Source organism: Verrucomicrobiia bacterium (assembly GCA_035577545.1).
Lineage (GTDB): Bacteria > Verrucomicrobiota > Verrucomicrobiia > Palsa-1439 > Palsa-1439 > Palsa-1439.
In genome coordinates this window covers 1-57,671 of record DATLVI010000041.1, presented here as the reverse complement: position 1 = coordinate 57,671, position 57,671 = coordinate 1, and the positions used below count along the sequence as shown (strand labels likewise).

At 58.6% G+C, this 57,671-nt stretch carries 51 protein-coding genes (1 of these 51 running past the window's edge); 37 read left to right on the top strand and 14 right to left on the bottom strand.

The genetic code is table 11. The features are described from left to right. The 3 genes from VNL17_15080 to VNL17_15070 all read left to right on the top strand — a co-directional run. On the top strand, positions 1 to 465 hold the 3' portion of the coding sequence (locus VNL17_15080) for a heavy metal response regulator transcription factor (protein HXI85404.1). 207 nt of this gene lie to the left of the window's left edge; the window shows 465 of its 672 coding nt (coding positions 208–672); the start codon falls outside the window, past its left edge; it ends in the stop codon at positions 463 to 465. Beyond that, the gene (locus VNL17_15075; protein ID HXI85403.1) at positions 446 to 1,897 is read left to right on the top strand and encodes a heavy metal sensor histidine kinase; all 1,452 of its coding nucleotides are present in this window, start codon (positions 446 to 448) and stop codon (positions 1,895 to 1,897) included. The genes VNL17_15080 and VNL17_15075 overlap by 20 nt, the downstream gene beginning before the upstream one ends. Positions 1,898 to 1,979: 82 nt before the next feature. Further along, the gene (locus tag VNL17_15070) at positions 1,980 to 2,438 is read left to right on the top strand and encodes a DoxX family protein (GenBank protein ID HXI85402.1); all 459 of its coding nucleotides are present in this window, start codon (positions 1,980 to 1,982) and stop codon (positions 2,436 to 2,438) included. A 568-nt stretch (positions 2,439 to 3,006) separates the two neighbouring features. Here the strand turns inward: VNL17_15070 and VNL17_15065 are convergent. After that, entirely contained in the window at positions 3,007 to 5,007 is a 2,001-nt protein-coding gene (locus tag VNL17_15065; GenBank protein HXI85401.1) for a pyrrolo-quinoline quinone, read from the bottom strand. A 640-nt stretch (positions 5,008 to 5,647) separates the two neighbouring features. Here VNL17_15065 and VNL17_15060 point away from each other — a divergent pair. The 5 genes from VNL17_15060 to VNL17_15040 all read left to right on the top strand — a co-directional run bounded on the left by VNL17_15060 (position 5,648) and on the right by VNL17_15040 (position 10,505). Beyond that, complete coding sequence (locus VNL17_15060; protein HXI85400.1) at positions 5,648 to 5,932, top strand: hypothetical protein; 285 nt, start codon at positions 5,648 to 5,650, stop codon at positions 5,930 to 5,932. A 65-nt stretch (positions 5,933 to 5,997) separates the two neighbouring features. Then, positions 5,998 to 6,852, top strand: a complete 855-nt coding sequence (locus VNL17_15055; GenBank protein ID HXI85399.1) for a DUF692 domain-containing protein — start codon at positions 5,998 to 6,000, stop codon at positions 6,850 to 6,852. Continuing rightward, positions 6,791 to 7,729, top strand: coding sequence for a DNA-binding domain-containing protein (locus tag VNL17_15050; protein HXI85398.1), 939 nt, complete (start codon positions 6,791 to 6,793; stop codon positions 7,727 to 7,729). Before VNL17_15055 ends, VNL17_15050 begins: the two co-directional genes overlap by 62 nt. Continuing rightward, the gene (locus VNL17_15045; protein HXI85397.1) at positions 7,726 to 9,318 is read left to right on the top strand and encodes a DUF255 domain-containing protein; all 1,593 of its coding nucleotides are present in this window, start codon (positions 7,726 to 7,728) and stop codon (positions 9,316 to 9,318) included. Before VNL17_15050 ends, VNL17_15045 begins: the two co-directional genes overlap by 4 nt. Before the next feature lie 134 nt (positions 9,319 to 9,452). Beyond that, positions 9,453 to 10,505: a fatty acid desaturase gene (locus tag VNL17_15040; GenBank protein HXI85396.1), complete on the top strand. Its 1,053-nt coding sequence runs from the start codon at positions 9,453 to 9,455 to the stop codon at positions 10,503 to 10,505. A gap of 34 nt (positions 10,506 to 10,539) precedes the next feature. Here VNL17_15040 and VNL17_15035 read toward each other — a convergent pair whose 3' ends face one another. Then, a complete protein-coding gene (locus VNL17_15035) occupies positions 10,540 to 11,556 on the bottom strand; it encodes a hypothetical protein (GenBank protein ID HXI85395.1) in 1,017 nt (338 codons plus the stop codon). Positions 11,557 to 11,844: 288 nt separating this feature from the next. Between VNL17_15035 and msrA the strand changes: the two genes are divergently transcribed. Together msrA and VNL17_15025 are read left to right on the top strand one after the other, a co-directional pair. Next, positions 11,845 to 12,408, top strand: coding sequence for a peptide-methionine (S)-S-oxide reductase MsrA (msrA, locus tag VNL17_15030; GenBank protein ID HXI85394.1), 564 nt, complete (start codon positions 11,845 to 11,847; stop codon positions 12,406 to 12,408). Between the two features lie 75 nt (positions 12,409 to 12,483). Then, a complete protein-coding gene (locus tag VNL17_15025; protein HXI85393.1) occupies positions 12,484 to 13,668 on the top strand; it encodes a hypothetical protein in 1,185 nt (394 codons plus the stop codon). 54 nt (positions 13,669 to 13,722) lie between these two features. On the opposite strand, the gene VNL17_15020 is transcribed toward VNL17_15025, so the two are convergent. Further along, complete coding sequence (locus VNL17_15020; GenBank protein HXI85392.1) at positions 13,723 to 13,995, bottom strand: DUF167 domain-containing protein; 273 nt, start codon at positions 13,993 to 13,995, stop codon at positions 13,723 to 13,725. A 7-nt stretch (positions 13,996 to 14,002) separates the two neighbouring features. Continuing rightward, on the bottom strand, positions 14,003 to 16,933 hold the full coding sequence (locus tag VNL17_15015) for an HYR domain-containing protein (protein HXI85391.1): 2,931 nt from the start codon (positions 16,931 to 16,933) through the stop codon (positions 14,003 to 14,005). Positions 16,934 to 16,986: 53 nt separating this feature from the next. Here VNL17_15015 and miaA point away from each other — a divergent pair, with 53 nt between their 5' ends. From miaA to radC, 4 genes are read left to right on the top strand one after another with little or no spacing between them, the layout of a single operon-like run. After that, positions 16,987 to 17,931, top strand: coding sequence for a tRNA (adenosine(37)-N6)-dimethylallyltransferase MiaA (miaA, locus tag VNL17_15010; GenBank protein HXI85390.1), 945 nt, complete (start codon positions 16,987 to 16,989; stop codon positions 17,929 to 17,931). Positions 17,932 to 17,933: 2 nt separating this feature from the next. Next, positions 17,934 to 19,220 carry a GTPase HflX gene (hflX, locus tag VNL17_15005; GenBank protein HXI85389.1) on the top strand — a complete coding sequence of 429 codons (1,287 nt, stop codon included), beginning with the start codon at positions 17,934 to 17,936 and terminating at the stop codon, positions 19,218 to 19,220. Continuing rightward, positions 19,198 to 19,818, top strand: a complete 621-nt coding sequence (locus VNL17_15000; GenBank protein ID HXI85388.1) for a peptidoglycan recognition family protein — start codon at positions 19,198 to 19,200, stop codon at positions 19,816 to 19,818. Before hflX ends, VNL17_15000 begins: the two co-directional genes overlap by 23 nt. A 26-nt stretch (positions 19,819 to 19,844) precedes the next feature. After that, on the top strand, positions 19,845 to 20,522 hold the full coding sequence (radC, locus tag VNL17_14995) for a DNA repair protein RadC (GenBank protein HXI85387.1): 678 nt from the start codon (positions 19,845 to 19,847) through the stop codon (positions 20,520 to 20,522). A gap of 7 nt (positions 20,523 to 20,529) precedes the next feature. Here radC and VNL17_14990 read toward each other — a convergent pair whose 3' ends face one another. After that, positions 20,530 to 21,678 (bottom strand): deoxyguanosinetriphosphate triphosphohydrolase, encoded by a 1,149-nt coding sequence (locus tag VNL17_14990; protein HXI85386.1) that lies wholly within the window; start codon positions 21,676 to 21,678, stop codon positions 20,530 to 20,532. Between the two features lie 132 nt (positions 21,679 to 21,810). Between VNL17_14990 and VNL17_14985 the strand changes: the two genes are divergently transcribed. Beyond that, on the top strand, positions 21,811 to 23,073 hold the full coding sequence (locus tag VNL17_14985; protein ID HXI85385.1) for a pitrilysin family protein: 1,263 nt from the start codon (positions 21,811 to 21,813) through the stop codon (positions 23,071 to 23,073). On the opposite strand, the gene VNL17_14980 is transcribed toward VNL17_14985, so the two are convergent. Next, positions 23,051 to 23,614 carry a hypothetical protein gene (locus tag VNL17_14980; protein HXI85384.1) on the bottom strand — a complete coding sequence of 188 codons (564 nt, stop codon included), beginning with the start codon at positions 23,612 to 23,614 and terminating at the stop codon, positions 23,051 to 23,053. The genes VNL17_14985 and VNL17_14980 overlap by 23 nt on opposite strands. A 54-nt stretch (positions 23,615 to 23,668) precedes the next feature. Here VNL17_14980 and pabB point away from each other — a divergent pair, with 54 nt between their 5' ends. After that, on the top strand, positions 23,669 to 24,994 hold the full coding sequence (pabB, locus tag VNL17_14975) for an aminodeoxychorismate synthase component I (protein ID HXI85383.1): 1,326 nt from the start codon (positions 23,669 to 23,671) through the stop codon (positions 24,992 to 24,994). Then, positions 24,966 to 25,823 carry an aminotransferase class IV gene (locus VNL17_14970; GenBank protein ID HXI85382.1) on the top strand — a complete coding sequence of 286 codons (858 nt, stop codon included), beginning with the start codon at positions 24,966 to 24,968 and terminating at the stop codon, positions 25,821 to 25,823. The genes pabB and VNL17_14970 overlap by 29 nt, the downstream gene beginning before the upstream one ends. Here the strand turns inward: VNL17_14970 and proS are convergent. Continuing rightward, a complete protein-coding gene (proS, locus tag VNL17_14965) occupies positions 25,820 to 27,376 on the bottom strand; it encodes a proline--tRNA ligase (protein ID HXI85381.1) in 1,557 nt (518 codons plus the stop codon). The two genes, VNL17_14970 and proS, sit on opposite strands and share 4 nt — an antisense overlap. 180 nt (positions 27,377 to 27,556) lie before the next feature. Here proS and VNL17_14960 point away from each other — a divergent pair, with 180 nt between their 5' ends. From VNL17_14960 to tatC, 7 genes are all read left to right on the top strand, one after another. Next, positions 27,557 to 28,327, top strand: a complete 771-nt coding sequence (locus tag VNL17_14960) for a MotA/TolQ/ExbB proton channel family protein (protein HXI85380.1) — start codon at positions 27,557 to 27,559, stop codon at positions 28,325 to 28,327. 3 nt (positions 28,328 to 28,330) lie between these two features. Next, on the top strand, positions 28,331 to 28,771 hold the full coding sequence (locus tag VNL17_14955) for a biopolymer transporter ExbD (protein HXI85379.1): 441 nt from the start codon (positions 28,331 to 28,333) through the stop codon (positions 28,769 to 28,771). Then, entirely contained in the window at positions 28,768 to 29,745 is a 978-nt protein-coding gene (locus VNL17_14950; protein HXI85378.1) for a TonB C-terminal domain-containing protein, read from the top strand. The genes VNL17_14955 and VNL17_14950 overlap by 4 nt, the downstream gene beginning before the upstream one ends. A 5-nt stretch (positions 29,746 to 29,750) precedes the next feature. Further along, the gene (locus tag VNL17_14945; GenBank protein HXI85377.1) at positions 29,751 to 30,971 is read left to right on the top strand and encodes a hypothetical protein; all 1,221 of its coding nucleotides are present in this window, start codon (positions 29,751 to 29,753) and stop codon (positions 30,969 to 30,971) included. A gap of 45 nt (positions 30,972 to 31,016) precedes the next feature. After that, positions 31,017 to 31,553, top strand: a complete 537-nt coding sequence (locus VNL17_14940; GenBank protein HXI85376.1) for an OmpA family protein — start codon at positions 31,017 to 31,019, stop codon at positions 31,551 to 31,553. Positions 31,554 to 31,617: 64 nt separating this feature from the next. After that, positions 31,618 to 31,866, top strand: coding sequence for a twin-arginine translocase TatA/TatE family subunit (locus VNL17_14935; protein HXI85375.1), 249 nt, complete (start codon positions 31,618 to 31,620; stop codon positions 31,864 to 31,866). Positions 31,867 to 31,887: 21 nt separating this feature from the next. Then, positions 31,888 to 32,724: a twin-arginine translocase subunit TatC gene (tatC, locus tag VNL17_14930; GenBank protein HXI85374.1), complete on the top strand. Its 837-nt coding sequence runs from the start codon at positions 31,888 to 31,890 to the stop codon at positions 32,722 to 32,724. On the opposite strand, the gene VNL17_14925 is transcribed toward tatC, so the two are convergent. The 6 genes from VNL17_14925 to glgA all read right to left on the bottom strand — a co-directional run bounded on the left by VNL17_14925 (position 32,721) and on the right by glgA (position 41,080). After that, positions 32,721 to 33,095, bottom strand: a complete 375-nt coding sequence (locus tag VNL17_14925) for a DUF1844 domain-containing protein (GenBank protein HXI85373.1) — start codon at positions 33,093 to 33,095, stop codon at positions 32,721 to 32,723. The genes tatC and VNL17_14925 overlap by 4 nt on opposite strands. Position 33,096: 1 nt before the next feature. Continuing rightward, positions 33,097 to 35,700 (bottom strand): pitrilysin family protein, encoded by a 2,604-nt coding sequence (locus VNL17_14920; protein HXI85372.1) that lies wholly within the window; start codon positions 35,698 to 35,700, stop codon positions 33,097 to 33,099. Between the two features lie 14 nt (positions 35,701 to 35,714). Further along, positions 35,715 to 36,206 carry a Minf_1886 family protein gene (locus VNL17_14915; GenBank protein HXI85371.1) on the bottom strand — a complete coding sequence of 164 codons (492 nt, stop codon included), beginning with the start codon at positions 36,204 to 36,206 and terminating at the stop codon, positions 35,715 to 35,717. Further along, positions 36,206 to 36,346 (bottom strand): hypothetical protein, encoded by a 141-nt coding sequence (locus VNL17_14910; protein ID HXI85370.1) that lies wholly within the window; start codon positions 36,344 to 36,346, stop codon positions 36,206 to 36,208. The genes VNL17_14915 and VNL17_14910 overlap by 1 nt, the downstream gene beginning before the upstream one ends. 127 nt (positions 36,347 to 36,473) lie before the next feature. After that, complete coding sequence (gene leuS, locus VNL17_14905; protein HXI85369.1) at positions 36,474 to 39,095, bottom strand: leucine--tRNA ligase; 2,622 nt, start codon at positions 39,093 to 39,095, stop codon at positions 36,474 to 36,476. 449 nt (positions 39,096 to 39,544) lie between these two features. After that, entirely contained in the window at positions 39,545 to 41,080 is a 1,536-nt protein-coding gene (gene glgA, locus VNL17_14900; protein ID HXI85368.1) for a glycogen synthase GlgA, read from the bottom strand. A 102-nt stretch (positions 41,081 to 41,182) separates the two neighbouring features. Here glgA and VNL17_14895 point away from each other — a divergent pair, with 102 nt between their 5' ends. The 3 genes from VNL17_14895 to VNL17_14885 all read left to right on the top strand — a co-directional run bounded on the left by VNL17_14895 (position 41,183) and on the right by VNL17_14885 (position 44,054). Continuing rightward, positions 41,183 to 42,172 carry a DMT family transporter gene (locus VNL17_14895; GenBank protein HXI85367.1) on the top strand — a complete coding sequence of 330 codons (990 nt, stop codon included), beginning with the start codon at positions 41,183 to 41,185 and terminating at the stop codon, positions 42,170 to 42,172. 62 nt (positions 42,173 to 42,234) lie between these two features. Then, a complete protein-coding gene (locus tag VNL17_14890) occupies positions 42,235 to 43,218 on the top strand; it encodes an FHA domain-containing protein (protein ID HXI85366.1) in 984 nt (327 codons plus the stop codon). Then, the gene (locus VNL17_14885) at positions 43,218 to 44,054 is read left to right on the top strand and encodes a protein kinase (GenBank protein ID HXI85365.1); all 837 of its coding nucleotides are present in this window, start codon (positions 43,218 to 43,220) and stop codon (positions 44,052 to 44,054) included. Before VNL17_14890 ends, VNL17_14885 begins: the two co-directional genes overlap by 1 nt. An 8-nt stretch (positions 44,055 to 44,062) precedes the next feature. On the opposite strand, the gene VNL17_14880 is transcribed toward VNL17_14885, so the two are convergent. Beyond that, positions 44,063 to 45,547 (bottom strand): DUF2851 family protein, encoded by a 1,485-nt coding sequence (locus VNL17_14880; protein HXI85364.1) that lies wholly within the window; start codon positions 45,545 to 45,547, stop codon positions 44,063 to 44,065. A 41-nt stretch (positions 45,548 to 45,588) separates the two neighbouring features. Between VNL17_14880 and VNL17_14875 the strand changes: the two genes are divergently transcribed. The 10 genes from VNL17_14875 to VNL17_14830 form a co-directional block, all read left to right on the top strand. After that, entirely contained in the window at positions 45,589 to 46,956 is a 1,368-nt protein-coding gene (locus VNL17_14875) for a trypsin-like peptidase domain-containing protein (protein ID HXI85363.1), read from the top strand. Positions 46,957 to 46,972: 16 nt separating this feature from the next. After that, complete coding sequence (locus tag VNL17_14870) at positions 46,973 to 47,605, top strand: NADPH-dependent FMN reductase (GenBank protein ID HXI85362.1); 633 nt, start codon at positions 46,973 to 46,975, stop codon at positions 47,603 to 47,605. Between the two features lie 157 nt (positions 47,606 to 47,762). Then, positions 47,763 to 48,752: an ATP-binding cassette domain-containing protein gene (locus VNL17_14865; protein HXI85361.1), complete on the top strand. Its 990-nt coding sequence runs from the start codon at positions 47,763 to 47,765 to the stop codon at positions 48,750 to 48,752. Next, on the top strand, positions 48,749 to 49,495 hold the full coding sequence (locus tag VNL17_14860) for an ABC transporter permease subunit (protein ID HXI85360.1): 747 nt from the start codon (positions 48,749 to 48,751) through the stop codon (positions 49,493 to 49,495). Before VNL17_14865 ends, VNL17_14860 begins: the two co-directional genes overlap by 4 nt. A gap of 5 nt (positions 49,496 to 49,500) precedes the next feature. Next, entirely contained in the window at positions 49,501 to 51,015 is a 1,515-nt protein-coding gene (locus tag VNL17_14855; protein HXI85359.1) for a GldG family protein, read from the top strand. A 47-nt stretch (positions 51,016 to 51,062) separates the two neighbouring features. After that, positions 51,063 to 52,961, top strand: coding sequence for a DUF4340 domain-containing protein (locus VNL17_14850; protein HXI85358.1), 1,899 nt, complete (start codon positions 51,063 to 51,065; stop codon positions 52,959 to 52,961). A gap of 55 nt (positions 52,962 to 53,016) precedes the next feature. Continuing rightward, positions 53,017 to 55,353 (top strand): AsmA-like C-terminal region-containing protein, encoded by a 2,337-nt coding sequence (locus VNL17_14845; protein HXI85357.1) that lies wholly within the window; start codon positions 53,017 to 53,019, stop codon positions 55,351 to 55,353. Between the two features lie 51 nt (positions 55,354 to 55,404). Then, the gene (locus tag VNL17_14840) at positions 55,405 to 56,628 is read left to right on the top strand and encodes a competence/damage-inducible protein A (protein ID HXI85356.1); all 1,224 of its coding nucleotides are present in this window, start codon (positions 55,405 to 55,407) and stop codon (positions 56,626 to 56,628) included. Continuing rightward, the gene (gene thpR, locus VNL17_14835) at positions 56,625 to 57,200 is read left to right on the top strand and encodes an RNA 2',3'-cyclic phosphodiesterase (protein HXI85355.1); all 576 of its coding nucleotides are present in this window, start codon (positions 56,625 to 56,627) and stop codon (positions 57,198 to 57,200) included. Before VNL17_14840 ends, thpR begins: the two co-directional genes overlap by 4 nt. Before the next feature lie 13 nt (positions 57,201 to 57,213). Next, on the top strand, positions 57,214 to 57,671 hold a 458-nt coding region (locus VNL17_14830), incomplete at its 3' end, for a DNA recombination/repair protein RecA (GenBank protein ID HXI85354.1).

Sequence of the window (57,671 nt, the reverse complement as noted above, 5' to 3'; positions counted from 1 at the left end):
GGGAAACAGACACCGGTGCTCTTCCTCACGGCGCGGGACCAGGTCCAGGACCGGGTCAAGGGCCTCGAATTGGGTGCCGATGATTATCTGGTCAAACCTTTCGCGTTCTCCGAGTTGCTCGCGCGGATGCATTCCGTCTTGCGGCGCGGTGCGTCCCGGCCGGTGGAGACACTGAAACTCTCCGACCTGGAAATCGACTTTCCCCGGCGCAAGGTGTTGCGCGGCGGGAAACGGGTCGATCTGACCGCCAAGGAATTCGATCTCCTGTCCCTGCTGGCCAGGCGCGCCGGTGAAATCCTCTCGCGGACGATCATTGCTGAACAGGTTTGGGACATGAATTTCGACAGCGATACAAACGTGGTGGATGTCGCCGTGCGCCGTTTGCGGCAGAAGATCGACGAGCCTTTCGTGAAGAAATTGGTCCACACCGTTCGCGGCGTTGGCTATGTCCTCGAAGACCGCTAAGCCGACACCGGGTGGCGCGCGCAAACCCCGGCGGTGGTGGTCGTCGATCACGTTTCGGCTGACGCTGCTCTACATGCTTTCGGCAGTGGGGATCCTGACGGTGTGCTGCATCCTCGTCTATTGGATGCTCGCGCGGAATGTCGACCATTTGGCCGGCCAGTTTCTGCAGGACGAGGTGCACGACGTCCGCGCGGCTCTGCGCGAGCTTCCCAGTAATCCCCGGGTTTTGGATGCCGAAATCAACATGGAAGGCACGTACCCGAATTATTATGCGCGGGTCATGGACCGGCAGGGGAGGGAGTTTGGGGCAACTCCGCACATGGGGGAAGTGGCGGAGGGTTTTCAATTCCCACCTCCTGCCGAAGCGACGGAATCGTCCCGGCAGTTTGTCAAAGCTCGGGCAAGTGATGGGAGATGGTTTCTCCTGGGCTCGGCTTGGGGACAGGTCGGACGCGAGGGCGAAACGCAGATGATGGTCCAGGTCGCGCTGGATATTTCCAAGGAACAGAGATTGGTGCAGAGTTTTACGGGGCGGCTTGTGGGCGTAATCCTGTTGGGGCTGGGCTTGTCCACCGCGGCAGGGATCGTCGTGGCCGGGATGGGGATGCGCCCGCTGACGGAAATCACCTCGGCCGCGCAACGCACCGGCCCGACGCAACTCCACGAGCGCATCGGTTCGACGCATTGGCCGCAGGAGTTGACTGCCCTGGCGGAGGCATTCGACGGAATGCTCGATCGCCTCGAAGATTCCTTCGCCAGGCTCTCGCAGTTTTCGGCGGACATGGCCCACGAACTGAGAACCCCCATCAATAATCTCATGGGCGAGGCGGAAGTCTCGCTCTCGAAGCCGCGAACCGTGGAAGAATACCAGCGCGTGCTGGCCTCCAGCCTGGAAGAATGCGGTCGGCTGGCGCGCCTCATTGACAGCATGCTCTTTCTGGCCAGGGCGGAGAACGCCGAAACCGAGTTGAAACGATCGGCGCTGGATGTTCGCGCGGAGATCGAGGCCGTGCGGGAGTTTTACGATGTCGTGGCGGAGGAACAGGGTGTCGAGGTGGCATGCGGGGGGGACGGTCGATTGAACGCCGATCCGCTGCTTTTCCGGCAGGCGGTCAGTAATTTGCTCTCCAACGCGTTGCACTACACCCCGCGTGGTGGCAAGGTCGTGATCTCGGTGGCCCGCCCGGGCGGCGGATGGGTTGACATCGCCGTCGCCGATACGGGAACGGGGATCGACCCCGAGCATCTGCCCCGCATCTTCGACCGCTTTTATCGCGCCGACCGCTCGCGGTCGCAGCACCCACAAGGCCTCGGGCTCGGGTTGGCGATTGTAAAATCCATCCTGACGCTCCATGGCGGAACAGTGGCGATCACCAGCACGACGGGAGCGGGCACGACCGTCGTGCTTCGGTTCCCCGGCAATGCGGCTTGAAAAGTTGCGCACGCGCCAGTAGGATACGCCCAACTCAGGCGCGTCCCCACAAAGAAGCCTGATCGACCGACAGGGTGAAATCATGAAAAAACTGTACGCGTTGTGGGTCAGCCTCGTTTCGCGACTGCAATCACCATTCCTGCTCGTCATCCGCCTATATTGGGGCTGGCAGTTTTTCGGGACGGGGAAAGGTAAGCTCATGAATCTCGATAAGACCGCCGGGTTTTTCGCCACCTTGAATATCCCCGCTCCCAAGCTGAATGCGATCCTCGCCGGCAGCACGGAATGTTTCGGCGGACTGCTCCTCCTGCTCGGATTGGGTTCGCGCATCGCTACGGTCCCGCTCATCTTCACCATGGTCATCGCCTACCTCACCGCCGAGTCAGAGGCGGCCCACGCCATTTTTAGCAATCCTGACAAGTTCGTCACCGCCGCGCCATTTCTATTCCTATTGACCTGCGTAATCGTCCTCATTTTCGGGCCCGGCTGCTTCTCGCTGGACGCCATCATTGCCAGGTCGTGCGGCGAAAAGAAAAAGTAGCATCGCTCAACCACGCTACGATCCACGAATGGGTTTGTTTGTCCCTTTACCGCATTCAAACCCACCAAAACCCCCCTCAAATTGGGTTCGTTTTCCAAAACGAACCCACCTGCAAACGCCGACTGCAAACGACACAAGGTTCTGTATCTAAAATCGATACATCGAAAACCGCGCAAAAATAAATTGGGTTCGTTTCGCAGAAACATATATAGGCCCCGATCTGCCCCCAACAGCGAGTCAAACCGTAGCATTATCGATGACTGATAGCTCGGCCCTTGTCTCGTCCGCCGTGGCGGTCTCACGGTGGCGGACCTGTCCTCCATAGTACGAAGTGCGACGCCGGAAGCCTCAGCGACGTGGCCTCTCCTACTACTCATACCCCGCATCATACCACTATCGGAATCCGATGTCCAGCGCTTTAAGCCTCATCTGCTGCGGCTGCGCTCGGTGAGCTTGGCTCTGGTCAAGCATGCAAGGACGAAAGCACCATGCAGACCATGTCCTTCTTCGTGGCGGTTCGAGGGTCACTGCCGAGAGCGACCGCAGTGCGTGCCAGCAGAGCCAACAGTCAATGGGTGATCTTGAGCCGAATGAACCGCGCCGGCATGGAATCAGACGGGGCCATGTCCTGAACTGTCCAGGTTTCGGTGCCGTTACCGTTGTCAACGGGCGGGCCAATGGGCGCGGTGAAACCCGGCCCGGAATTCCACGTGACGAGGTCGCTCGAAACTTGCACGGTGTAGCTGATGTCGGTGTTGTAAAGAACCTGCTTGTACGCGATGGTCAGATGGTTTGTACCCGCAAGATTCTGAACGGAGGCGTTGGGCAGGCCGTTGAGATCCGGGACCTTGGGGTTGAGGCTGAGGGCGTATTCCATCAAGTTGGGAATCCCATCACCATCCGGATCGGCCACATCGCCGCTGATCGAAGTGTTGGTCAATTCAGCGCTGGTGAAATTGGCCTGCCGCCAGAGTTGGTATGGCGCGGTCAATAGACCGTAAACGACAAATTGGTTGGCGCCCGTCGGCGCGTAAACCTTTCCATTGCTGATGGTCGGCGAGGCGAATTTAACGTAGCTCCCGAGCGAATCGCGCGAGGCCTTGGACTGACTGGTCCACAATGTGTGCCCGACGTTGCCAGCGTCGTAGGCAACGATCGTGCCGCCTTGGAAATTGCAGATGCCCCAGACAATCCCGGAGCCGGGTACGTTGAGATTGGCCGACAACGACATACCGCCGGGACGCGATTGCGTAAACGTCGCATTCCCTTGGGCCAGTGGGTTGGTGTCAATGGAGGAACCAGTGAAGTTGAACGCCTTCATCACGTCGCCGCCGGTCCACGTAAACAGAAACTGATTGCTCGGACCGTTCCAATAGACCGGGCTTGGTCCGATGCAACACGTCGACGGCACCGCCTGAAATTCCTGGAGGACGTTCGTGTCGGAATTCGCGGTGCTATACCCGCCCATGTCGTCGCGATTCAACAGATACAACACGCCCTGCTTGCCGATCCCGACAACCATATTGGTGGTGGGCAGCAAGAGTGTCCCGCCAGAACCCAGATCCAGGTCGGAGGCATCGAGCGCGGCCTGATTATACGGCGTGAACCAGGTGGCGACGGCCAGGGTATTGTTGGAGACAGTGAGCTTCATGAATGTGTCGCCAAGGTCCGGCCCGCCAGTGTTGGCGTCAAAACTGCCATTGCCGGTCACCACGTAGATATTGCCGGCGGAATCCGCGGCCGGCCCCGTGCCGCTCGACCAAATCGCGCCCTCACCGCCGTTGGGTGTTGTGTTGAACGCGCACACCTGCTGGAGATTTGTTGCGCCGTAACCGAGCAACCACCCGTGATAGGGAGCCCAATCGCAATGCGAACCGAACGCCAGATACACCACATTGCTCAACAGCAATAAACCGGGACGGTTGTGTTCGTGCTGCGCATCGAAGGAAACATTGGTGCCGCCATCGCCCGTGCCTGGAACGGACGCCTGTACCACCACGGGCCCGCCGAATTTCTCCTGCCCGGTCGCAATATCCAACGCGTGCAATCGGTGAAAGTAATTGCCACTTTCCACGGTCTTGGCGTCGACGTAGATCGTGCCCGTAGTCGGGTCGATGACGGGCGTGCTGGTGATCCCGACGATGGGCGACAAGTCACCGCAGTTATTCAAATCCGCAATGGGAACTGGCGGGCCGAGGTTCACATGCCAGAGCGCGTTGGACGCAGCGGCATTGTCGGCATCAAACGCGTACACGCTGTTGCTCTCCGTACAGACGTACACGACGTTATAAAACTGATTGGAGATCGCCACCGCATGGGCGTACAGCGGCTGCGCATACATTTGCCCGTCAACGGAACGGCTGAAGACTTTTCCGAATTGCGCTGTGCTCACATTGTTGGTGGTGAGGACAAATTCCTGGAGATTCGCCCCCGTGCGGAGATTATCATTATGCTGTGTGAGAACATTTGCCGCAATAGCCCCGAACGGCGACAAGAAGACGACAAAGATAACGGCGGCAGAAACGACCCGACGACAACACTTTCGAGTTCTTCCCTGAGTTCGCTCCATCGGCGACCTCGATTCCTGATACTACCTGAATTCCGTGTTACCGTTCGATTGAAGGCACGTGATGTTGGAACCAATCCCCTCAGTCACACTGACCACCATTTTATCCTCCCTGACAGTATTATCAAGCCTTTTTCGCGGCTCTAAGACTTACTCCGCTCTGTTACGCCGCCAATACCCCCTCCTTCGTTTCCCTCCTTAGAAAATATACTTCCCGGATACCGATAGAGGGATCAGGCCCACACAATCGCATATTTCCAGTCAATATCCGCCGCACCGATATTTGGTCAGTAGCGCTGCAACTCCCATCTCGACCCCTCCCGATTCGATTTGCATTCGGCGGTGCGGTAGTTTAGCTTTGTCGCTGGCGTGAAAGTCGTTCGTAGGGCCTATGGCGGGCCCTGATACACGGGTCTAAATCCAAATGTACTATTGCACCGTATCTTAAATTACGGCGGACCTTGGTGAAAACGTACGAATCCAACGAACGGGACGTTCATCAGATATCCACGACGCCCGTGCCCTCTGCCGATACGCTCTTTTCAGCTCGAAATCCCAATCAGTCTGAAACCATCTTCGTTCCTGCCCGGCGTGACAGGAACGGAAGTCCAAAACCAACCAAACACCCAACAGAGGAGAGGTAATGAAGAGATCTACGAAAGCATTGGTCGCAGGCGCAGCGATGGCCGGTTTGATGACGGGCGTGGTCGCGCGTACATATGCCAGCCAGTCCACGACATCCACCAAGGGCGCGACCCTGTCGGCCTGGGGCCAGTTGGACGACACCGGCGATAAGGGCAAGCACGACTGCAAGGGGAAGAACAGCTGTAAGGGTCAGGGCGGTTGCAAGGGCAGCGACAACGGCTGCAAGGGGCAGAACTCCTGCAAAGGCAAGGGTGGCTGCAGCACCAACACGCCGGCGAAATAGTCGTCTCTGTGTTTGTTTGATGGACGTGGGGGCGGCCGCAAGCCGCCCCCACTGATTATTCCTTTATGCCGGCCAATCGCTTCAACGGATTCACCGATTACGGTATCGGCATCGGCTTGCGCGTGCCGCATTATCAGCACATCCTCACGCGCAAACCCGTCGTCGATTGGTTCGAGATCATCTCCGAAAATTTCATGGTCGATGGTGGCCGTCCCTTGCAGGTCCTTGACCAGATCCTCGAACAATACCGGGTCGTGCAGCACGGCGTCTCGATGTACTTCGGTTCCGCCGATAAGTTGAACCGCGAGCACCTCAAACGCCTCAAGACCCTGGTCAAGCGGACCAAGACACCGTGGTTGTCCGATCATCTCTGCTGGGGCAGCGTCGATGGCCGTTACACCCACGACCTGCTGCCGATGCCCTACACGTTTGAAGCCGCGAAGGTCACCGCGCAAAAAGTCCGCGAGGTGCGCGATTTCCTCGAGATACCGATTGCCGTCGAAAACGTCAGCAGCTACGCCGAGTTTCATGTCTCGGAGATGACCGAATGGGAGTTCCTCACAGAGGTCGTCGAGCGGGCCGACTGCGGCATTCTGCTCGACGTGAATAACATCTACGTCTCCTCGAAGAATCACAATTTCAATCCCTACGATTACGTCAACAACGTCCCGCACCGCCGCGTCGCGCAAATCCACATCGCCGGCCATTCCAAATTCAAAAAATATATTCTCGACACCCACGATCATCCGGTGCTGGACCCCGTGTGGGAACTTTATTCCCGCGCCGTCAAACTGGTCGGCACCACCGCCACGTTGTTGGAGTGGGACGATCGCATTCCGTCGTTCGACGAGGTTCACCATGAAGCGCTCAAAGCCAACCAGTTCATTCGTCAGCTCGAGCAAAAAACCGCGTCGGCCTAAAGTTGCGCCGGCCCGGCAACTCGGCGAAGTGCAAGCGGCCATGGCGAACGCGATCATGCGACCACTCGCGGCGCGCGATCGGATGCAAAAGTCTTCCGTGGTCGTCGCTGAGGCCATCATCAAGCCCAACGACCGCCTTACGTCCTTCGAACGCCTGGAAATCTACAACCGCCAGTACTGGTTTCGCATTCTCGATTGCTTTTACGATGATTACCCCGGCTTGCGCGCCGTCCTCGGTGATCGGAAATTCGAGCGGCTGGCTCGCGCCTATCTCGCGCGTTATCCATCGGAATCGTTCTCGCTTCGCAATCTCGGTCGTCGCGTGGAAAGTTTTTTGCGCGCAGAACCGAAATGGATCGCGCCGCATCAGCGGCTGGCGCTCGATATGGTGCGGATCGAATGGGCCAACATCGTCGCCTTCGACGAGGCGGCGAAGCCAACCATTGATATCGACGATTTACTGGGTCGCGATCCCTCCAGGGTGCGTCTCGCATTGCAGCCCTATATCACTCTGCTGGAAGTCCGTTATCCCGTGGACGATTTGCTCATCGCCGCCAAGAAGGGCGACGACCGTCTGCGGGGCGAGGCGAGCAACGCCGTCGCATTGCAGCACAAGCGGGCCCGGCGTATCAGCTTTCGTGGGCTGAAACCGCGGCGGCTGTACATCGCGGTCCATCGAATGGAGTGCTCGGTCTATTACAAGTCGCTCGCCTGCGAACAATTCGCAATTTTGCAGGCGCTCCAGCAAGGCGCGTCGATTGAGAAGGCTTGCGCCTACCTTGAAAATCGCCGCCCGCCGGCCGGGAAAGATTGGGCATCCGAATTGCAGCATTGGTTCAAGGAATGGAGCTCTTTCGGTTGGTTTTGCCGGCGATGAAAAACCTCAGGCGCGGACTTGTCGCACTCAGTTTCTTCATTTTCACGGCACACGCCTTCGCCACCGACGTTCCCGACAGCGTTAACATCGCCAAGGCCCGCGAGAAGGGGCGCCAACAGCTTTTCCAATGGGTCCCGTGGACGGACGACAACTTCGCCCGCGCCAAACAGGAACGCCGCTTCATCCTTCTCGATTGCGCCGCCGAATGGTGCCACTGGTGCCATGTCATGGACGCGACGACCTACCTGGATCCCGACATCGGGCGCACCCTCAGCAACCGCTTCGTGGCGATCCGCGTCGATATCGACGCGCGACCCGACCTCGCCGAACGCTACGGCGCATGGGGTTGGCCCGCCACTGTTATTTTCTCGCCCGATGCCGAGGAACTGGGAAAATTCCGCGGCTATCTCGCGCCGGAAGAATTGAAAACCGCGTTGGCCGGCATCGAGCGCGCAAATCCGATCGCCCAGGGATACATCGGCGCGAATCCATCCGCCGCCGTCGATGCCCTCGATTGGATTGGCGCGCGCGTCACACACGACCTTGACGATTGGTATGACCCGAACGAAGGAGGGTGGGGACGCCAACAAAAAGCTCCGCTGGGCGCGAACATCGAATTTGAACTTCGCCGCGCGGCGCATGGCGACGGCCGTGCGATGCAACGGGCCGTCTTCAGCCTCGAAAAACAGCGCGCGCTGATCGACCCGGTTTGGGGCGGCATCTACCAGTATTCCGCGGCGAGCAAATGGAACGAGCCGCATTTCGAGAAATTGATGGCGTATCAGGCAGCCAACCTCGAGGCGGCGGCGCGCGTCTGCCAAGCCACGGGCAACAAAGCGTTTCTCGCCGATGCGCGGAAGATCGACAGCTATCTCGAGAAGTTTTTCACCTCCACCAACGGTACGTTCTTCGCCACGCAGGACGCGGACCTCAACGCGCACGAAAAAGACAAACCGTTCGTGGATGGTCACACCTACTACGCTCTCGACGACGTCGGCCGACGTAAACTGGGTTTTCCGCGCATTGACACGCACGTATACGCCCGCGAAAACGGCCTCGCCATCGCCGCGCTCAGCACCCTGTACGAACTCACACAGGATGAAGCCGTGTTGAAACGCGCCCGCCGCGCCGCCGACGCCATTCTCGCTTCCCACGTGACTGACAACGGTAGTGTGTGGCACGATGCCGACCGAAAGACCGGCCCGTTCTATCTCGCGGACGCAGCGGCGTTGGGCTGGGGACTCGTACGGCTGGGGTCAGCGAGCGGCGATTCGCGTTATGGTCTCGCGGCAAAACGCATTGCGGAGGCGACCGTGAAGAATTTTGTTGATGCAAAGTCGGGCGGATATTTCGAGCACACGGCGGACGAGAACGCCGCCGGCGTTTTTGCGCACCGCCAACAGCCATTCGTCCATAATGTGATGTGCGCGCGATTCTTCGCGAATCTCAGCCCGGGCGAAACCATTTGGCGCGAACGCGCCCGGCACATCCTCGCCGCCATCGCCACGCCCCGCGCCTTTGACGACCAGGGACGCATGGTGGGCGAGTACCTGCTCGCCCTCGACGACGCCGGCGCCTATTCGTGGTGAAATGAATCGGTGCCGTCTTTTTTGGTTTTCGATGTTGCCGAAAATACGATTGGGGGGTATATTATGGCTTCAGCGGAACCTCAAGGAGGTGGTTCAGCTTCCATTCACTGGGGGAAATCCGCAAAAGGAACGTCATGATTGAAGAACTAGTCCATACAGATGCCGAGCGACAGGCAGAGGCCATGCCCTGGAAAGAAGTGGTGGCAAAATATCAAAAGCCCTCGGTTTGGCGCAGTGTCTGGCAGATCGTAAACTCGATCGTTCCCTACGCGGTACTTTGGTATTTGATGTATCTCAGTCTGTCGGTGTCCTATTGGCTTGTCGTCCCCCTCGCAGTTCTTACTTCCGGGTTTTTGGTCCGTATCTTCATCATTTTCCACGATTGCGGTCATGGCTCATTTTTCAAATCGCGCAAAGCGAATGATTTTTGGGGATTTGTCACGGGCGTAATAACGCTCACGCCATATTACCTCTGGCGGTGGGAACACGCGGTGCATCATGCCAGTTCGGGTGACTTGGATCGGCGTGGCAAGGGCGATGTGTGGACGCTGACAGTTCAGGAGTATTTGGAGGCGTCGCGCTGGAAGCGGTTCGCTTATCGCTTGGCGCGCAATCCGATCGTGCTGTTTGTCATTGCCCCCGCGGCCTTGTTTCTCATCAAGCATCGCCTACCTTCCTCGGGCGCCAGCAAACGCGAGCGGCATTCCGTATACTGGACGAACCTTGCTCTTGTGGGCCTGGTCAGTGCCATGATTTCCGTCTTCGGCTGGAAGGCTTACCTGTTGATTCAGGTCAGTGTGGTGTCAATGGCCGGTACGGCTGGCGTGTGGTTGTTTTACGTGCAGCATCAATTTGAGGGAGTTTACTGGGAACGCCGCGACGAGTGGGACTACACGACGGCGGCGCTGCAGGGCAGCTCCTTCTACAAACTGCCCAAGTTACTGCAATGGTTCTCGGGCAACATTGGCTTCCATCACATTCATCACCTTAGCCCGCGGATTCCCAACTACAACCTGGAAAAATGCCACAAAGCCGAACCACTCTTTCAGACCGTGCCCCCCGTGACCCTGTTCTCCAGCTTCAAATCATTCACCTTCCGCCTCTGGGACGAACAGCGCCACCGGCTTATCAGCTACAGGGATCTCAGGGCCATTCGCCGTCAACTGCGCCAAGCCGCGCGGCTCTGACCGGATATCGCAATCAGATCTTCTCTGCCGGCGATCATTTGCGCCGTAGATCGTCCTGGAAACAGCGGATCACTTTCTTGATTTCCTGGACCATGATTGCTCCATAGGCAATCCGGTCAATCCCTTTCACCAACGCCAGGGTTCGGGCGGAAACGAAATCACCCCGCCAAACCAATGCGGCGGATCTATCGCCGATACGGATCGGCCAGATTTCGCACAGGGTGATGGCGCCATTATAACTGCCGCTGACGTAATACTCCGCGTCCATCAGCTGGTAATGATCCTCGACGGGCAACACGTAGATCGCCCCGAGGTTCAGCATGGTGCGATGGTTGGCCTCATACAGGCCCCAATAGGGCAGCGGCGTGAGCTTCGCTGACCGCGGTGTGTCGAGGACCCCGCTCTGCCGCAACAAAACCGCGAACTCGCGGCACACCGACGTCCGTTCGCGCAGGATCGACCGAAGTTGCTCGGTCGACGACACGGTGGCGCCGTTGGCTTCATACGGTGTCACGCCCGCGAAACCCTTGTCCAGAAACGCCGTGACCCGTTGCTGCAACAGATCCGCCCAGCAAGTGCCGACCGTTTGCGGATCGGAATGGCTTTGCGCGCAATCCGAGAGCCGCCGAGCCTCGTCATGAGTCAGGTTAAGCTCCGATTTGGCGGCCGTCGTCGCGAGGGTCTTGTCGAGCAGCCACCGAAATCCGTATTGATCGAAATTAGGGCCCAGGCTTTGAAAATCATTGGCGTGACAAGGGGCCCGCATCGGGTGAAACGCGAAGACTTTCAACGCCTCGTGCGATGACGGATCCCAGGTCCGCAGCCGCCGGACGGCCTCCTTTGCCGTCACCGGTACCACAAAACAGGTCTGGGCGGAAATGCCGTCCGGGGAATCCATCAAGGAACCGCGCTCAGTGAGAATTTCGCCATCGAGCAGCCTTTCAAGGTTGATCGACTGAAAATCGCTGAAGGTCTTCAGGCTTTCCAACGGATCAGACGCCGCCAACGCCACCGTCGAAGCAAGTCCGCCGACAAGGGCGAACAGGTACATCTTACTTCTTTGCACAACAGCGCGCATGATACCTCACGAATGCAAATGACTCGAGATAAAAGATTGAAATTTCGCAGAAAAGAGTTTTTTATCGAGTTCGCGAGACGAACGCGCGGTCTTGATCGTGGAACGCCTACTCACAACTTCAGCATCCGTCGTCAATAATCGGGTGGGCGATAACTGGTTATGCGCATACAACATACGAATCGCCTCTCTGGTCAGCCGCATCGAACCTTTGTGTTAAAAACCCTTACACTGGTAGCAGGAGTCGTGCTGGGGACGAACGCCATGAGCCAAACTATTACTAACTCTCAAGCCAACGAAGTCATCACCGTCGGCGGCGGCTGTTTCTGGTGCACCGAAGCCGTCTTCGAACAATTGAAGGGCGTCGAGAAAGTCGAATCGGGTTATTCGGGAGGCGCCGTACCGAATCCCACCTACGAACAGGTCTGCGGCGGCGATACAGGGCACGCCGAAGTAAGCCAGATCACTTACGACCCCAAAGCTATTTCACTCAAGACAATCCTGGAAGTGTTCTTCACCGTGCATGATCCTACGACGCTGGATCGACAGGGAAACGATGTTGGCACGCAGTATCGATCGGTGATCTTTTATCGCGACGACGAACAGAAGGCCGTGGCCAAACAGGTGATCAAGGAAATCACTGCGGCGAAAATTTGGAGCGGCCACATCGTGACGCAACTCTCACCGTTCAAGGCGTTCTACAAGGCCGAGGATTATCATCAGGAGTATTTCAAACTGCACGGGAGGCAGCCCTATTGCCAGATGGTGATCGCGCCAAAGGTGGCGAAGTTTCGCGAGCATTTCCGGGACAAGCTCAAGGATAACTGAGCCCACACTCGGCAGACCTGGAGTCCCGAAGAGCTTGAATCCTGGCGTGCGTTGGATTATTCCTATGCGCCAAGCATGAGCCTGAATCTCGCTTATCTCGCCCAGGGCAGACTTCACCTCAAACTGGGCGACGAGCCGGTTCGCACCATCGAAAGCAAATTCGCCCAGACCGTCCGTGACCGTGCGCTCCGCCTTCAGCAGCAACATGGATGGAAAAACGAAGGGCGCGGCGCGCGATTCATGTCACGCGGATTGGTTTGGGGCCAAAGCGCGGAGCGTGACCCGGCCGAGATGCGCGTCTCAATCACGGGACTGTCGCGCGGCCGTGACTTGGGCGAATTGTTGTATACCCTGGAAGTGGACCGGGTCACCGGCATCTTCGCCGTACGCGACGGCGGCAACGATGAGCTGCGGCTCTCCCACAGCGCGGACCGGCATGTGCAATTCGTCAGCGCGCGGCCCAATCAGGAACTCATCGCCTGCAGTGTATGGCAGAAGGCCGGCACCGCGAACATTGCCACCAAACGCGCCGAGGGCGGTGCATTGACCGAAGTCACGGAGGGCGATTCGGCCGACCTCGCCCCGCAATGGATTCCCGGCGCACCGCGGGAACTGGTGTTTCAATCTGCCGGCGTGATGCGCGACCGCGATGGCCGCTACTCGGGGCTGGGCCCCTACACAATCCAGCGACTCGATCTCGATACCGGCAACATGACGTGCCTCGCGGAGGAAGCGGATTCCGATTTTCTCGGCCCGCAGATCGCCGCTGACGGTTCGTTGTACTTCATCCGCCGGCCCTACCATTCCCCACACGAACGAATCAGCATCTGGCGGTTTCTCTGGGGGATCGTGTGCATGCCTTTCCGCTTTCTCTTTGCCATCTTTCAGTTTTTCAATTTCTTCACGTTGACTTTAACGGGCAAACCCTTGATCGACGCGAGCGGCGCCAAGCAGCAAGAGATGGACGTCCGCCGCCTGATGATTTGGGGTAATCTTATCGACGCCGACAAGGCGATCCGCGGCGCGCGCCGCACCGGCGAAGACAGTCCGGCGCTGGTTCCCAAATCTTGGGAACTCGTTCGCAAAGCCGCCGACGGCACGGAACACACCGTGGCCCGCGGTGTGTTGTCCTTCGATCTATGTCGCGACGGCTCGCTCGTCTACACCAACGGCAGCGTCATCGACCGGGTTGATTCCCATGGCGCGACCGAGCGTCTCCTGGCCGATCAATTGATCGAGCAGGTTGTCGCGCTCGACTGACGCGCCACTTATGGGCCGTGGGCAGCGTTGTCTGATTGAGGAATCTCGGCTCGGTCACGCGGTATCGATCTGCTCTTGCGATACGCCGGTCAGCCGCACAAGCTTGTTGCGACCCGTCGCTCCGCTCACGATAGTGACCTGCCGACGCTTCACACCCAGCCATTCGGCGATGGTTTCCACCACGGCTTCGTTCGCGCGACCGTCTTCCGGTGGCGCCGTGACGTAAACTTTGACGCTTCCATCCTTCATCTTTGTCACGGTATTGCGCTTGGCGCGTGGTGTAACTCGCACCGAGAGCGTGATCGTCTGCGACTGCGGCTCTTTCACGTCGTCCTCACTTCACGATTATGTCGCTGAGCACATCCGCCCCAAGCTGCTTGGTCACCGGGTCTTTGCTTCCGCAACCCTTGTCGCCAATCGCCGGGTTGGGCGGACGCGGGCATACATCGTTGGACGGTTGTAAATCTGCGTCGCCGTCCAATGCGACCGAGTTGATGGTCACGGTGTAGCGGAAATCAGTATGGTCTGCATCTTTCGTCGTCGCGAGTGGATCGTTTGCGCAATCAAACGCGACATTGTACAGCAACGTCAGCTTCTTCTTCGGTGCGAGCACGACGGGGAACCCTTTCCTCGGCGGCACCAGCGATTTCGCCGGCGATGGACAAACACCCAATGATTCGACGGTCAGGGTCACGACGTTTGTTAGCATGTCCAGGTCGGTGATAGTCTCAACGAGGTTGCCAAGGTTTTCAATCGTCACTTTGACGCCCTTGGTTTGATTGGTTTGGCTTTCGCTGAGCGTGACTCTTTTCGGCGGCGTGATGCTCACTACCATCAGGTCGTGTGTGGCGGGCGGCATTGCGTCCACGATAATGTTGAAGGTGCAGGTGTTGGTGTTTCCGGAAGTGTCCACGGCAATATTCGTGACGACGGTCGTCCCGATCGGAAAGACCGATCCGGAAGCGGGTGAACAATAGTTGGTGGCAATCATACAATTATCGCTGGCCGACGGCGTCGGAAAGTTGACAACGGCGATGGCGACGCCGTTTGCCGCAGTACTGAAAATGTTGGTGCATGCCCCGAGGGACGGCGGCGTGGTATCCACGACGATGACCTGCGCCTGGCACGTATTGGAGGCCCCGTTGTTGTCGTAGACAGTTAACACGACATCATTGGTACCCATGTCGAACGGTCCGGCCGGGCCGAGTGACCGGCTCGTGATCGTGCCGTCATTGTCGAAAGAACCGGCATCGATTGCCAGTGCCGCTACCGTCGCTTGGCAGTTCGAGTCAGCATTCACCGTAATATTGCTGCACAGCGCAACAGGTGGCTGGTTGGGCGCGGGCAGGCCAAGGACGATGACACGAAAAGTGCATGTGTTGGTGTTGGCGGCTACGTCAATCGCGGTGCAGGTCACGGTGTTGGTGCCCAGGGGGAAAGCGCTGCCGGAGGCGGGTGCGCAACTTGTAGCCACGGTGCCGCAGTTGTCGCTGACAACGGGCGCGCCAAACACGACGTTCACTTGCGTCTGCGGCAAAGTGATGTTGGTAACGACATCGGCGGGGCAGGCGATGAGCGGCAATTCGTTATCATTGACGGTGACATTGAATGAGCACTGGGCCACGCCGGAGACGTTGGACGCGATGACCGTCACGCTCGTGATGCCCGGAAGAAAAGTGCTTCCGCTCGGCGGACTGAGAGTGACAACCGGAGCCGGCATGCCCGAGGCGGGGGGATTATATGTCAGTGTGCGCGCGCAGGTACCCGCGACGGTATTCGTGATAATGTCGGCAGGGCAGATGACCAACGGCGGGGTGCCAATCCATACTTTGGAGGCTGTGCCGGTGGCCGAAACACTGGCGACAGTGGCAATGGCGCGGATCGTATCAGTCCCCATGCTGCCATTGCCGGAATAAACAAAGCTGACCTGTCCGCTGGAGTCGGTTACGACATTCGTGCCCTGTCCCGAGTTCGGACCACTGACTACACTGAAAACAACAGATGCACCGACTGCGGGACCGCCGTTGGTAGTTACCGTTGCGTGAACCGTGTCGGCGAGGCCGACAACATTGGTGACAAGCGAGGGTACGAGCACACAATCGACGATGACAGGTGCGCAATATGTTGGGGTGTAAAACACCTGTCCGAGCGCGGGCGTGTCGGTGTGGTCGATGATGCTGTCGTCGGGGTTGGCGGTCGTCCAGCAGTTGGATAGGGCGTGAATGTTGCCGGTCGAACCGGTCAACTCCACGTCCCTTGCGCCGGGATTGGAGAAAGCATTTTGTCCGGCGGACTGCGCCACACCGCCGCCCAGGTCAATTCCTTCATACGACATCGAAGACTCCACTACGCCGTTGCTCTGGCAATTCGTGATGTCATTGTACTCGATTCGTATCTTGTTACTATTGGGGATCGAGCCGAAGACGCGGATGCCAGTCGGCAGCGAGTCGATCAGGTTTCCCGTGATGACGACGGTGTTGGAATAACCGTTCACGCCGATCGCCTGGTTGCCGATACTGACCGCATCACCGCCGGAGGCGCGATAGAGGTAGCAATTGCTGATCACCACCGAGCTTTGTGTGTACGTCCGAATGCATTCGCCATAGCCCAAATGCGATGCTCGAATCGTAGAGTTTTCGACATGGACGTCGGAAAAGTTCGCGGGCGGATCGTTGATATTGATCGTGTGATCGATCTGGCCCGCCTGCTGGGTCAGCTGGTAGATGCGCGCGAAACAACCCTTCAACTGAAATCCGACATCCCATTGTACCAGCACAATCCGCGTATAGAGCGCCACGTTCGTCGCGAAGAGCGATCCGTCCATGACCGTTACTGCGAAGTTGCGTGTCATGTTGACCGCCACGTCGTTGAGCGACAACGTCGTGTTGCTCGCAATAATCCCGCAGGGCACCGTTGGTGAAAAGCCCCCGCCGAATGCCACTTCGCCCCCGCAAATCTCCATTCCCGTCAGCTCGACCGTGCCAGCCGAAGTGATCGTCACGAGGACGTCATTGGTATGGTGAATAATGCAATTCGTGGAACCTGTACCGATGATACGCACAGGGGCTGTGATGTTCAGGAATTCGCGGTAGGTGCCGGCTTGTATCTGGATCGTGTCGTTTGATCCGGCGGCATTGATCGCCGCTTGGATGGTGGGGAAGTCATTGGTCACGTGAATAACAGCGCCGAATAGTCTCGGCTCAAGGCACAACACCAGCGCCGTTACGACGCTGATCAGGACCTTTTTTTGCCGCCTTGTGCTCACGCTGTCATTAATACAATGCAGGTATTGTGCCTTGTTTGGCGTCCCATGTTAGTATGGAAGAGATGCAAACCGTCTTCCTCGTTGGCCCGACCGCCGTTGGCAAGAGCGCCGTGGCGCTGCAGTTGGCGCGCACTCTGGATGCCGAGATCGTCTCGGCGGACTCGATGCAGGTGTATCGCGGCATGGACATCGGCACCGCCAAGCCGACCGCCGAGGAGCGCGCGCTTGTCCCGCACCATCTCATTGATGTGTGCGACATCAGCGAGGTGTTCGACGCCAAGAAGTTCATCGAGATGGCATCACAAGCCATCGACAGTATCCACGCGCGTGGCAAAAAAGCGCTGGTCGTCGGCGGCACCGGCCTTTACGTACGCGCCTTGCGCCATGGATTATTCGAAGGACCTGCGCGGAATGAGGAATTACGAGAGCGGTTGGAGAAGATGAATGCGGTTCAATTATTCGAAGAACTGGAGCGCCTGGATCCGGCGACGGCAAAGTACATTGATCGACATAACCCGCGCCGCTTGGTCCGCGCGCTTGAGGTATTTCACGAGACCGGCCAGCCAATCAGCGAATTGCAGAAAGAGTGGGGCCGGGAGAAAGACAATCGGGCCGTCGCTTCCTCGGGCTTTATGCTAAACCGTGACCGCGAAGATCTTCATGCGCGTATCGAACGGCGAATCGAACAGCAGATCGCCTCCGGGTGGGTTGATGAAGTCCGCCGGCTATTGGAAAGCGGACTGGAGAAAAACGCCACCGCCATGCAGGCGGCGGGCTACCGGGAATTGGTCGCGCATGTGCGGGGAGATCTCTCGCTCGCGGAGGTGGTCGCGCTGATCAAGACGCGCACGCGGCAACTGGCAAAGCGACAATTGACTTGGTTTCGGCGCGAGCCTCAACTAAACTGGTTGGAGATTGGGCGCGAGGAATTGCCATCAGTTACGGTCGAACACATCCTTCAGGGCATGCAACATAGGGAAGAAAATTCAGTAAGTTGAAGATGCACGAAATTCAGGAGCCGTCCCGCGAGAGCGCGCTCCTTATCGGTTTGGAGAGACCCGGCCACGACAGGTGGGCTGTGAAAGATTCCCTCGAAGAACTCCGCGAACTCGCGGTCTCCGCCGGCGCCGAAGTTCTCGACGTCATCAGCCAAAAGCGTGACTCACCCGCTGCCGCCACTTTCATCGGGACCGGCAAAGTCGAGGAACTGGCCGCGAAATGTCGCGATACCGGCGCCAACCTTGTGATTTTCGATGACGACCTTTCACCCGCGCAGGGTCGCAACCTCAGCGAAATCCTTGGCTTGAACGTCAAGGTGATCGACCGCACGGAACTCATTCTCGATATCTTCGCGCAACGCGCGCGCACGCGTGAAGGCAAAATTCAGGTGGAACTAGCGCAGCTTCATTACATGCTCCCGCGGCTCGCGGGTTTGTGGACCCACTTGTCGCGTCAACGCGGAGGCGTCGGCTCGCGCGGTCCTGGCGAACAACAGCTCGAAGTTGACCGCCGCCGCGTGCAGGAAAAAATCCATCGCCTGGAAGACGCGTTGGATGAAGTGCGCAAGAACCGGCGCGTTGAGCGGGGCGGCCGGCAACGGTTGCACTGGCCGCTGGTGTCGATCATCGGGTACACGAACTCCGGCAAGAGCACCTTAATGAATAAATTAACGGGCGCAGGCGTGCTCGCGGAGGACAAGCTGTTCGCGACACTTGATCCGACCGCGCGCAAGCTGCGTCTGCCGAACAACCAGAACATACTACTCTCCGATACGGTCGGTTTTCTACGCAAGCTGCCGCATCATCTCATTGACTCATTTAAGGCCACACTGGAAGAGGTCGTGGAGGCCGATCTGCTATTGCATGTCGTGGATGCGAGCCATCCGCATGCGCACGAACAGATCAAGGCCGTTGAGATTGTGTTGAAGGAACTCGACGCTTGGGGTAAATCCACCGTGGTCGCGCTCAACAAAATCGATAAATTGGAAAATGGCGCCGCTGTTCTGGAGGGCTTTCAGCGCGAATTTGACCGGTCGGTACCGATGTCGGCGAAGACCGGTGAAAACCTGGATGCCTTGCGCGACGAAATCGCGAACCGACTGAGCGATCGCCGCGTCGATGTCACGTTGTCGATCCCGCAGGACCGCGCCAAGACGATCGCGCTGGTGTATCGCAGCGGTTACGTCACCGCGCGTGAAATGGAAAACGGCAACGTCGTTCTTCGAGCGCAAATCCCGAAAGTGTTGGCTGGTGAATTAACACCCTATGTTGTGGACGAAAGTAAATAGTTCGGTGGTGACGGGCCGTCCAGTCCTGTTGGCGCTGGCGGTGATCTGCTTCATTCTGGGAAATGTGGTCGGCGAGCTGGATCCATCGCGTGATTGGGAATGGATCATCATTCACCATAGCGCCACGCGCATGGGTTCGGCGGAGGTGTTCGACGCGGCGCACCGCTCGCGCGGAATGATCAACGGCCTGGCCTACCACTTCGTCATCGACAATGGGACCGAAGGCAAGGCCGACGGCTTCATCGAAACCGGACCGCGTTGGATCAAACAGATGCAGGGCGGTCATTGCCGCCAGGCGTACATCAACGAGCACGGCATCGGCATTTGCCTCGTCGGAAATTTCTCAGTCGATCAACCCACGTCGAAGCAACTCGACTCGCTCGTGCTTCTCATCCGTGGCTTGCAGGAACAATTCCATATTCCGAACGACCATATTATGGGCCACGGTGAGGTGATCGGCGAATTCAGTGAATGCCCTGGTTCGCAATTCCCCTGGGAGGAATTCCATAAAAAGCTGCACGAAGCCGGTGGCACGGTTTCGTCCGTCCTGACGAACAACCCTGGCCGTGATTTACAGGCGCAAGCTCATCGTCCCTAATCATGACCACCTACCTGATTCGGGAGATGCCCGAAGGAGAACGCCCTCGGGAACGACTGAAACTCCGTGGTGCGGCGGCACTCACTGAAGCCGAACTGGTCGCGATCCTGTTGCGGACAGGAATGAAAGGCATCTCCGTTGTTGAACTCTCCCAACAAATTCTCCGGGAGTTTGGTTCATTGGAGGGATTGGCTCGGACTCCTCTCGAGGCCATCGCGAAAATCAAAGGCGTCGGCGAGACGAAAGCCATCCAACTGAAAGCCGCCTTCGAGTTGGCACGCCGTCTCAGCGATTCTTCACGCGGGAAACAGCGGATTGTCAGTTCCCCGGAAGACGCCGCCGCCGTGATGCGCGAAGACATGCGCAGTCTCGACCGCGAAGAGTTTCGGGTGCTCCTGCTCAACACGAAGAACGCCCTCATCAAGAAATGCGAGGTGTCGCGAGGCTCACTCAACGCGAGCATCGTCGAGCCCCGCGAAGTCTTCAAGGACGCCATCGCCGCTTCCGCCGCGTCGATGATCCTCGTGCACAATCACCCCAGCGGCGACCCGACTCCCAGCAGCGAAGACATCGCCGTCACCAAGCGCCTCGTCAAAGCCGGCGACCTGCTCAACATTGCCGTTCTCGATCACATCATCCTCGGCCACCGCAACACCAAACGCGACCTGGACTTTGTGAGCTTGAAAGAAATGGGATTGATGTGATGGCGCCTCACGCACTCCGCTGGCAAATCCGTTTGTACTCCTCCAGCGCGAAGCGGTCTGTCATGCCGGCAATGTAGTCGCAGATGGCGCGGTAGAGGCCGACCTTCTCCAGGCGGCGCTGGGTGCTTTCGCCCATGAGGCGTGGGTTGGCAGCGTAGGCGCGGAAGAGTTCACCCATGGCGGCGACGGCGCGTTCGTGGGGCTTGTGGGCCACGGGGTTGAAGTAGAGATTCTTGTAGAGAAAATCACGCAATTGCTGGTTGGCCTTCCTCAGTTCCTTGCTATAGCTGACCAGCGGTTTGCTCAGTTGGCGCACTTCGTCGGCGCTGTTCACTTTGGCCGCTGCGATGTTGGTGGCACTCGTGGCGATCACGTCTGATACCTCGCGCTCAATCAACTCGCGGATGGTGAACGCGCATTGCCGGTCCTGGTCCATGCCGGGGTGTTCACGGTTGACTCGCGTGAACGTAGCCTGCCAAATCTCAACCTCTTTGAGTTGTTCGACAGTAATTAGTCCCGCGTCCAGGCCGTCGTCAAGGTCGTGCGAATAGTAGGTGACTTCATCCGCGAGATTGGCGATCTGCGCTTCGAGCGAAGACGATTTGAAGTTGAACTCCTCCAACCGCGTTGGCTTGTCGTACTGCGTATAATGTTTCGCTAAACCTTCGCGCGTTTCCCACGTGAGATTCAGCCCGTTGAAGTTGGGGTACTTTTCTTCCAATTCCGTCACGACGCGCAATGATTGCAGATTGTGCTCGAACCCTCCGTGGTCTTTCATCAGTTTATCGAGCATCTCTTCGCCCGCGTGACCGAACGGCGAATGACCGAGGTCATGCGCGAGCGCAATGCTCTCGGCCAAATCCTCATTGAGTTGCAACGCGCGGGCGATGCCGCGGCTGATGCCCGCCACTTCCATCGTGTGCGTCAGGCGCGTTCGAAGGTGGTCACCCGTGCCGTTGAGGAAGACCTGCGTCTTGTATTCAAGCCGGCGGAAGGCGCGGCTGTGGATGATGCGGTCGCGGTCCCGCTGAAAATCCGTGCGCAGACTGTGCTTGGGGTCGGGAAACGCCCGTCCGCGCGAGTCGGCGGCCTTCTGCGCATAAGGGGCGAGAAGCTTGTATTCGAGTTGTTCCAGTTCGACACGATCGCGTGGCATAACGTGGCGGAAGTGTCGCAAATCACGTCCACGGACGCAAGTGTTTGACCTGCGCGAACTGTGCGGTAATAATGTTTTGAATGAACCACTCACAAGAACGCGTGCAACCGGCTTTGAGCCAGTGGGTTTATCGTGTTTAATATCACACAACTTCCCAGCGGCGTGCGCGTCGCCACCGCCGAGATGCCGCACATGGACAGCGTCACGCTGGGCGTGTGGGTGGGCGTGGGTGGCCGCTATGAATCCGCCCGCTTGAGCGGCGCTTCACATTTCATCGAGCATCTACTCTTCAAAGGCACGCGCCGCCGCAGCGCCAGGCAAATCAGCCAGACGGTCGAGGGAGTTGGCGGTTACCTCAATGCGTTCACGGGCGAGGAAACCACCTGCTACTACGCGAAGGCCAGCCACGTCCATTTCGATACCTTGCTCGATGTGCTCGCGGATATGTATCTGCATTCCCGCTTCGCGGTCGCCGAGATTGATAAGGAACGTGGTGTGATCAAAGAAGAGCTGCTGATGTATCACGACCAGCCCGACCATTACGTGCATGAACTGCTCAGCGAGACGCTGTGGCCCGGACATCCGCTCGGCCGCTCCCTGACCGGCACGGTCAAATCGCTCGACGGCATGGATCGTGGCGGGCTCCTCGGATTCAAGCAGAAGAAATACGTGGCCGCCAACACAGTCGTGGCGGTCGCCGGTCACTGTGAGCATGACGACATTGTCCAGCGCGTTGAAAAGACTCTACTGCTGCCGAGGAATGGCCACTCGCCGGTCTTCGAGCCGGTGCATGAAGCGCAGCGCGGGCCGCGCCTCCGCTTTTTCACCAAAAACTGCGAGCAGTCCCACCTCGCCATCGGGATTCGCGGTTACTCACGCCACGACCCACGTCGCTACGCCTTGAAATCGCTCAGCGTCATCCTCGGTGAGAACATGAGCTCGCGCCTTTTTCAAGTGATCCGCGAACGGCACGGGCTGGCCTACTCCATCCAATCGTCGACAAATTATCTCTCCGATACCGGCGCGCTGCTGATCTCCGCGGGGCTGGATACGAAGCGATTGCACCGGGCGCTCGCGTTGATACTCACGGAGCTGCGCAAGATTTCCCGGCAGCCGCCATCCGCAATCGAGTTGCAGCGCGCAAAGGATTATGCCATTGGCCAGATGCGACTGGGTTTGGAGAGCACTGCGAACCGTATGATGTGGCTGGGTGAACACCTGCTCGCGTACGGCACGATCCAAACGCCGGCCGAAGTCGAGCGGCACATCACCGGGGTCACGGCGACCGATGTACAAAAGGCTGCGGCGGACATCTTTCGAAACAATCGCCTCAACGTCGCCGTCATCACGCCAAGCAAGGACGAAAAAGCGGTCAGTTCCCTGTTGTCGTTCTGATAATTGCCCAAGCCAGAGCCGGCAAGGCCCAGGCCCACGGGGCGCGAAAATCCCGCAGTTCATCCAGTGTTTTTGTCACGGCGTAAAGGTGGCGAAGCCGTTCGGGGCGGTCGTGGTAGTAGGTGACGAAATCGTACAGCCAGATGCCCCAAAGTCCCCACGTCACCAACTGCGATTGCAGCGCAAAGACAACCATGACGAGCGCGCCATAAACCGCGAAATCAATCTTCCGTCTGGTCGGCAACTCTTGCAGCACGCGCCGTCGTTCCATCGTGGCCATTTTGAAGCGAAGTTCGAAGACTTTTGCGTTGAGCCCGAGCGGCATGGCCGCGATGATGAGCAGCGCCACGCCAAGCCAGTCCCAGCCATGCACGCCAAACCAGTGCAGTTGCGCAAGGGTGAGGAGTGCAATGACTAGAAACGCCACATTCATCCAGCGCCGCCGGGTGCGATCGTGCTCGGCCTCGCTCGGATCGTGCATGCGCGTTGCGCCGTGCATGCCGCCCGGTGCGGCGTCTGATGGGCGAGGGGATGGATTCATGGTTGGCGCGGATGATAGCGGGGGATACTATGGACGTAAACAAGAACCCCAGCCGTGAATCAACAACCCGTTGCCCGAAAACAACCGTGGACCGAGCCGCGCGACCGCTTCGCCGAGTTCGCGGCGAAACCGTATGCGGTCTGGCTCGATACCGCTACCGGCGCGACAGGTTACTCGATTCTTGCCGCTGGACCGTCGAAGATTGTCCGTTCGAAGGGAAGCCAGACTGACATCATTACGCCGACCGGCACCACGCACATCGAGGGTAATCCCTTCGATATCTTGGGCGAACAACTGGCGCCCCACTATCACGGCACCTCCGGTGACTTCCCTCTCGGCGCCGCCATTGGCTATTTCGGGTACGACCTTAAGAATTTCGTCGAGAGGCTTCCCGCAAAGGCTCCGGATGACATTGGCCTGCCGGATTGCTGGTTCGGTTTCTATGACAACCTACTCGTCTTCGACCATGCAAAGAAAGAGGTCTGGGAAGTCATCGGTGGGTCCGATTCTTGCCGATCGTCGGGGCGCAGACCGCTTACTTCATCGCCGAGTGACCATCGTTCCAATTTCACGCGCGACTCCTACCGCGTCGCAATTCTCCGCGCGAAACAATACATCGCTGCGGGTGACATCTATCAAGTCAACCTTTCGCAGCGGTTTCAGTGTGGAGTGGACGCCGCGCCGACGGAGCTTTACCGGGCACTTCGCGAATCGAATCCGGCGCCGTATTGTGCGTATCTCGACATCGGTGAGGCGCAGATTCTCTCCAGCTCGCCGGAGTGTTTCTTGAACATCCACGACCGGCGCGTGGTCACGCGTCCCATTAAGGGCACGCGTCCGCGCGGCGCAACGATTGAAGAAGATACGCGCATCGCCACCGAGTTGCTTGCTTCGCCAAAGGACAACGCCGAACTGGTGATGATCACGGACCTGGAGCGCAATGACCTTGGGCGTGTCTGCGAGTTTGGCAGCGTGCAGGTCAGTGAGTTGGTGCGTGTGGAAACTTACGCGACCGTGCACCATCTGGTCTCGACGGTCGAAGGGCGGTTGCGAAGCGATGTGAGCCCAGTCGATTGCGTGCGCGCGTGTTTTCCCGGCGGATCCATCACCGGCGCGCCGAAAATCCGCGCCATGGAAATCATTGACGAGTTGGAACCGCACGCGCGCGGGGTGTACACAGGGGCGATTGGTTTTCTCGGTTACAACGGTCTCACGCATCTGAACGTCGCCATTCGCACCGTGGTGCAGCAGGGCAGGGAATTGACATTTCACGCCGGTGGCGGCATCGTGGCCGACAGCGAGCCCGACGCCGAATACGACGAGACACTGGTGAAAGCGCAGGGAATCCTCAATGCAATCAAACAATTACGCCTACGTTAACGGGCGCTTTGTACTTGAGGCCGAGGCCACTGTCTCGATCTTTGACCGCGGGTTCCTCTACGGCGACGGTGTGTTTGAAACGATGCGTGTGTATGGTGGGAAGGTTTTTCGTCTAATGGAGCACGTTGGTCGATTGGTTGCTGGTATCGATTTGCTTGGTATCGATTTGGAGGAAACTTCCCAGTACTTACAAGGGGTGTGCGAGGAGATCGTAACTCGCAACAGGGTCGTCAGTGGGATGACACGGCTCTGCGTTACTCGTGGTTTGAGCAACGTTGGTCTTTCCGGTAAGAGCGCGGCACGACCGACAATAGTGGCGGTTGCTCAAGAGAGGGTATTCTCCACCGACGCCACGCCATTGCGAGTTGTCGTTGCTAGCACGCGTATCGACGCGCATTCCCGCCTAGCGCGCGTGAAGTCTGCAAACCGATTGCCATACGTGCTGGCAAAGCTGGAAGCTGAACGGTGCGATGCGGACGATGCAATACTCCTCAACGCGGCCAACCACGCTGTTGAGTTGACTGCGAGTAACCTGTTTGTCTATCGGGAGGGCAAACTTGTTACGCCACCATTAACTGACGGAGCCCTGCCGGGCATCACTCGATCACTTGTTCTGATGCTGGCTGCCCAGACAGGGATCGACGTCCAAGAAGCCAGTTTCACCGTGGAAATGGCGTGTCACGCTGAAGAAGCGTTTGCTACGAATAGTCTTTTTGAAATCTCGCCGATTGCAGCGATTGATAATCAACTATTGAGCCAACGACGAATCACTAGTCGCTTGCAGGAAGCCTTTCGAGAATACGTACGGGACGAGTTATTGTTGCCCTAGTACGCCCGGGCCATGACAACACGTTGCGGTGACGGCTGACCTGTCAGGATGCATTTTCCTTCGCCTTTTGCTTCGTCGGGAATCTGGTCGGGGAAGGGGATGCAGCGGATGGTGGTTTCGAAACGCTTGGCCATCTCATCTTCTTGGTCATGAGTGCCGGCCCAATGGACCCAGGCAAAGCCGCCAGCGTCCTTGGCGAAGTAGTTTTCAAACTCTTCCATGGTGTTGATGACCCGCGACCGCTTGGTGCGGAAGACTCGGGCGCGTTCGAACAGCTCGCGTTGCATCGTGTCGAGTGTGAGTTTGATTGAGGCAATGGCTTCGGCGCGCGGGACGAATGTCTTGCGGCGCTTGCGAAGTTCCTGCTCGGTCTCGCCTTCTTTCTCCAATACAAACCGGCGAACGAGGCAGAGGCTACCTTTCTCCAAATCTTTCGGACCGATCTCGATACGTAGCGGCACGCCCTTGGCCTCCCACTCGTAGTATTTTGCGCCGGGCATGATGCCATCGCGATCATCGAGTTTGATGGCGAGCCCCTGTGACTTGAGCTCGGCGACAACCTTGACGGCTTCGTCGAGGACGAGGGCTTTCTCCGCATCGGTCTTGAAAATCGGGATCACGACGACGTGAATCGGGGCGAGCTTCGGCGGCAGTACCAGACCGTTGTCATCGGAATGGGTCATGATGAGCGCGCCGACGAGGCGCGTGGAGACGCCCCAACTCGTGGCGTATACGTATTCGCGTTTGCCTTCCTTGCTGAGGAAGGTCACATCGCTGCTCTTGGCGAAATTCTGGCCGAGATAATGGCTCGTGCCCATCTGGAGAGCTTTGCCGTCCTGCATCAGGCCCTCGATGCACAGCGTGTCCAGCGCGCCCGCGAAACGTTCGCCAGGCGTTTTGCGCCCCTTGATGACGGGGACGGCGGCGACGTTCTCCGCAAAATCCGCGTACACGTCGAGCATGCGCGCGGTCTCTTCCACTGCCTCGGCTTCCGTGGCATGGGCGGTGTGGCCCTCCTGCCAGAGAAATTCGGTGGTACGGAGGAACAAGCGGGTACGCAATTCCCAGCGGACGACGTTGGCCCACTGGTTGATGAGGAGCGGCAGGTCTCGGTAACTTTGGATCCAGCCTTTGTATTGCGCCCAGATGATCGTCTCACTCGTGGGACGAATGACGAGCGGCTCCTCCAGCTTCGATTCGGGATCGACCACCACTTCGCCGTTGATGGACTTCAGGCGATGGTGGGTGACAACGGCACATTCCTTTGCGAAGCCGGCCGCGTGCTGCTCTTCCTTCGTAAGGAAGGAGAGGGGAATGAACAGCGGGAAATAAGCGTTCACATGCCCCGTAGCCTTGAAGCGGTCGTCCAACTCGCGTTGCATCTTCTCCCAAATCGCGTAACCGTGAGGTTTGATGACCATGCAACCGCGCACGGGCGAGTGCTCGGCAAGGTCGCCGCGTTTGATAACGTCGAGATACCATTGCGCATAGTCTTGCGCGCGGGGGGTGACGCTGTTGGTGTCAGCTGGCTTGGGTGTATTCGGTTGACTCATGCGCTGCTGTCTCTAACGCAGACTCACCGGGAATTCGAGCCGAAAAAAGTCGTGTCCTTTGGGGATGGCGGAAAATCACAAATTCCTTGGAAAAAACCTAAAGTAAAGTTTGACTGGGAGACGCAAAGTTGTATAAGTGGGAGTTGGCTGTTCTGTGCGGCCAAACAAGGAGGTTTGGGGATGAATGCCGTTCTCGCAGCCGGGGGCATCTTGTACATTTTTGGACAAGCTGACCTGCCCGGCAAAGTAATCGTTGTGGTGTTGTGTCTTGGCTCGGCCTTTACCTGGTCGGTCATGCTCACCAAGTGGCAGCAACTTCGCCGCGCGCGTGGCACGGGCGACTCGTTTTTGGCGCAGTTCCGTCGCGAGCGCGACCCGCTGCATCTTTTCATCAATAATTACGAAGTAGCGGACTGCCCGCTTTACAACATCTACCGCATGGGCGCGGAGGAAGTTTCCTCGCAGTTCGGGAACGGTAGTAATCCCCGGAAGGTCGCCGGCGGCTATAAGGCGTTTGGCGGGACCGGCACAACGACGCTTGCGGCAGTCGATACCGACGTCAGCCTCTCCGAGCGAACCGTTGTGAACCTCGATACGCTGCGCGGCGCACTCGGCCGCGCAATCGATGGCGAAGTAATGAAGCTCGAATCGCAGGTTAGCGTGCTCTCCACCGCCGTGACAGCCGGTCCGTTTCTCGGGTTGCTTGGCAGTTCATGGGGTGTGATGAGCGTGTTTGCCGCGATCGGCGAGTACGGGACTGTGCGTCTCGGCGCGGTGGCACCGGGTATTTCGGCGGCGTTGCTGGCCACGGTCGTCGGCTTGCTGGTGGCAGTCCCCTCGCTGTTTGCCTATAACTGGCTCGCGCAACGAATTCGGCACGCCACGATGGAAATGGAAAGCTTTGCCGACGAATTCGCAAATGCCGTCGAGCATAACTACGTGACGAACTGATCCATGAGACGTCCCTCGAATCGCGGAAAGCGCTACGGACACCTGCCCGAGCTGGGCGAGATCAACGTCATGCCGCTCGTGGATCTGTTCATGCAGCTCTTCATCGCGGTGATTATTTTTTTCCCCCTGGTCGAGTATGGCATGAATATCAATTTGCCGAAGGGCACCACCGACCAGATCAAGCGCGAGCAGACGCGCACTCTCTCCGTGGACAAACGGGGGAAGATCTACCTGAACGACGTTGCGCTGTCCCCCGCGCAACTGCGCGGTGAGCTGGCGAAATTGGGCCAGTCTGAGCCGCCGATCACGATCCTCGTCAAGGCCGATGAAGTGAACAATTACGGCGCCGTCATGGAAATCCTCAAGGAGTTGCACACCGCCAAGATCACACGCATCGCGCTCCTGACGGCAGAAGAATCACCACCGAAATTAGCGCGGAGATGAGCACGATTGAGAAACGGTTTCGCCGAAACTTCATTGTCGCGTCCATTGTTCACGTCGCGATAATCGGTGGGATTGTTATCTTTGAAGGGATCTTCAGCAGCGCCCGCTCCAACGTGCCCGCAACCACTGAATTGATCATACCCGCGGACATCCTCGGCGATCAGCCCACGGGACCGGGAAGCGGACGGGGCAACTACACTGCGCCAGCCCCAGAACCAGCTGCCGAGAACACCGGGGCCCCGGCCGCACCGAGCGCGCCAGCGGCCAAACCCGCAGAGCCTGTTGCGCCCAAACCGGCGGCAGCCCCACCGGAAGCAAAAGACCCAAATGAAATTCTGATTCCGAAGAAGGCTGCAACCAAGGAGATCAAAAAACCAGCGGACACCACCGCGAAGAAGACGGTGACGACCGACAAGGCAGCGGACAAAACTGCCGATAAGTCGACGACGACCCCGAAGAAGACGGTTGCGGACGCAAAGTCATCTGCCAAAACTGGCTCGACCGGCCCGGCGGTCAGCGCCGACACAATTCGCAAGCGGTTTGCGAGCGCGTTGTCTTCCGCAGAGGGCGGGACACCATATGGCGATAACAGGCCCGCTGGTGGTGGGAATGGCGCGTCGAAGTATGGGCATCCGGGTTCGCCTGATGGTGCGGCGGACGGGATTGCAGGCGGAGTTGGCAAGGGCTCTCAATTTTGGTCGTACTACATGCACGTGCACGACAAAATGTACGAAGCTTGGGATCAACCGGGACAAGCGAAAAGCGTGGATAAAAAACTGGTGACCACCCTGATCTTGCATGTCGCGCGCGATGGTCGAATTGAAGGGGTGCGCCTGGAACGTCCGTCGGGTAACAAATTGATGGACGACTCGGTTATGACTGCGGCGCACAGTGTGCCACGTTTGGATCCGCTGCCGGAAGGTTTGGGCGGCGACTTTGCTGAAATTTCGGTGAATTTCCGTTTGGAGGGGTAAGAGGTATGGATCAATCGCTTTGGAAATGGCCCATCTGTTTGCTGGCGGCCGTGCTGATCGGATCGGGTGCCTTTGGCGCGGACGTGGATGTGCAGAAGGGCCGCCACTCGTTTGGTGTTTCGGGTTTCGGGGGCGATGCGTCGATTGCGGGGCAGGTCACGGATGTCTTAAAGAACGACCTGCGATTGTCGGGCTATTTTTCTTTGGCGCCGGCAGACAGCGCGGAGTATGTGCAATCGGGGACTGTGCGCGGTGACCGCAGCGGGGTAGTCGTCGAATGCGTGGTAATCCAACGGGCCACGAAGAATGTTGTCCTCTCGAAGTCGTACCAGGGCAGCGGACAGGATTTGCGGCGTGTCGTACACAAGCTTACGGACGATATCGTGAAGACGCTCATGGGCCAGTCCGGTATCGCCGAAACGAAGATTGCATTCGTGTGGGCGCACGGTGGCTCGAAGGAATTGGCCGTGATGGATTACGACGGCTATAATGTCAAACAACTCACGTATGATCGTTCGATTAGTGTGCGCCCAAAGTGGTCACCGGATGGTCGCAAGATCGTTTACACGAGCTATAAGAACCTATTTCCAGACGTACTCGAAGTGGATCTCTACACGGGCCAACGGCGACGCCTGGCGGCCTACCCGGGGCTGAACACTGGCGCGGCGTTTTCGCCGGATGGGTTGAGCATCGCGCTGACACTGAGCAAGGGTGGCAACCCCGAACTATATACGATGAACGCCCAGGGAGGCGATTTGCGACAATTGACCCACTCACGAGGTGGGGAATCATCACCGACATGGTCGCCGGATGGACGGAACATCGCGTATGTCAGTGATGAAAGTGGCGCTCCGCAGATTTGGATGACGCCAAAAGATGGCGGCGCGGCATCGCGGTTGACCGTGTCGCCGAGCTATAACACGGAGCCTGACTGGTCGCGTCCGCCCGCCAATTCGGACATGAAACCGATGCTAGCATTGACATCGCGGGTGGGTGGTAAATTTCAGATTGGGGTGTACGACCGCGGCACTGGCGCTGTGACGCCCGTCGTGGCCGATGGCGCCGACAACGAAGACCCGTCGTGGGCGCCCGACGGGCGGCACCTGATATTTGGGAAGACGCAGCACTGGCGGACGCAGTTGTATCTTCTTGACGTTGTGACCGGCGAGCAAGTACAGTTACCCGCTATCGAAGGGGGCGCGTCCGAACCCGCGTGGGGACCGTAAGTTACGGATGCGAAGAAACAAATCGTTACAAGGAGAAGGCCTCTTATGAGGAAGAGATTTTTAGCACAGATCATTTTGACGGCGGTGGTTGCGGCGTTTGGGCTGACCGGTTGCAAGAACAAGACCGGAGGAAGTTCAAGCACGACGCAGCCCGGCGCGGATAAGGGCGTAAATCCACTCGTCGGTGACGGCGGTGTTACGAGCTCAGACGGCAGTCGTCCGGTGGGCTTCACCGGCGAACCGGTGAAGGGCCAGTTTGGAATCGTTTACTTTGACTACGACAGCGCACGGATTCGCCCCAGCGAAGACTCAAAGCTCCAGGCGGTGGCCGCGTACTTGAAGTCAAACCCCGGCAAGTTGGTGGTGGAAGGTTATTGCGACGAGCGCGGAACGGCCGAATTCAACCGGGCGCTGGGTGAGCGTCGCGCACTGGCCGCGCGTGAGGAATTGGTCAAGCAGGGCGCTGACGGTAGTCGGATCACAACCATCAGTTATGGCTCGGATCGACCGGCGGACATGGGTCACGACGAAGCCGCCTGGTCCAAGAACCGCCGTTGCGAATTCGGAATCGTGAATCAATAGACTTTGGTAGCTTCGTTGACAGGTGGATGCCGCCGTAGTAGTATGCACTTGTCAGGAGACACGTATGGCACCTGTATTAGCAGTGATTAGTGAGTGGCACATCTTCCTTGTGCTGATCATCGTGTTCTTGCTGTTCGGAGGCAAGAAGCTTCCGGAATTGGCTCGGGGAATTGGCGAAGCGATGAAAGAATTCAAAAAAGCTTCCCGTGATGTTCACGATGACACTCCCCATCCGCCGCCGCCTGCCACGCCCAGCAAGCCCGAAATCACTGCTTCGAGCACCCCACATCCCCCGGACACGAAACTGAACTAGTTGCAGAATTGACGGACGAGCTTGCTTAGATGGCTTGCGATATTGACCGGTTGGCTGGCCAAGCAACAGAACCAAGATTCGAGCCAGGAACTCCAAATCGTGTCCGAAGATGTGGAAAGTGAGAGCAAGTCGTTTCTCGCGCATTTGGACGACCTCCGCAGTACGATCATCAAAATTGGTGTCGCGCTCTTCGTCGGCTTCAATGTCTGCCTGGTGTTTGCCAATCGCATTCTGATATTCCTCGAAGAACCGTGGCGACGAATTGTGCCCGGGCCGGAAGGGCAGCTCGTCAGTCTGAGGGTCAGCGACGCCTTTTTCCTCTGGATGAAGTTGTCGTTTTATGGCGGGCTGGTGCTGGCCTCGCCGGCCATCTGCTATTTCCTGGCGGACTTCATTCTCCCCGCACTGAAGAAGAAGGAACGGGCGCTACTTATGCCCACCTTCATTTTTGGGACATTACTCTTCCTGGCCGGCGCGGCCATTTGCTATTATGTAATGATCCCGCAAACATTGAGGGTGTTTCTCAAGTACACCGACTGGTTGGACATGAAGCGCCAATGGACTGCCGTCGACTATGTCGGCTTCGTGACGAACTTCATGCTGTCGGTGGGTATCACCTTTGAAGTGCCGCTGGTGATTTTGATGATGGTGCGACTTGGCGTCCTCAGCGCCAGAACAGTGGCCGGCGGACGTAAAATCATGATTGTGGGAGCCGTCATTATCGCGGCCATCCTCGCGCCGCCCGATCCGCTTTCCATGATCATGATGTCAGTGCCGCTTATCGTGATCTGCGAAGTTACCATTTGGCTGGCGTGGCTCGTCGAGCGGCGACGAAATAAACGCCCGTCGAAAGCCTAGTCATAGGTCTTGCGAAACTTGACCTTCGGATCGTCGGCTGCGCTTTCCGCCGGCTTTGCCGGCTCGGAAGGCGTCTCAGGTGTCGGGGGTGACTTGGATTCTTCGACGAACATCAGTCGCAAGTCGGTGAGCGTGGCGTGGAGTACTTTCGTTTCGTCGGAGTTGAGGTTGCCCTTCGTTTTGCTCTCGAGCATCTCAAGCGTGTCGATGAAAAGTCGCGCGGCGGGCAGGTTCTTTTCGGCCTTTCCCGTGGCGGGGTTGGCGAGTTTGCCGAGCGCGATCATCGCCTGTGTGCCGAACAGGCCGACCATGTCGAGGAAACGGAGCGTGTTTTCGGTTGAACCCTGCGTGTCTCGTTGAACCTCAGCCATATTATTTCTTTCCCTCCGCCGGCGTCACCACGATGACAGCATGCGCCTTTTTGGCAAAGTACTGGTTCGCCACGCGCTTGACATCATCCGCAGTCACCGCCTGATATTTTTCATCCATCGTCTTGAAGAAATCATACCCAAGCCCGCACAACTCATCGGCGCCCACCATCAGGCTCAACTCCGAATTGTCCTGCATATGGATGCGGCGCTGTCCGATGATGCCGCTTTTTGCACGGGTCAACTCTTCATCAGTCAACCCGTTCGCTTCGAGCTTCTCCAGTTCGCCAAAGATCTCTTTTTCGCATGTGCCGACATTCTGCGGCGTCGTCCCAACATAGAAGGCAAAATAACCAGGGTCGAGTCCCAATAGTTGGGACGCCCCCACGTAGTAGCACAGGCCCAATTCATCGCGGAGACGATGGAAGAGTTTGGACGCCAGGCCCGAGTAGGCTTCGCTGAGCACTTCCAGGGTAAAACGATCCTTGCTGAACAAATCCGCGCCGCTGTAGCCGATGAGCAGCACGGCCTGTTCCTTGGGAACGTTCACCGCCTTGCGCACGTCAGCAGCAATCGCCTCCGGGCTCGTCCGCGGGAATTCCAGTTTCGTCGACTTCATGGCGCCAAACTTTGCCTCGACCTTTTTACGCACATCTTCAGCATTCACATTGCCAAACACGGTGAGCACGAGGTTATTTGGCACGACGAACTGGCGTTGAAAATCGGCGAGATCGTTGCGGGTGAGCTTCGCGACCACGTTGGAGAGGCCCAGTTGGTTCAGACGATAGGGATGTTGGCTAAACATCGCCTCGCGCAGAGCCTGTTGTCCCTTGCGCAGAATCTGGTCCTGCTCGGCCTTGAACTCTGAGAGTTGCACCGCGCGCTCGCGCGTCAGCATGTCCTCAGGGAACGTCGGGTTCTGGAGGACATCGGCAACCAGATCCAGAGTGCGGTCGAAATCCTCGCTCAATGACTGTGCCGCAACGCCGAAACTATTGTTACCCGAAAAATGGCTGATACCGCCGCCGACAGACTCCATCGTCTCCGCAATCTGCTCTGCGGTGCGCATCTTCGTCCCTTTCAGCAGCATGCGTGCGGTCAGCTTCGTCAAACCATTGTCATCGGCAGTCTCCGCGATGACGCCGCCCTTGAAAATGGCGTGGACATCCACGAGAGGCAGTTTCGGATCTTCGCGCACGAGCAAACGAATCCCGTTCGGAAAGTCGAACTTCTTGATCGCGATCTCGGCCCTGGCGGTCGTCGTTGTCGTCGCCGTGGGGAGCGTGCCGGGCGGATTGAGCGAGGTGATCGTGAGATTATTGTCCGCGAAGTATGTCTGGATCACGCGCCGCAAATCGTCACGAGTAACCTTGCGCAGGTTCTCCAGGTACACATCCGAAAAGTTCGGGTCACCGACGAGGAATTCATTTTGCGCGATGTCCGAGGCCTGGCCTTGCATCGTCTTGAGCCGACCGAGGTAATTGCTCGTGCTGATCTTGATCGCCTTGTGCAATTCCTCCTCGGTAACGGGCTGTTCGGCGAGACGCTTCACCTGCTCGCGAATGGCTGCAATTGCCGCTTCCCGCTTGTCGGGATCGGTGCTGGCTTCAATGACGAAAATTCCCGGATAGCCGGGCGTGTAGCTCCCGGCGCCAATTCCATGCACCAAACCGCGCTTTTGACGAAGTTCGCGGTACAAGCGCGAGCTGTTGCCCTCCCCAAGAACAATGGACAGCACGTCGAGCGGGTAGACGTCGGGGTGCGAGACTGCGGGAATGTGCCAGGCCAGATGGATCTGCGAAAGTTGCGTCGGCATTTCTTCGTGGCGCTCGCGCAAGCTGAGCTGTGGAGGCTCGGGCGGGACGAACGCCGGGGCGACCGCGCCCATGTTGGCGTCCTTCGTTTGGTCGCGCAACTCTTGCTCGACCTTTGCCGCATCCACGTCGCCGACGACGACAAACACGATATTGTTGGGTACGTAGTGTTCCTTGTAGTACGCAACCACGTCGTCGCGGGTGAGGCGATTGTAAATGTCGGGATAGCCGATGACAGGGAAACGGTACGGGTGGGTCGTGAACGCCGTCGCCCAGAGCGTCCGGTTGGCGCGCCGCGGGGGGTCGTCATTATTCATCGCCATCTCGCGAAGTATGACGCGTTTTTCCTTCAGCAATTCGGCCTCGGGTATGGAAGCGTGCTGCATGCAGTCGGCGAGGATGTCCACAGCGGTCTGCCAGTTCTCCGAGGGAATATTGATGTAGAAAACGGTCTGCTCGAAAGAGGTGTAGGCGTTCATGTAACCGCCCTTGCGCTCGATCTCCTGGGCAATCTGCGATACGCCGCGCGTGGCTGTGCCCTTGAAAAGCATGTGTTCCAGGACATGCGAAAGGCCGGCGCCCATCCAGGGACCTTCGGTGATACTGCCGGCGCGCACCCAGGCCTGCGCGCTCACCACGGGCGCGCTGTGGTCCTCGCGAACGAGAAGGGTCAGGCCATTATCGAAGACGACCTTGTGGACCGGCGGGGATTGGGGCGTTTGCGCGTGGGTCATGGAAATTCCTGCGATGAAGGTGAGCGCGACCGCAAGGCCGCGGCGGAAGTTGGATCGCATGCCGTTTCAGACACCTAGTTCGAACCGCCGCTCAATTTCTTTGCGTCGGCGGCCCGGCTCGGCACGCTGTGATAGCGTTCGGGAACATCCTGGCTCTTGGCAGGTCGGCGGCTGCGCGTGCCCGGCGGCGGCTGGTAAGGTTTGACGAAGGCCTCGTCGAAATCGTAACCGCCTTTGAAATCTTCGCGGGTGTCCTGCTCGGTCTTGCCGAGGATGCCTTTGTCCACCATGCGAAAGACGATCTCGCCGAAATCCTCGCAACGTTTCACGTTCCAGTAATTCAGGACCGTCTTTGCCATCGGGCCAAATTGATCGATCGCGCAATGCCGCAAGCCGTCCAGTAATTCGCGTCCGCTAACGTGTCGGTCGACGCCGCGGGAATTCTTCTTGAGCATTTTGATGGTGAAATCGAGGCCTTCGCGCACGAAGTAGTAGGCGTCGCGGTCGTAACGCCCGTCGGTGCGCACGATTTCGTCAACGGCTTCGGGCAGATTCTGTTTTTGCATTAGCGGCCCCTCGTTTCCGATGTTGCGACGCTGGCAGCCTTCGGATGCCGCACGCGCCATTCCCTTACCGCCGTTCCCAAGAGGAGCGCCGACACGAAGAACGCCACGATCTGTTGCTCCTGTCTCGTCAACTTGAACATAGTGACCTCACTCACGTACTCCTGTTCAGAATATAGCCGAGTTTGGCCGCGTCTCAACTAGAATCTGGCATTGGCCTCGAAGGCCATGTTGCTGCACCGGTCCTGATACGTGAAACCACGCGACGGCTCAGGACGCGGCGATGTTAACCAACTTACCGGGAACAACAATGATTTTCTTAATCTGCTTGCCCGCGAGGTGCTCCTGCACGCGTCCGTTCGCGAGCGCGAGTTTTTCCAGTTCCTCTCGCGAAATCTGGGCGGGCACGTCCATCCGGTCACGGACCTTGCCGTTGACCTGTAGGATAACGGTGACGGTATTCTCTTTGAGGAGCGCTTCATCGAACGCGGGCCACGGCTCATAGGCGAGTGTTTGCTTGTGGCCGAGTTTCTCCCAGAGTTCTTCCGCCAAATGCGGCGCGTAGGGCGCGAGGACGAGGATGAATGGTTCGAGCAACTTGCGCGGACGCTCCTCTTGCGCCGTGACTTCGTTCACGAAGATCATCATCTGGGAAACTGCGGTATTGAAGGCGAGCGCTTCCGTGTCCTCGCCGACCTTCTTGATGGTTTGATGCAGGGCTTTGAGAAGCGCTGCTGATGGCTCGGTGTCGTCCAGGATGAGTTTGCCTTCTTCGGCGCAATACAAACGCCAGACGCGGCCGAGGAAGCGATAGACGCCTTCGAGCCCCTGCGTGTTCCAGGGCTTGGCCGCTTCCAGCGGGCCCATGAACATCTCATACATGCGAAACGCGTCCGCGCCATAGTCGCGCACCACGTCGTCGGGATTGATCACATTGCTCCCGCCGCGCGACTTCGACATCTTTTGGTTGTCCTCGCCGAGGATCATGCCCTGGTTCACGAGCCTCATGAACGGCTCGGGGGTTGAGACGTGGCCGAGATCGTAGAGCACCTTGTGCCAGAACCGCGAGTAGAGCAGGTGCAACACGGCGTGTTCCGCGCCGCCGATGTAGAGATCGACGGGCATCCAGTATTGTTCCTTGTCCTTCGCGACGAAGGCCTGGTCGTTGCGAGGATCGATGTAGCGCAGGTAGTACCAACACGAGCCCGCCCACTGCGGCATCGTATTCGTCTCGCGCTTCGCCGGGCCGTCGCACAGCGGGCATTTCGTATTCACCCAATCCGTCGCCTTGGCCAACGGCGGCTCGGCATCGCCGGCCGGAGTGTAGTCCTTCATCTCCGGCAACCGCAATGGCAATTCGCTCTCCGGCACCGCCACCGCGCCATGTTCCGGGCAATGCACAATCGGGATCGGCTCGCCCCAGTAACGTTGACGCGAGAAAAGCCAGTCGCGGAGCTTGTACTGGACAGTCGCTTTGCCGAGCTTATTCTCTTCGAGCCAGCCGGTGATCTTCTTCTTGGCTTCCGGTGTCGGAAGACCAGTAAGGACGCCGCTGTTGACGGATGTGCCGTCGCCTGTGAATCCTTGAGGATCTATCCCGGCGGGCGGTTGAACGACGGTACGGATTTCCAAGCCGAATTCCTTCGCGAACTCGAAGTCGCGTGTATCGTGCGCGGGGACGGCCATGATCGCGCCGGTGCCGTAGCCCATCATCACGTAGTCGGCTACCCAAATCGGAATCTTCTCGTTATTGACTGGATTGACGGCGTAACCACCGGTGAACACGCCGGTCTTGTCCTTCTCTAATTGCGTTCGCTCCAACTCGCTCTTCTTCGCCGCGGCGGTGCGGTAGGCGTCAACGGCGGCACGCTGTTGCGACGTGGTGACTTTTTCGACGAGGGAATGCTCCGGCGCGAGCACCATGTAGGTTGCGCCAAAGAGTGTGTCGGGCCGTGTTGTGAAAATGCGGAGCACATCCCCGGCTTCGGTTTTGAAATCAACCTCGGCACCCTCGCTCCGGCCGATCCAGTTCCGCTGTTGTTCCTTGATCGACTCGGGCCAGTCGACCAACTCCAAGTCCTTTAACAGCCGCTCGGCGTATTTCGTGATGCGGAGAATCCACTGACGGAGTGGGCGGCGGTACACATTCTTGTGACCTTTGCGGTCGCATGTGCCGTCTGCGTTGACCTCTTCGTTGGCAAGCACAGCCTTACAGCCTTCGCACCACCAGACCGGCACTTCAGCCTCGTGTGCAAGACGCATCATGCGGATAAAGGTACGACGTAAATTCTCGTGTTCGTGCCGTGGACGTCCGAGAAATCCTTCACGTGTACCGGTAAGGAATGGGTTGTCTTTCCATTCAGACTGACGCTTTGGATTTTCGGAGAGCGCGTCTTGTAGTAACGAAATGGGCATCGCTTTCCCGAGTTCAGGGTCATCGTAGCTATTGAAAAGTTGCAGAAAAATCCACTGGGTCCATTTGTAATAGCTCGGGTCGGTGGTATCGACTTCGCGGTCCCAGTCGTAACTGAGGCCGAGCATTTGGATCTGGCGGCGGAAATTGTCGATGTTCTTGCGGGTGGTGATCGACGGATGCGTGCCGGTGTCGATGGCGTATTGCTCGGCGGGGAGGCCGAACGCGTCCCAGCCCATCGGATGCAGCACGTTGCAGCCGCGCATGCGCTGGAAGCGGCTGTAAATGTCGGTGGCGGTATAACCTTCGGGATGGCCGACGTGCAGGCCCGCGCCACTGGGGTAGGGGAACATGTCGAGCACGTAGAGCTTTTTCTTGGCAGAATCTTCGCGCGCGGCGAACGTTTTGTGTTCCGCCCAATAGCGCTGCCACTTCGGCTCGATCTTGTCGAACGGATATTTCTTGCGGAGTTCCGGCATAAAGCGAGGAGACTATACCGGCTGGAGTATGGCTACGCAAGCGCGGGGAGGTTGGGTATTCGAGTATCGTAAACCGATAATTTTTGCTGGACACGATGTTGGGGATTGAGTATGGTAGGCCCGCTATTTTGAAAACCTGGCGAATCGTTTCGGTGCGACAAGATGGCGCGAGTCTGCTTCGCGAGGACGCTACCAAGACCGGACAAGGGGCCATATACGTGTTTCTGCGAAACGAACCCACCGAATTCAGCCCGCGAAATTGCATTTATCTAGCTGGGCCACAGGCAGTTGCACATATTAAGACAAGCAAAAAACGGTGGGTTCGTTTTGGAAAACGAACCCACCGGGAGGGCTTTTTGGACGGTAAAATCGGCGGGCAAGCGGCATTTTGGGCTCAAAATATGAAGCGATATCGGCTGATCGAGGCACCGCAGACTGGAACATCCCGCTTACGCTGGCGTGGCCAGTTTCTTCCGGAGGGCGTGTTGATACACTTCAACGTAATGCTGCGCCGAGACTGCCCAATCGAAGTTCTGCGCCATGGCTTGTTGGCGCAGTTGGAGGATGTGTTGGGGGCGGTCGAACCAGGTAGCGACGGCCCAGCCGATGCAGTAGTAGAGCGCGCGGCCGGCGGGCTCCCAGAATTTGAAGCCCGTACCGTTGCCGGTCGCTTCGTCATAATTCTGGACGGTGTCGTCGAGGCCACCCGTGGCGCGGACGACGGGGAGGGTGCCGTACTTGAGGGAGTAGATTTGGTTGAGACCGCAAGGTTCGTACAACGAGGGCATGAGGAAGAAATCACAGCCCGCCTCGATGAGATGGCTGAGTTCGGGGGAGAACCCAATGTGCGCGCCGACGCGACCGGGGTACGCGCCGGCCAGATAGCGAAAGAAGTTTTCGGTATCCATATCGCCGTTGCCGAGGACGACGCACTGCATGACCATGTTGTCGAGGGCAGCGGGCAGCGCCTCCCGCAGGAGAGTGAATCCTTTCTGATGGACGAAGCGGCTGACGATACCGAACAGCGGGACATCGGCGCGTTCTTCAAGGTGAAAATGATTTTGGAGCGCGGCTTTGCAGACCGCCTTGCCGCGGAGGTCTTTCGCCGTGAAGTGTGCGGAAATGTATTTGTCGGTCGCAGGATTCCACTGCGAATAATCCACGCCGTTGAGGATGCCGAAGAGATCGTCGCGGCGATTGTTCAGGAACATCGCGAGCCCCATGCCGCCCACCGGCTCGACGATTTCCTTGGCGTGTGTCGGCGAGACGGTCGTCAGCGCATCCGCGAATGCGACGCCCGCTTTGAGGAGGTTGGCCTTGCCGTGGTCCTCAAATTTATCGGGTGTGAAATGTTCCGCGCCGAGACCGAGATACGGCATGACGTTCGCATTGTAGACGCCCTGGTAGCCGATATTGTGGATCGTCAGCACGCTGGCGGTGTTCGACAGCGGCGAGAGGACCCGGTCCCATGTTTTCAGAAACACCGGCGCGGTCGCGGTCGGCCAGTCATGAGCATGGATGATGTGCGGGATGAAATTCTGATCCTTGCAAATCTGCAGGGCCGCCTTCGACAACAGCGCGTAGCGAAACGCGTTGTCCATATAATGGCCCGTCGGCCCGTCGTAAATGCCCGGCCGCCCGAAGTAGGCGTCGAATTCGACGAACCACACCGGGACTTCCCCGTCCAAGAGCGCTGTGTACAATCCGATCCAATGCTCCACGCTGGCGCCCATGTGAACACAGGCGGGGCCGACGAACTTGATGCCGAACTGAGCGCGGTCGATGAGCGAATAGAGCGGGAGGACGATGCGCACATCGTGGCCCAGATCTCGCAACGCCTTCGACAAGCCGCCGACCACATCGGCGAGGCCGCCGACTTTCGCAAACGGCACGCACTCCGACGAGACGAAGAGGATCTTCAATCCCTCGTCGTGCTCACCGTTCGTTGGGCGCGGATTCCGCCCCGCGGGTTCTCGGCGCGACACTGGCGTTCTGGCTTTGGTTACAGGGGGCATGCGGGGCGAAAGTGTAACAGGGCATGCAAGAGCCCGCAAGCATTCGGCTGGTCCGGCTCGAGGAGACGATGAATGAGTTGCCGCGCCGAGCCTATTTCCGCTAGCCTTCTGCACGTGGAGGAGCGCAAACGATTACGGGCCGTATGGATGCTCTTGCTGGCGACGGTCTGCTGGGGGATGAGTTTTCCGCTGATGAAAGGACTCGTCCTGCTGCAAGAGCACTTGCTGCCTGGTGCGAACGTGTGGTTCATCACGGCGCAAACCTCGACGGTGCGCTTTGCGGTCGCGGCCCTCGTGCTGGCGCTGATCTGCGGGCAGCGCATGCGGGGATTCACACGGCTTGACCTGAAACTTGGCGTGGGGCTCGGGTTCTTCGCGGGAACCGGCACACTGTTGCAAATGGCGGCGCTGAGCCAAACGCTCGCGTCCACGTCGGCATTCCTTACACAATTCTATGTGTTGCTGCTGCCGCTGTGGGTCGTGCTCTGGCAGCGCCGCCGGCCATCATCGCTGCTGCTCCTTTGTTGCGCCCTGGTAATCATCGGCATGGGGGTGCTGTGCGGTCTGCGGTGGAACGATTGGCGGCTCGGGCGCGGTGAATGGCTGACGTTGTTGGCCGCGGCTTTGTTCACAGGCGACATCCTGTGGCTCGATCATCGTCAATTCGCATCCGCTGACAAGGTACGCGCGACGGTGGCGATGTTTGCGTCGATGGCCGTCATTCTTTTGCCAGTGGCCATTTGGCAAGCGCCCGCAAACAGTGCCTGGTGGCGCGTTTATCTTTCGCCCGGTATGTCCGTCATGTTGCTCATACTGCTGGGAGCCTCCACGCTGGTGGCCTACACGCTGATGAACGTGTGGCAACCGCATCTGCAACCGACGCATGCGGGTTTGATCTATTGCGCCGAGCCGGTGTTCGCGAGTCTTTACGCATTGTTCGCGCCGGCGCTGCTGGCGCATCTTGGCGGGTTTGCCTACGCGAACGAATCGGTGACGGGGAACCTGTTCATCGGCGGCGCGCTGATCACGCTGGCCAATGTTCTCGTGCAATATGATCGGTAAAGTGTTTGTTCTTTGCGCGAAGCGGCGCACTTCCGGTGCCCGCAGACCTTCGTTGAAAAACCGTGGGCGCGCCGCCAGGCTGTGGTATCATCGGGGGCAACGTCATGTACCGTTTGGTGTTTCAAAATCGAGCCACGCCGAGAGAACCGGTGGTCGTTGAACTGCCGTCGCTCGTCATCGGTCGCGACGCCGCCTGCAACGTTCAACTCGTGGAAGCCGGCGTGAGCGGGCGGCACGCCGCCATCGAACGCCACACGGACGGTTACTACCTCCACGATCTCGACAGCGTCGGCGGCGTATGCATCAACGGCAAGCCGGTCCGGGAAAGCCGGCTGGCTTCTGGCGATGAACTGGAGGTCGGTGGGGCGCGCATTCGCTTTGAAATTGTCCACGGCACCGGCAACAAACAACCGCGCCATGCCGTGGACCCGCTGCAGGCCCTCGCGATTGCCATTGTCCTGCTGGTGATCGGGGGCCAGGTCGCATTGCTCAGTTCGATGTTCTCCGGGGAGCGGCCGAGGAAAGTGAAGCTGGAAACCGCCCTGGTCACGCATACAGATCAGTCAGTGGTTGCGTCCGCCGGGTCAATGGCCACCAATCCGCCGGCATCGAATGAGCCGCGCCCACCGGCGGCAGCGGTCGCGTTGGCGCCACCTGTGGCCGAGCCAGCCGTGTGGAACCGCATGATACGGATCGCGCGCGTGGATCGTAGCGAAAGTGGCGGCGCGGTGAACATCACCATTCAAGCCAAAGCGCAGGTTGGCGAGCGCGAACTGAACACGGCCGCGGTGGCGATCTGCGTCCAGTTCGCCGCCCTGGGTGGCACGGGATCGAGCGTCATCTGGCGCGAACCGATCTGGTTGCCAATTCCGCAGTGGGAGAATTTCTCAACCAAGTCATTCACCGTCCGTTTTCCCGGTGCGCCACGGGAATTCGTCGGTTTTGTTGTGCGCACGTATTTTCGCAAACAAATGCAGGACATTGCCGCTGCGCCGCCGTCCTTGCGTCCGCTGGCTCCCCTCCCGATTTTGGGAGGTGCGCTGTGATGGAGCCAACGCCCGCGGCAGATCCGCTCATCGGCCGGACGCTTCGCGCGTACGAGGTCCAGGATCAGATCGGCATCAGCCGCTGGGGGAAAGTGTATCGCGCGATCCAGACATCAACCAGTCGTACGGTCGCGATCCGCATCCTTTTGCCCGAGCTGGCTGCCATGCCCGGCAAGACCAACCACTTTCTCGAGGAGTCGCGCACTGACGCGGCACTGGTTCACCCGCACCTGGTGACCGTATACGAAGCCGGGCAGGCGGAGGGCATCTATTTCTGCGCGATGGAATACATGGACGGACCACCACTGCCACAGTTCCTGCGCAGGGATGGCGGGGTGGACGAACATCGCCTGTTGTTGGCGATCATTGGAGTGGCGCGTGCGCTGGATTTCCTTTGGCAACGCCTCATTCCCCACCAACCTCCGCAGGACAAGAACGTGCTGACGAATGCCGACGGTACCGTCAAGCTGATCAACGTCGAACCCATCGAAATGCAACCCAGCCAGTCGCCCCGCGAGGACGTGTTGAGTCTCGCGGTGATGATCGCCACCCTGGCCAATGACATCGCCCCCGTAAGCAAATCCATCAGTGAATTCGTCGAGAGCATGTTGAGTGCGGAGGGCCAGAAGCAATTTGCGTCGCCGGCCGAAGTCGCTTCTGCCGCCGAGGCGCTCGACCGCAAACTCTTTCCACCCGCCAAGGTCGTTCGATCGACCATCGCACAGATCCGACCGAAACACGTTGGCCCGGTGACGACTGCCGCGATCTGGCTGCTTGCGCTTGCCCTGACTGTGGTTGCAGTCTGGTTGTGGTGGCACGTACGCCATCCACGTTGAGGCCGCGGCTACGGCCCAGGTTGCGGTGCGACCCAGTGGCGGACGAGGTCGGGGAACTGGCATTGGCGGCAGGCGGATTTATCGTTGAGACAGAAATCCTGGAAGATTTGCATCAAGCCCTGCTGCTGGCGGGTGGTCTTGATGTAACGGCGGGCGGATGAAGGCTGTTCGAACAGCTGACCGCTTGCGAGGCGGATGATGCTATTCGACGGCGCGGCGGGCAGCCTCGTATAAAGTGCTCTCGCGGTCTCAAAAAGTTTGCGATCACCGTCATTCTCCGCGTAGGCGGCTACGAATGGCAGCACGATGTTGGCGATGATCTCCCGCGCGCGGCTCTCACCGATCAATTCACTTGCCCGTGACTGGGTCTTGCTGCCCAACGTGAAGTGATGGCTCCAATAATCGTCGCGGATTTCTGAAAACAACCGCGACGGATCGCCACCGCTTTGGATCGCGCCGATAACTTTCTCCATGAAGCGCGGATGCTTCTTCAGCAGGGCAACCGCCGCGCCGAGGCGTCGGTGCGGATGGTTTGCCGGCCGCGCGCCGCTGAATCGCCAGATTTCGACGGGGAGAATTCGCTCCTCGAAATCGGGGCGAACTTTCCACCACGCGTTCCAGAGTCGCCTCACATACCGCGCCCCCGCCGAATCACGCGACTGCGGCACGCCGGTTGGGAGGAAGTTGGCGAGGCCAAAGAGAACCGGGGCGAGTTGCGAGCGCTGGCCGTTCAACTCCGCCAGCGGCGCACGTTGCGCCAGGGTGCGGAATGCCACCTTGTTCGCCTTGTAGCCGAGCGCTTCCATCCAGCCTTCATAGAAAGCCTGTTCGGGGCCGACGCGATGAATCCAGCGCGTGAAGCGCCGCATCTTGGCGGCGAACCGTTCATCTCCCGCGGCATCGAGCATCGCGGCGAGCGAACCGATGGGCAACGCACGGAGCACTTGCGCGCACCGGCCGTGATGATTACCGGCGTTGTGCGGATAGGAATCGAGGTCGATCTCGTCGTAGAGTTGCTCCAGCGCGGTGTCCAACTGATGTTGGATGACAATCTGCGGGATGATCTGGCCGGCACGCGTCCGCGGGACGTGCTGGCTGCCGGCTTCCCAGAGGACAACGTGGAGGATCACGTCATTGAAATGCGCATCGTGTTCATGCCCGTGATGGTTCCAATCCTCGGCGCGCAGATGCAATTCAATATCGCCGGTGCGCTCGGGTTCGTCGCCAATCTGGACCGTCGCATGACGAAAGTCGGGGCCGGCTTCGAGGTTCCACCAGCCCTGGAAAACAATGCGCACCGGCCGGCCGTCGGTTGTCCGCAGCGCATCGAGTTTCAGCCGCTGATCGTACCAGATGCACTGCACCAGCCGTTCGCTGATGGGGATCGGGACGTAGTTGCTGTCGGCATCACGCAGGACGGCGGGCGCGAAGACGTTCGGAAAATTTTGGCGCATTAATCGGTTGCGCAACTCACCGTAGCGTGTCAATGCCATCGCTTGCCTCACCGGATAATAGTGCAATATACTGCGGCGTGATGAAAATGCGAACTGGATTTTTTATATGGCTGGCGATCTGCCTGTTTTCAGTTCTCGGCGCGCATGCGGCGCCGCCGGTTGATGAGACGGCGTTCGAAGCGGTGCGCGACCCGGTGGTTCTTGCGGTGCAAAAGGTGCTGCCAGCAGTGGTCAATATCAGCACGGAGCGGCTCGTCGAGCGGGAATTCAACGATCCCTTCGAAGAACTGTTTCAACAATTCTTTCGGCAACCGCGCCGCCCGCAGGTCCAGGGCGTCCAGAGCCTTGGTTCGGGTGTGATCGTGGACGAAGACGGTTGGATCATTACCAACTGGCATGTCGTGCAACGCGCGACGAAAATCAACGTGATCCTCGCGGATGGATCGCGTTACGACGCCCAATACGTAAGTGGTGACGACAAGAACGACCTGGCGCTGCTGCGGATCCAACCTAAGAGAGCGCTGACGGCAGTCGAGATCGCCGGCGAGAGCCAGACGATGCTGGGCGAGACGGTAGTGGCCATCGGTAATCCATTCGGGTTTGACCACACGGTAACCAGGGGCGTAATCAGCGCGAAAGATCGCAGTTGGCCGCCCGAGAACCCCCAGTTTGAAGACGTATTGCAGACCGACGCCGCGATCAATCCCGGCAATTCGGGCGGACCGCTCATCAACGCGCGTGGACAACTCGTCGGTATCAACATGGCAATCCTCTCGCAAGCCCAGGGAATCGGCTTTGCCATACCGGCGCGGCGCGTTGCGCATCTTCTGGCGATGTGGTTTACGCCCGAGAAACGTTCGCGGCTCTGGCTTGGGGCGCGGTTTGGCCGGGAGGACGGCAGGATCGTGGTGACGGATGTGCAGACCAACAGTCCCGCGGCGCAAGCGGGTGTACAAGCGAAGGACAAGGTGGTGGCCTGCGATGGGAAGGAAGTCACGGAGGTATTGCCCCTCCAGCGCTCGCTGATTCATAAGAAGGCCGGTGACGTGGTAAGATTCGATATCGAGCGGGAAGGGACGGCGAAATCGTTCACCATAAAGTTGACGGCACTCCCGGTATTGTCGGCGAGAGATTTAATGCTCAAGAAATTTGGCGTGCAAGTCCAGGCACTCACGCGCGAACTGGCGCAGGGACTGGGCATGCCCTTTACTCAAGGCTTGCTCGTAGCCGATGTGCAGCCGGGTAGTCCCGCCGCGGCGGCGCAGTTCCACCGTGGGATTGTGATCACACAGGTCGCCGGCGAGGGAGTTGCATCGATGGATCGGGTGGCCGAACAACTGGAGGACGTGAAAGCGGGGGACATGGTGAGCATGGCGGTAGTGATTGTCGAACGTCGCGGCGGCATCCTTTTGCAGCAAACGGCAAACGTCTCGCTGAAATCGCGGTAACAAAGGAAGGCGCGCAATGGCAGCCAAAGTAACAAGCAAGGTTCGTGTCGCGGGAATCTGTGGCAGTTTGCGCAGAGAAAGCTACACACGCATGGCGCTGAAGGTGGCGTTGGGCGGCGCGGAAGAAGCGGGCGCGGAGGTGCAGTTGATCGACCTGCGCGATTATCAACTCGTCTTCTGTGATGGCGGCGACCATGGTGACAACCTGCCAAAGGATGTGACGCGCTTGCGCGACGAAGTGAAACACGCTCAGGGGATCCTCCTTGGTACTCCGGAGTATCACGGAGGCTACAGTGGTGTACTGAAGAACGCGCTCGACTTGATGGGCTTCGACGAATTCGAAGGGAAGATGATCGGGCTGGTCGGCGTTTCGGGCGGCAACCTGGGTGCGTTCGGCGCCCTGAGCGCGTTGCGCAGTGTCGGGCGTGCGTTGCACGCGTGGGTGGTGCCCGAGCAGGCAGCGGTCGCGAACGCGGACGAGGTCTTTGACGACGAGGGCAAGTGCAAAGACGAGGCGATTGAGAGGCGATTGAAGGCCGTGGGCCGTCAGGTGGCGAAGTTCGCCAGCCTGCACAATTCTGAACAAGCGCGGGAGTTTCTCCAGTTTTGGGAAGCGGCAGCTGAGAATCCCGGTGGTGGCGACCGATAATCCCGGATGATTCCGGCAGTGTGAAGCGACTTCTCCGTCTTGAACATTCCACCGCTTGCCAATGTCTATGCCCATATGCTAGAAGTTGCAGCGCTTTCCCGTTTAAGCAGATAGAGGAGGAAGTGGCAAGTTTTCGGGAACGCTCTCTGGCTGTGTTATGCAACCGATGATCAAAGTAGAGAATCTGACGAAGCGTTACGCGGGCGTAACCGCGCTAAATGGCGTTTCCTTCGAGGTGCAACGCGGGGAGATTGTCGGCTTTCTCGGTCCGAACGGTGCGGGCAAGAGCACGACGATGCGCATTTTAACGGGCTTCATACCCGCTTCATCAGGACGCGTCGAGGTGGCGGGGTTGGATGTGTTCGAGAACTCTCTCGAAGTGCGCGAGCGGGTTGGGTATATGCCGGAAAACAACCCACTCTATGTGGACATGCGTGTGAGTGAATACCTGAAGTTCCGCTCCAAGCTCAAGGGCCTGCCGCGCGCCGAACGCAAGGAACGTATCCCGGAAGTCCTGGAGATGTGCGGCCTCACGGATGTCTCGCACCGCATCATCGGTCAACTGTCGAAAGGATATCGCCAACGCGTCGGTTTGGCGGACGCGCTGTTGGCCGAGCCGGACCTATTGATTCTTGACGAACCGACGATTGGCCTCGACCCCGTGCAGATTCGCCAGGTGCGGCAACTCATCAAGGACCTGGGTAAGCGGCACACCATTTTGCTTTCGACCCACATCCTGCCGGAAGTGGAGATGACCTGCAATCGGGTCATCATTATTCACCATGGACGCATCCTGGCTTCGGATACGCCGGACAATTTAATGAAAACGCTGCACGCGGGCGGGCTGATCCAGGTGGAAGTGCGCGGTCCCGGTTCGGAAGTGCAGGCCAAGATGCGCGCTCTCGAAGACGTGGAATCGGTCAATGCCAAGATCATCGAGGACGGCTATGTACGCGTGGCGTTGACGCCGAAGTTGGGGACCGATCCGCGCGAGAGGATTTATCAAACCGTGGCGACCAACGGATGGACATTGCGCGAACTGACGCGGACGCGGACGACGCTGGAGGACATCTTCGTCCAGATCACGCGGGAAGAGGATGAGGCGGAAGAGGAGCGGCGCGAGCAGCGGAGGAGCGTGCTGCGATGAGGAATGTACCGGCCTTGTTGCGACGGGAATTGAACGCGTACTTTGCGTCGGTCCTGGGGTACGTGGTGATCATGTTTTTTCTGCTGGTGATGGGAGTCAGCTTCGTTTCCATTGTCGGTGAGTTGCTCTCGCGGGGATCGACGCAGCTGACGGTGATGGAGGGCTTTTTCAGTTGGTTCTGGTTGCCGTCGTTGTTTCTCGTGCCGGCGATCACGATGCGCTTGCTGGCGGAAGAGAAACGCGCCGGCACGCTCGAAATGTTGATGACCGCGCCCGTGACGGATTTCGAGGTGGTCCTGGCCAAGTGGTTGGGTGCGGTGGCGCTGTACACGTTGATGTGGGCGGCGACGGGTTTGTACGTGGTGATCCTGCGCCATTTCTCGGGAGAACAAACCGCATTGGATCTCGGCCCGATCCTCAGCGGATATCTGGGGATCGTGGTGATCGGACAGTTCCTGATCGCGGTTGGATTAATGACGTCCGCCATGACCCGGAATCAAGTGACGGCCTTCCTGATCGCATTCGCCCTATTGTTCTTGTACCTGATTGCGATCTGGTTTGGGTATTATTTCACACGCGGGACGACCGCCGGTAAAATTTTCGAATTCCTGTCGGCATTCGAGCAAATGAATGACTTCCAACGGGGCGTGGTGGATCTGCGGCCACTGGTGCTGTACGCGAGCGGTACGGTGCTGGCGTTGTTCATAACGACCCGCGTGGTTGAATCCAGGAAGTGGAGGTAGTGGTCGTGGCGAACGAAGCCTCGCGAAGCGGCAAACTCCCGACGCTACGCCACCGGCGAGTGGTCGTCGGCGCCAACGTCCTGGTGCAGATTGGGGCGCTGCTGGCCGCCGTGGTCATGGTCAACTGGCTGGCGTCTCGGCATTACGTGCGCTTTGACTGGACGAAAGCGGGTTACTACCAATTGGCCGGAAAGACCAAGCAGGTACTCGCGAGTTTGAAAGACCCCGTCGACCTGATTGTTTTCTTACCGCCCGCAGGCGACCACCAGCACGAGTATGTCGCGAAGACCCTCGATGATGTCCACAACCTGCTGAAGGAATTTAAGTTCTACGGTAAAGAGAAGCTGCACGTGGAATATGTCGATCCGCAACGCGACCTGGCGCGTGCGCAACAACTTGTCAAGCAGTACAATCTTGACTCTCCGGATGTGATCATTTTCGCGAGCCGCGGGCATCACAAATACGTGCGGCTCGATGAAATGGTCGATCTCGGCGCCCAAAGCCAGGAAATGGGCGAAAGCCGCGTCAAGGCGTTCAGGGGGGAAGGCCTGTTTCTTTCCGCGATCCAGACCGTGACCGAGGAAGAGTCGCCCAAGGTGTATTTCCTGACGGGTCATGGCGAGCGTGATCCCGAGGATTTCGACCAACGCGAGGGCTATTCGGAACTCTCACGCTACATCAAGCGCGACAATATCCTCGTGGAGAAATGGAATCTGCTGGAGAGCCAGGCGTTGCCGACGGATGCGGGCGCGATTGTCATCGCCGGCCCACGCAAGGCATTCGCGCCATCCGAATTGAACGCGTTGGAGCAGTACCTGAAAGGCAAAGGCCGCCTGATTATTATGCTCGACGCTCACACCCAGACGGGTCTCGAGGTGTTTCTCAAGCGTTGGGGTGTACAGGTAGACGATGACCTGGCAATGCGCCAGGCAGGGGTGTTGCTTGGCACGCAGATGCTTGATGTCAATGCCGTGGCCGCCGATTACGCTCCGCATCCGATTACGGCCAAGCTTGCTGACACAAATACAGAATTCCCGTATGCGCGATCGATTCGTCGTGCGCCGCAGCCGGAAAGCGGGACGCCGGACCAGCCGCGGGTTACCGAATTGGTCAAGGCGGCTCCCGCGTATTGGGGTGAGACCGATCCCGATACGGAACATGCGGTGTTCGACGCCGCAACGGACATTGCGGGGCCACTTCCGTTGGCGGTGGCGGTCGAGACGAGTAAGCCGCATGGCGTAGATGTGGACATCGGCGTTACGCGTCTGGTGGTCGTCGGCACATCGCGGTTTGTGGACAACAGCAGTCTCGGTGGCGGCAATCTCGACTTTTTCATGAACGCGGTTAACTGGTTGCTCCAACGCGAGCAACTGATGGCCGTCAGCCCGAAAGTTCCCGACGAATTTCGTCTCGATATGTCTCCGAGCCAGCAGCATGCCGTTTATATGCTCGTGGTTGGCGGGTTGCCGCTGATGGTGGCGATTATTGGCATTGTGGTTTGGTTAAGCCGCCGCAAATAACGACCTCCAGATGTTTCTGCGGCTCCAGAAGTAACGAATAATTGGATATGAAATCGCGCACGACATTGGTGTTGGTCCTTGTCGCCCTGGTGATCGGCGGGCTGGTTGCCCTCGATTACTACTGGGGCACTTCCACCCAGGAGTTGCAGGCCAGAAACAAGCGCGTCCTCGATTTCCAGTCGAAGGACATCATCGGCTTGGATATCGGGTTGACGAACCAGGTTTACGCGCTCGAAAGATCGGGTGACCAATGGCAAATCAAAAAGCCACTGGATGTTCGCGCCAACTATGGCACGGTCAGCTCGATCTTAGACGAACTGGAGTTTGCCGAGCGCAAACGTTCAATTACCGAGCAGGAACTCAAAGGGTTGACTCGAAAAGACTTTGGGCTGCAATTGCCGCGCGTCCACCTGACATTACGGAACAAAAAGGGGAGCATGGTCCTGCTCGTCGGCAATGAGACGCCAACGAAGGACGCGGTCTATGCCCAGTTGCAGGGTAAGAAGGATGTGCTCGTTTTGCCGAAGTCGATTTATGAGCGTTTGGATCGCACCTTGGACGACCTGCGTGACCGCACCGTCATTGACTTCCAGCCCGCCTCCGCCACGCGCATCGAGATCAAGAGTCCCGACCGCGTGATCGAATTGGCGAAGTCGGCAGCCACCACGAATGCAGAACCGCGTTGGGCGGTGACACGTCCACTCGCCGCCCGCGCCGACCCGCGCAAAGTCAGCGAACTACTCTCCGATTTGAGCGGGCTGCGCGTGACTGACTTTGTCAGCGAAGATGCGAAGGACATCCACACGTACCAGCTTGATGAGCCGGAACGCGAGGTCACGGTGTGGACAGGTGAATCGGGCAAGACGTTGCAGATCGGTCGCGCCTCGACCAATGACCCGGGCAAGGTGTATGCAAAACTCAAGAGCACCGACTCGATTTATACCGTGCCCTCCGCCAGCGTGCAGAAGTTTGCGGTCCAAGCCAATGATTTGCGCGACGCGCAGGTGCTCGAGTTCCCGGAGAGTGACGTGCACGGGATCGAAGTGTTGCATGGTACGGACAAGATTTCGCTCGTGCGCACCGATTCAACATGGAGCATCACGGCGCCGGCTGTCGCGGCTGCAGAGGGTAACGCGGTCCAGCAGTTGCTCAGACAGCTCGGCAGCTTGAAGGCCCGGCAATTTATGGCGGACGTGGCAACCGATTTGGATAAATACGGATTGGCGGCGCCGCTGGCGACCGTGACTCTGCGCGGGGAGGGGACAAACTTGCTGGCGCAACTGTTGGTCGGTGCGCTGGATGCGTCGAACGCTGTCCGTTTCGTGAAACGGGTTGACGAGCCATTCGTGTATGGGGTGGACACCAACATCGTCGGGTGGTTGCCAGCGAACTATCTCGCGCTGCGCGCACGCACGCTGGTCGATTTGAAATCGGACCAGGTTACGAAGCTAACGATTGAGAGGAAGTCGGGAAAAGTGACTTTGCAACGTGACGCTGACAAGAAATGGAAACTGATGGAGCCTGCCCAGGGAGTGATCGACAACGATGCTCTGCAACGCTTGCTCGATGAGTTGGCGTCCGTGTATGCGGAGGAGTTTGTGCGCGAAGGGCGCGACAATCTGGCCGAGTATGGGCTTGACCAACCCGAAGCGACGGTCGCCGCGACCCTGGGTGACAAGACATACACGCTCACGCTTGGTAAACTGCTGGATGTGGAGAGGCGGTACGCATTCTGGAGCGATCCACCACTGGTTTTTACAATCTGGACGAGTCGGGCGAATACATTGTCACGAGACATTGTCACGCAGCCCAATCCGCAGCCTGCGCCCGCAACGACGAACGCGCTCCCGTCGAGCGCTGTTCCGCCTGTTAGTCAGATCATTAAAGTGCCTGCCTACGCGCCCGCGTCGACGAATGGGCTGGATAAACAGTCCGCTGGGTCCTGACGTCTTGGGGAAACACGTTGACGGGCCGAGACGGTGCGTTTAAGAATCACCCGACGTGAAGTTTCTGTACAGGCTTTTTGTCCGCTTTCTGGTGGTGGTGGTGGTATTCTCACTGCTGTCGCTTGGCTACCTGCACCTCTATGGGTTCCCTGATTTTCTCAAGGAGATGCTTTTGAGTGAGTTGCAACGGGCAGGCTACGCCGCCCAGTTCACCTCGATCCGTCTGGATCTCTTTCGCGGGGTCGTGGCCACCGATGCGACGTTTGCGGACGCGAAAACGCCGGATCAACCTCTCGCGCAAATCGACGAGCTGGAATTGCAGTTTAGCTTGAAGCGACTCCTCCACAAGCAGACCTTTATCCGCGCGATCCATATTGCCAACGCGGTGATCGCCATTCCCACGCCGCCGGACGAGAACGGCCCGGCCAAGTTCACGGCGTCTGATGCGTACGCTACTTTTAAATTCGAAGACGACGGCTCCATTCGCGTGGATCGGCTTACGGGTGTTTATTGCGGAATTCGCCTGAACGTCTCCGGGCGTATTAAGCCCCGCTCGGCCTCCGCGACAACAACGACCCCGGCCACCGTGCAGATTTCCACAAAGGGGGGGCAGTTTCTCTTTTTCACGAAGGCCGTGCGTGAGTTGAACCAGATTCAGGTCACACTTCCCCCGCAGCTCGATTTGGATTTTGACCTCGATTTGGCGCAACCGCTCGTCGGGCATGTGGTGGCGAAACTGCGCGGCAGCCAGCTTCAGTATCGCGACCTCCACCTTGACTCCGCGGGCGTCGATATCGAAATGACTGACGGTGCGATTGAATTGCACCACTGTGAAGCCTCGCTGTACGGCGGCGAAATCGACATTCACGGCCGTTATGACATCGCGATGGGACAATTTGATGTAGCGTTGTCCAGCACGACCGACCCCGCGGCCATTGTTCCGCTGGTGATCAAGGACGCCGGGCCGATTCTGCGCGACCTGCGGGTCCAGGAGAACCCGAAAATTCTGGCGCGTTACCGGCTGAATCCGGAAACGGGCAGCCTACCCGAATTGACGGGCACCGTGCAAACGGGGGGGCTCACCTTTCAGGGCATCGAATTTCGTTCGATCAAATTTGGCTTTGAAGACCGCGGTCCGCAGGTCAAGTTTAACGATGTCGATGTCGTCACGCCTGGGGGGCGTTTAACCGGACACGGCGAGTATCATCTTGAAAGCACCGACTTCACCTACGAATTTGATAGCACAATTGACCCCACCAAGCTCCTGCCCGTGATGTTCAAGTATGTCCGGCAGATTGTCGAGCCGGCATGGTTTGAGACGCCTCCGCACATCGTCGCAAAGGTTCGCGGTGATTTTGTTGATCCCGATGCGTTGGCGTACGACGCGCAAATTGATGCCCACCGCTGTAGTTACCGTGGTGTCGGACTCGAAAGCGCATCGGCGAGGTTGCGTCTCCGCGAAAGCCGGCTCGATGTGGAGGACTTGCAATTGGAGCGGCGGGAGGGTGATGTCCGCGGCATGTTGTTTGCAGACTTCAACGCCCACCGCGTCAACTTCGACCTCACGGCCAGGGCAAACCCCTCGGAGATCGCCGGGTTGCTTGGGGAAAAGGCGGTGAAAACGATGGCCCCTTACCGATTTGGATCGCGCACCAACGCGAAAGCGCGTGGCGTGATCGATTTCGATAAACCTGAGGCCACGACCTGGGCGGCGCACGTTTTCAACGAGGGCTTTTCGTATTGGAAGTTTACCGCTGACCGGGCGCAGGCAACCCTCGTGTTCACGAACAACACGATGCAAATCAACGATTTTGATGCGGATTTCTATGGCGGCAAACTGCGTGGCCGCGCTGGCTTCGTCTTTTCGGATGCCGACCCGTCGTACAACTTCGAGTTCTCGGTCGATCATGCGGACGTTCACAGCCTACTCACAGCCACGGAGGACCGCGAGAGTACCGTCACCGGGTTGCTGACGGGCCAGGCGACGATCGATGGACGTGGAAACGATCTGAGCAGCTTGAGCGGGACGGGGCAGCTCAACGTGACGGATGGCATCCTCTGGCAGGCGCCGGTGTTTGGCATCTTCTCGGAGATCCTTGGCAAGACCAAGGCGACGCGCGCGCAGGCTTCGTTCACCATCACCAATCAGGCCGTGAGCACGGAAGACATGCAAATCGCCGCTGGCGCCTTCACGGCCGAGAGTCGGGGGCAGCTCGGTTTCGACGGCAAGCTGGACTTTCGGGTCGAGGCCCAGTTTTTGCGCGCGTGGCCCGGCATCGGGTGGATTTCACCACTTATCGGCAAGCTCCTCGAATACAAAGTTGGCGGCACGATCGGCGATCCGAAGTATCGGCCGGTCAACCTGCCAAAAGAATTGCTGCCGAGCCGGTGAGACGCGCGGCGTCATTTGACTTTGCCCAATCGCTTGGCTAGGCTCGCTCGCGTGAGGGTGGAACTTGTCAACACCGGCAGCGAGCTTTTGCTCGGCTTCACCGTTAACACGCATCTTGGTTATATCGCGCGCCAACTCGCCAGTATCGGCCTGCGACTTGACCGACAGGTCACGGTTGCCGATGACCGCACGGAGATGCGGGCGGCGGTCGAGGAAGCATTGCGACGTAGCGATATCTTGATCATTACCGGTGGACTCGGTCCCACGTCCGACGATTTCACGCGCGACGTTGTCGCGGAACTGCTGGACCGCAAACTCGTGCGCGATGAATCGGTCGCGACCCACATTGCTGAACGCATTCGCGCGCGAAGGATTCGCCTGCCGGAATCCATCTACGTGCAGGCCCTCGTCCCCGTCGGCGCGCAAGTGTTGCCGAATCGTAATGGCACCGCTCCCGGCCTGGCAATCGACCAAGAGGGCAAACTGGTCTTGCTGTTGCCCGGTCCCCCACGCGAACTCAAGCCGATGTTTGAGGAATACGTCTTACCGGTCCTGGAGAAACACTTTGGCGCGCAGGCGCGGTTCGATTGCCGCACTTTCAAGGTCGTCGGACTTGCCGAGTCAGTCGTTGAGGAGAAGGTCGCGCCTGTTTTGTCCGATTTGCCGGACCTTGAACTGGGTTATAGCGCCAAGATGGGCGAGGTTGAGGTGCGGATTATTTCCGACCTCAAATCGACCGCGGATGAGGCCGAGAGCCGAATACGAACGGCTCTGGCGGATAATATCTACGGAACCGGCGACGCCAGGCTTGAAGAAACCGTAGTGAAGATGTTGACGGTAGTTCACCAGACGATTGCCACTGCTGAATCGTGCACGGGTGGTGCGATTGCCAACCGCATCACGAATGTGAGTGGCTCCAGCGAGGTTTTCATCAATGGCTGTGTTACCTACTCAAATGAATCGAAGACCCGCCTGCTCGGTGTATCGGAAAAGACTCTCGCGGAGCATGGCGCAGTAAGCGAGGAGGTCGCACGGGAAATGGCAGAGGGCATCCGGACGCTCAGCCGCACGAACTTCGGCATCAGCACGACGGGAATCGCCGGGCCGACGGGTGGCACGCCTGAAAAACCTGTAGGTCTGGTCTATATCGGCTTCGCGACGCCCGAGCGCACCGATGTACAGCGTCATCTGCTGGCGTTCGACCGCGAAACTTTCAAGTTCTTCGTCACGCAATACGCACTTGACGTCGTTCGCCGCGAGCTTCTCAAGAAATGATCCGCGCTTTTATCGCCGTTGATATTCCCGACGACGTGCGCGCCGCCATCGAGGAGGCGCAAGCACGGTTGAAACGAACGGATCTCGGTGTGAAGATTTCGTGGACGAAAGTTGCGAACCTCCATCTCACATTGCAGTTTCTTGGCGATGTTGAGCAAGTGGTCGTTGATAAGCTCAAGTCCGCGTTACGACCAGTCGCAGCCGAACACCAGCCATTCGACGTATCGGTGCGAGGCGCAGGAGCATTCCCTGATGAAAAGCGCCCACGCGTGGTCTGGATTGGGTGCAGTGACAACGGGAACAGGCTGCCAGCACTGGCGCGGGCAGTGCAGACGGTGACGCAACCGTTGGGGTTTGTGCCCGAACACCAAGAATTTTCGGCCCACTTGACGCTTGGACGAATTAGATCGCCGCGCCCGGACGCTGCGTTGACAAGGGCCATCGATTCCCTTAAAGATACAACCTTCGGGACGTTGCGGGTGGAAGCCATCCATCTCTTCGAGAGCCAACTTCATCCCGAAGGTTCGATTTATACGAAGCTTTCGTCACACGCTCTGGGAGCGCACAACTAAAAGGAGATTCACGATGTCGGCCAAAGTTGAAACCAAAGAAAAGGAATCCGCAGCCACCAAGGCGGGTGCGCTAAAGGACAAGAACTTGCAGGCAGCGCTCGCGTCCATTGAAAAGCAATATGGCAGCGGCTCCATCATGCGCCTCGGCGACGAGATGTCGCACGTGGACATTCCGGTGATCCCCACGGGCGCGTTTGCGCTCGATTTGGCGCTCGGCGTCGGCGGTATCCCGCGCGGGCGTATTACCGAGGTGTTTGGTCCCGAGAGCAGCGGCAAGACGACGTTGATGCTTAGCGTGATCGCCAGTGCGCAGCGCGCAGGCGGCCTGGCGGCGTTCGTGGACGCTGAGCATGCGGTGGATCCCTCCTACGCCAGGCGCATTGGCGTGAACCTCGACGATTTGTTGATCAGCCAGCCGGACAGCGGCGAGGAAGCGCTGACGATTGCCGAAACGCTCATCCGCAGCAATGC

Coding starts and splice junctions, on each gene's coding strand:
- VNL17_15050 (HXI85398.1), top strand. CDS start 6,791: ATGAAGCGCTCAAAGCCAACCAGTTCATTCGTCAGCTCGAGCAAAAAA.
- VNL17_14920 (HXI85372.1), bottom strand. CDS start 35,700: ATGCGATCCAACTTCCGCCGCGGCCTTGCGGTCGCGCTCACCTTCATC.
- miaA (HXI85390.1), top strand. CDS start 16,987: ATGGAAGAGATGCAAACCGTCTTCCTCGTTGGCCCGACCGCCGTTGGC.
- VNL17_14880 (HXI85364.1), bottom strand. CDS start 45,547: ATGGCATTGACACGCTACGGTGAGTTGCGCAACCGATTAATGCGCCAA.
- VNL17_14950 (HXI85378.1), top strand. CDS start 28,768: ATGAGCACGATTGAGAAACGGTTTCGCCGAAACTTCATTGTCGCGTCC.
- VNL17_14850 (HXI85358.1), top strand. CDS start 51,063: ATGAAATCGCGCACGACATTGGTGTTGGTCCTTGTCGCCCTGGTGATC.
- VNL17_14875 (HXI85363.1), top strand. CDS start 45,589: ATGAAAATGCGAACTGGATTTTTTATATGGCTGGCGATCTGCCTGTTT.
- VNL17_14935 (HXI85375.1), top strand. CDS start 31,618: ATGGCACCTGTATTAGCAGTGATTAGTGAGTGGCACATCTTCCTTGTG.
- VNL17_14960 (HXI85380.1), top strand. CDS start 27,557: ATGAATGCCGTTCTCGCAGCCGGGGGCATCTTGTACATTTTTGGACAA.
- VNL17_15070 (HXI85402.1), top strand. CDS start 1,980: ATGAAAAAACTGTACGCGTTGTGGGTCAGCCTCGTTTCGCGACTGCAA.
- thpR (HXI85355.1), top strand. CDS start 56,625: ATGATCCGCGCTTTTATCGCCGTTGATATTCCCGACGACGTGCGCGCC.
- VNL17_14925 (HXI85373.1), bottom strand. CDS start 33,095: ATGGCTGAGGTTCAACGAGACACGCAGGGTTCAACCGAAAACACGCTC.
- VNL17_15075 (HXI85403.1), top strand. CDS start 446: ATGTCCTCGAAGACCGCTAAGCCGACACCGGGTGGCGCGCGCAAACCC.
- VNL17_14865 (HXI85361.1), top strand. CDS start 47,763: ATGCAACCGATGATCAAAGTAGAGAATCTGACGAAGCGTTACGCGGGC.
- VNL17_14990 (HXI85386.1), bottom strand. CDS start 21,678: ATGCCACGCGATCGTGTCGAACTGGAACAACTCGAATACAAGCTTCTC.
- VNL17_14895 (HXI85367.1), top strand. CDS start 41,183: ATGAGTTGCCGCGCCGAGCCTATTTCCGCTAGCCTTCTGCACGTGGAG.
- VNL17_15065 (HXI85401.1), bottom strand. CDS start 5,007: ATGGAGCGAACTCAGGGAAGAACTCGAAAGTGTTGTCGTCGGGTCGTT.
- VNL17_14955 (HXI85379.1), top strand. CDS start 28,331: ATGAGACGTCCCTCGAATCGCGGAAAGCGCTACGGACACCTGCCCGAG.
- VNL17_15035 (HXI85395.1), bottom strand. CDS start 11,556: ATGTACCTGTTCGCCCTTGTCGGCGGACTTGCTTCGACGGTGGCGTTG.
- VNL17_14915 (HXI85371.1), bottom strand. CDS start 36,206: ATGCAAAAACAGAATCTGCCCGAAGCCGTTGACGAAATCGTGCGCACC.
- VNL17_14910 (HXI85370.1), bottom strand. CDS start 36,346: ATGTTCAAGTTGACGAGACAGGAGCAACAGATCGTGGCGTTCTTCGTG.
- leuS (HXI85369.1), bottom strand. CDS start 39,095: ATGCCGGAACTCCGCAAGAAATATCCGTTCGACAAGATCGAGCCGAAG.
- VNL17_14970 (HXI85382.1), top strand. CDS start 24,966: ATGCAATCAAACAATTACGCCTACGTTAACGGGCGCTTTGTACTTGAG.
- msrA (HXI85394.1), top strand. CDS start 11,845: ATGAGCCAAACTATTACTAACTCTCAAGCCAACGAAGTCATCACCGTC.
- radC (HXI85387.1), top strand. CDS start 19,845: ATGCCCGAAGGAGAACGCCCTCGGGAACGACTGAAACTCCGTGGTGCG.
- VNL17_15060 (HXI85400.1), top strand. CDS start 5,648: ATGAAGAGATCTACGAAAGCATTGGTCGCAGGCGCAGCGATGGCCGGT.
- VNL17_15000 (HXI85388.1), top strand. CDS start 19,198: ATGTTGTGGACGAAAGTAAATAGTTCGGTGGTGACGGGCCGTCCAGTC.
- VNL17_14885 (HXI85365.1), top strand. CDS start 43,218: ATGGAGCCAACGCCCGCGGCAGATCCGCTCATCGGCCGGACGCTTCGC.
- VNL17_15025 (HXI85393.1), top strand. CDS start 12,484: ATGAGCCTGAATCTCGCTTATCTCGCCCAGGGCAGACTTCACCTCAAA.
- VNL17_14980 (HXI85384.1), bottom strand. CDS start 23,614: ATGAATCCATCCCCTCGCCCATCAGACGCCGCACCGGGCGGCATGCAC.
- VNL17_14860 (HXI85360.1), top strand. CDS start 48,749: ATGAGGAATGTACCGGCCTTGTTGCGACGGGAATTGAACGCGTACTTT.
- VNL17_15045 (HXI85397.1), top strand. CDS start 7,726: ATGAAAAACCTCAGGCGCGGACTTGTCGCACTCAGTTTCTTCATTTTC.
- hflX (HXI85389.1), top strand. CDS start 17,934: ATGCACGAAATTCAGGAGCCGTCCCGCGAGAGCGCGCTCCTTATCGGT.
- VNL17_15055 (HXI85399.1), top strand. CDS start 5,998: ATGCCGGCCAATCGCTTCAACGGATTCACCGATTACGGTATCGGCATC.
- proS (HXI85381.1), bottom strand. CDS start 27,376: ATGAGTCAACCGAATACACCCAAGCCAGCTGACACCAACAGCGTCACC.
- VNL17_14870 (HXI85362.1), top strand. CDS start 46,973: ATGGCAGCCAAAGTAACAAGCAAGGTTCGTGTCGCGGGAATCTGTGGC.
- VNL17_14940 (HXI85376.1), top strand. CDS start 31,017: ATGAGGAAGAGATTTTTAGCACAGATCATTTTGACGGCGGTGGTTGCG.
- VNL17_14945 (HXI85377.1), top strand. CDS start 29,751: ATGGATCAATCGCTTTGGAAATGGCCCATCTGTTTGCTGGCGGCCGTG.
- VNL17_15040 (HXI85396.1), top strand. CDS start 9,453: ATGATTGAAGAACTAGTCCATACAGATGCCGAGCGACAGGCAGAGGCC.